The organism is bacterium, from assembly GCA_030646995.1.
Lineage (GTDB): Bacteria > Patescibacteriota > Minisyncoccia > UBA6257 > WO2-44-18 > JAUSKF01.
Window position 1 is genome coordinate 109,765 of the sequence record JAUSKF010000002.1, and the last position, 52,413, is coordinate 162,177.

Below are 52,413 nucleotides of genomic sequence, written 5' to 3' on the forward strand. Positions count from 1 at the left end.
TCCCTTTAAAGAAGAAGCCCTCTATCGCTGGCCATCGCTAATGCTCCTGCTTTGCTTGTTCGGTCAGATTCATAGGCGAGACCCAGCCAACAGGAGAAGCTGGGTGATAACGGCCTACGTTCTATCCATCTCCACCCTGGTCGCGATGACGGCTTATTGGGCAAGCTTCCATGATTACCCGCTTACGGTTTTCTGCTACGGGCTAGTCTGGGGCTGGCTGATATTCAAAACCAGAAACCCTTTCTATTCCTGGCTCTTCCACTCCCTAAGCAACGCCTTCTCAATTCTCTTCATCGTTTTGGGCTATCACCTGATCTACTAATGACTAACAACAACTTACGACGAACGACAAAGCCTCCGAGAAATCGGGGGCTTTTTTATTCGCGATTACTCCACCTGTCCGTCATTGCGAGGATTCACCAGAATCCGTGGCAATCTTACTATAGTGCGATTTATAAATAGCTTTTCTGCTAGATTGCCGCGGGATTACCCTCGCAATGACAGCCGGGACTTATTCGCGATTACTCCTGATTTCTTTCTTGCCAACCAATTTTCTCAAAACTTTCGGTACCATCACCGTCCCCTCTTTAGTCTGATAATTTTCCAGAATCGCGATAATGATACGCCCGATGGCGAAAGCAGTAGCGTCGTTCATATGCACGAACTCGGTCTTCCCATCTTTCCGGCGGACCTTCGTCGATAATCGACGAGACTGGTAATCGGTCATCAAATCAGAAGTATGGGTCTCGCGATATTTATTCTGACCGGGAAGCCAAGCCTCAATATCAATCTGCCGATAATCTGGACCGCCCATATCGCCGGTGCAAACCGAAACCACCTGATATGGAATCTCCAGCTGCTGCATCAGATACTCCTGAATACCCACGATAAAATCTTGCTCCTTACGGGAATTTTCGGGAGTCGTGAAAGACTCCATTTCCAACTTATCGAACTGATGCATCCGCAAGATTCCCTTTACGTCTTTTCCGTGGGAACCGGCCTCACGGCGGAAGCTAGTGGAATAGCCGATATATCGTAAAGGAAACTTATCCTCCTGAATCGTAGAATCCATATGAATCGGACCGAGTGTATGCTCGGCGCTTCCAACAAGATAGATGTCGTCTGTCTGCAAATGATAACGCTCTTCTTCTTGGCCGGGATCTAATCGAGCCATTCTCTTAAATACTTCCGGCTTAATCATTACAGGAGGAAGGACCGGCACAAAAGGCTTCGCCGAATATCCTTTTTCAACTTGGTTAGCAATCTTTTTTAAAACTTTTTCATTTCCCAGCGTATCAAATACGAATTTGATGATTGCCATCTGCAATAAAGCCGCATCCCCTTTCAGGTAAGCAAAACGGCTGCCGGAAACTTTTCCGGCGGTTTCAGTATCAATGATTCCTAGCGCTTCGCCGAGAGTCAGATGATCTTTCGGTTCGAAATTAAATTTAGTCGGAGCGCCTTCACCCGCCTGGGCGGGCCACTGGCGGATTGGTTTATTCCCCGATTCATCAGGCCCCACCGGCACATCGTCAGCTGGTAGGTTTGGGATTTTTACCCAAGCCAAATGCCTTTCTTTCTCCAATTCCGGCAGTCCCACTTCAGCCGCTTTCATTTCTTCTTTCACTTTTTTCGCCTCTTCGATATTCCGCTCTTTACTGAACTGATTCAGTTTCGCGCGTAAATCCTCAATTTTCTTTACCGCCTCACGCCATTTGGTATCTTTTTCTAATAATAAATCCACGGCAGCAGCCGGCACATTCTTTTTGGCAACGCCATCTTTAACTAAATCTGGATTTTTGCGAATGAGTTCGATATCCAACATACAAATAAGTATAAAGTAGAAAGTAGAAAGTAGAAAGTAGAAAAAATTCGGAACAAAAATCCATATGTCCAACGCGTTAGACATATGAAAAATAAAAATCCCCATGTCCAACGCGTTGGACATGGGGATTCTAGTTAACAGCCGTTTTCCGGAGACCACTTCTTGTCGGCCGAAGTCTCTTCTGCTGTCTTTATCAGCCTCCTGGTTTCGGCATGAGAGTCAATTGGCTTTGGGGATTCCACTTTCGGAGTGAAGGGATAAGAGACCTCATTGAGCATTTCTACTGACCCTTCGCTGGTTTCCAGCAAAAGGTATCTTCCGCAGTCTTTGACCTTTACCCCATGACTCTGAAACAGGGCCGCGAGCTGTGCGACATCAATTTCCATGGCTTTCCTCCTCAATAGTGCTGTGGGCTATTTTAGCACAACCGGCCCCAAAAGCAACCCCCCAACTTAAACATCTTACGACCGCAAGATGTTTAAGTTGAGGTGCGCAAATAGAAATAAAATTTTTTGCAATCAAATTTAGCCCGTAATTCTACTATTGGCTTTTGGCTAAACCCTACCCCTTAGGCCTTAAAGTCGGAAACAAAATAATCTCCTTCACCGCGTGCGCTTTAGTGGCGATAGCTACTAAGCGATCAATCCCAATACCCAAACCAGCGGCGGGAGGCATACCGTATTCAAGGGCCTCCAAGAAATCCTCGTCTTTGCGGGAAGCTTCCTCGTCCCCTGCTCTGAATGCCTTCTCTTGCCGCTCCATCTGCTCACGCTGAAAAACCGGATCATTCAGTTCGGAAAATCCTTTAACCACTTCCGCTCCGTTTACAATCAACTGGAAGCTTTCGGTCAGGGTTTTGTCTTTCTCATGCAATTTCGCCAAGGGCATTAATGACTCCGGATAATCAGTCACAAAGGTAGGCTCCACAATCTTCGGACGTACAGAGCGCTTAAACGCCTCATCCAACTCTTTCGCCGGAATAGTCTTATAATCCTTGCCGGAGTGCTGTTTGAAAATTTCTGCAAAAGTAACTGTCTTCCATTTTCCGGGTATAAGTTTTTTCAATAATTTCTGAGTGAATTTCATCAAACCCTGATAATCCTGATAAGCCCAATAGAGCTCAAGCTCGGTGAATTCCGGATTGTGGTCGCGATCCATTCCTTCGTTGCGGAAAACTTTGCCCAGCTCAAAAACTTTCTCCATTCCGCCGATCAACAATCGTTTCAGGTAAAGCTCCGGGGCGATACGCAGGAAAAAATCCACATCCAAGGCGTTGTGGTGAGTTTTAAATGGCCGAGCTTTGGCTCCGCCGGGAATCGGCTGAAGAGTTGGGGTTTCTACTTCCAAAAATCCTTCCTCGGCCAAAAAGTCTCGGATGTATTCAATTATCTGCGAACGCTCAACCAACTGCTGGCGGACTTCGGCATTCAGCATTAAATCCAGGTAGCGTTTACGAAAACGTTCTTCGGTGTCGCTTAGGCCATGCCAGACGGATGGCAAAGGACGCAAAGTCTTCGTTATCACCCTCATCGATTTTGCCTCTACGCTCTTCTCCCCTCTTTTCGTCTTAAATAGCGGGCCGGCAACTTCCACAAAATCACCGATATCTAAATTATCTTTGAGGGCCTGAAAATTACCCAAATTAGTTTTGCTGAAAACAATCTGGATTTTTTCTCTCGAGCCATCAGTAAGATCGGCAAAAGCCACGCCACCCTGCACGCGAAGGCCAAGCAAACGGCCGGTCAACCAAACTTTAGTTTTCTTTTTAGATAACGCAGCGAAATCCTTTACCACATGAGCCACCAGATGGGTGCGCTTAACTTGCGATGGATAAACGTTTACGCCCAGCTTCTCCAGCTCGGCCTTCTTTTTAAGGCGCTCTTTAATAAGGTCTTCCAACATTTATATATAAAGAATACTACTTAACAGACACAATCTTGTAAGTCATTTCGCCAGCCGGAGTTTTTACCTTAACGGAATCTCCTTTAGATTTATGCATAAAAGCGGAACCCATAGGCGATTCATTGGAAATCTTGCCACCAGCTGGATCGGTTTCATTATGGCCAACGATTTTGAGTGCTAATTTTTTACCGTCTTTTTCGACTTCAATCTCGGAACCAATCTGCACCTTGTCTCCCTTAACTTGAGTAATCAAAATAGCGTTCTTAATCATGTCTTCCAGCTCAAAGATGCGGGTCTCAACTTGCACCTGCTCATCGCGGGCCTCCATATATTCGGCGTTCTCGGAAAGATCGCCCAACTCTTTGGCGCGCTTCAAGCGCTCGGCAACCTCTGCGCGTTTCTGAGTTTTTAATATTTCCAATTCTTTCTTCAATTCCTCAAGCTTCTCGGATGATAGATGATATTCCATTGTTGTATATTCTAACTATTTAAACATTTAAATATTTAAATATCAAGCAAAAATTTAAATATCAAGAATTTAAATCATAAGACTTCCTCCAGAGCCACCAGCGAACTTTCACCGCCTCAAAAAGCACCTGGAAATACGAGTACCATCGGACATGGGAGCGGGCGTCATTCACCCAATGCACCGGCATTTCACGAATCTGATAGCCAAGTGACCGAGCTAAAGCCAGAGCCTCCACGTCGGACCCCCAGCGATTCAGCCGGGCCAAAGAAAAAATCTTCTTACTCGCCTCTTCAGAAAAACATTTAAACCCACACTGACTGTCCCAAATACCCCGCAACAACAAAATCTGCACAAATAAATTACCCAACTTACCGGCGAGTTGCTTTAAAATATTCTGCGGCGGATTGAGCTTCGAGCCCTTCACTGCGCGCGAACCGATTACTACTTCATAGCCCTCATCAAGAGATGGAATCATTTTATTGAACTCGACGATTGAGGTGGAATTGTCGGCGTCCATAAATACCCGCCAGTTGCCTTTTGCAGCCAACATCCCCTCCCGTACCGCCGCTCCTTTCCCTTTATTTTCTTTCAGCCTGATTATTTTTAAATTTTCTATCAACGGCTTAAACCGCTCCGTAATCTCTGCGGTGGCATCAGTGGAGCCATCGTCAATCACCAGAATTTCATAGGAATACTCCTGCTCAGAAAGATGCCGGTCAACGTCAATCAACGTCAAAGGAAGCCTTTTGGCTTCGTTGTAAGCGGGAATAATAACGGACAGATATGGTTTTGCCACTACTCTTAGTATATCAAAGCAACGAGATGCTAATTAAAAAAATCTAAGCCTATTTTATTCAGCACAAAATAGAATACTGAAGAAATTATGCCGAGCATCCAGTCAAAAATTTTAGCAAAAAATCTAACCACTATCATCACTATCTTCCAAACCCCTGCCAAAAATCCCTTAGCCTGCTCTTCTGTGGGCAGTGCCTTATTAATCTCTTGCGCTACCGGAGCGATGTTAATCTTTTTTTGAATCTCCTGATTAACGGTTTTAGCGGCATCTAAAGCTTTATCAAAATTTACTTCGGCCAAGACGGGCGTGGCAGAAAGTAGTAAGTAGAAAATAGATAGTAGAATAATTCGAAAAGGTATCATAGGTAATTTCTAGGATTTAAATCTCCACCAAAGGGCATTGACCCGCAGACGCGACTCGCTCCCATATAGAAGGTCTGCGCGGCGTAAACTGTGAAATGAAGGTGTGGGCCGGTAGCGTAACCAGTGCGCCCCACATAGCCGATGAGTTGACCTCTCTTAACTATATCCCCTTTCTTGATTAGTTGTCCGTCCACACTTCCGAACCTGGAAAGATGCGCGTAAAGAGTGGTGAGGTTATTATCGTGCTGAACTACGATGAATTTTCCGTAAGCTCCCCGATAACAAAGCTGGTCCTGGTCTCCTATCGCCACTACCGTGCCATCTTCAGCAGACCAGACCTCCGAACCAATCGGCGCCCCAATATCTACTCCATTGTGAAATTGCCCTTTGTACCCATATTTTGCGAAAGCAGTCGCGCCGTAATCCTGCGTCATCACTCCGGCGGCAGGCATCGCCAGCACTCCCGGCCTAGGGATTGGCAGCAACGAGGGATCAATACTTGCTCGCAATTCTTTTTCAATTTTTTCTATTTCCGCGGAAATATCCGCCTGTTTTTTAGATAAATCATCTAAAACCAGCGCGTAAACCTTTTCCTGACTTTTTGTCTGAGTCAAAAGCTGCTGCCGCTCGGTTTTTTGATCGGCAACGATATTCTTGCGATTTTTTAGAGTGCTATTTTCTACTTCTATTTTTTTCTTTTTAGAACTAGTGGTTTGAAACTTACCATCCAGCTGCTGGCCCAATTCTTTCAAATTCGTAACTTCGGTGGAAATTCCGTTGTTTAAGCTGGCGATACTTTCATTCTCCAACACACTCTCCGCCAAACTGCGGTTCTTCAATAACATCATCAGCGACCCCTCGCCGTCCTTTTCATACAACTCACGCATTAATATAATCAGAGCAAGTTTTTTAGTGCCTACTGAGGCATTGATTTGGTTGATATCCAACTGAACTTCCTGTAATTCCAATCCCAATTTTTCAATATTTATCTGACTAGACTTAATCCCCAAATTTAACTGATTAATGCCGTAATCTATGGTCTTGATCTCCTTACTCAAACTCTTTTGCTGACTCTGTGTCTGCTCTATTTGTTTCTGCGTAGCCTGAATCTGATTATTGATTTCCAATAATCCTTTGGCCTTCTCTTCAATGGCCTTACGTAAATCATCGGCGGCTGAAGCGCCCGCTGGCGCGGCAGAAAGTAGTAAGTAGAAAGTAGTAAGTAGAAAAACTGTAGCTAAAATAGAGCGTTTCATATCCTCTTTAATAATAGCTTACTTACCGAGCAATTTAATGGCTTCCGCAACCCGCACTAAAGTCTCTTTTTTTCCTATAACTTCCATAATTTCAAATGGGCCGGGAGATTTTTCCAAGCCGGACAAAGCGATTCTGATAGGCCACAAGAAATCCCCCTTCCCTCGCGCTTCCGCAATCGGCATTAAAACCTTATCCAATTTATTTTTCGCGAAATCATCACTGATAATCGCGGAAATAATCTGCTCCGCCTCTTTGAGATTAGCCAGGGTCTTTTCTTTAGTGGAAGTTTTCCAAATTAAAAGCGCCGGATTATATTCGGCCACCTCCACAAAAAATCCCGCCATCTCCTGAAAATCAGAGAGTTTCTTTAGCCGCTCTTTCGTGGCTTCCACGATGCGCAAATTCTGTTCGGTATCTTTCACTTTCAAAAGCTTGGCCAAGTCTTTCGAGTCCATCTTCTTTATATACTGGGCGTTCAGCCAATCTAATTTATCCACGTTGAAAATCGCACCCGCTTTTTGGATGCGATTGATATCAAATTCTTTAACCAATTCTTCGGCGGTAAAAATTTCCTTCTCAACAACAGCGGACTTGCCCCGTGCCTCAACCGAAGGTTGTGGTGCGGGGTGCCAGCCAAGCAAAGCCATAAAATTCACCATCGTTTCCGGCAGATAGCCTTTTTCGCGATATTCGTTGATTGAAGTCGCCGAGAAGCGCTTGGACATCTTGCTTCGGTCGGCGTTCAAAATAAGCGGGATGTGGCCGTATTCGGGAGAGCCGAAACCTAATGCTTTCTGAATCAAAATTTGCTTAGGGGTGTTGGCAATATGATCTTCTCCGCGGATTACATGAGAAATCGCCATCTCCTCGTCGTCTACCACCACCGCAAAATTATATAAAGGCACCCGAGGGTCTTTAGCGATTGCTATATCCCCCATTAGGGCGGCATCAAAGGTAATGTCGCCACGGATGATATCGGTAAAAGTAATCTTGGTTTCCGGAACCTTCAAACGAATAACATGACTGGCTGTGGATTTTAAATTTTCTTTTACCTGCTCGGCGGTTAAAAGCCGGCATCGCCCGCTATATTTTGAGCCGAACCCCTGCGCCAACATCGCCTGCCGCTCTTCTTCCAGCTGTTCTTTACTGCAGAAACAATAATAAACCGAGCCTTCGGCCAATAACTGATTAAGATATTTTTCATAAACCTCCAGCCGGTCAGTCTGCTTGATTGGACCTTCGTCCCAATCCAAACCAAGCCATTTTAAACTTTCAATAATATCTTTCTCATACTTTTCTTCCGAGCGTTCAAGGTCGGTGTCCTCAATACGTAAAACAAACACGCCATTGTTTTGCTTAGCAAAAAGCCAGTTAAAAAGCGCCGTGCGGGCAGTGCCGATATGCAAGTAGCCGGTCGGCGAAGGGGCGATTCGAACCCGAACCTGTTTTTTATTCGTTGGACTCATAAACAAAAACTAAGATATAAACTCAAGAATATCAACCGCAATGCGGTCGGCGGCATCGGCTTGGTAGAACGCGGTGGCGGCGGAAGACATTTTTGCTTTCACTTCCGGATCCAAGACGATTTTCTCAACTTGGTCTAAAAATATACTGGGCAATAGATTGTCCTGCTCAATCACTACCGCCGCCCCTGAAGAAGCATAGGCATAGCCATTTTCTTTTTGATGATCAGCGGACGCTTCGGGAAACGGCACAATAATCGCCGGTTTCCCTTTCGCGGCTATTTCAAATATCGCTCCGGCTCCGCCCCGCGCCATAATCAAGTCGGCGGCATCCATTGCTTTACTCATTTCAACCCCGAGATAATCAGAAAATTTATAGCTGGCGAGCAGAATCGGGGAAAAATTCTTAGTCAAAAAATCATATTGATTCTTATAATCTTGGAACTTTTCCCGGCCAATCACATGCATCACCTGAAATTTCAATAAAATTGCTTCAAGATTGCCGAGGATAAAATCGTTCATCCGATTGGAGCCCTGCGAGCCGCCAAAAATCAAAATCAGCGGTTTAGCGGGATCAAAACCTAACGCTACCTTGGCCTGCTCCGGAGAGGTTTTAATCAATAATTCAGAGCGGACCGGATTTCCCACTACATCCAATTTCGCCGTAGTTCTCGGAAAACGCTTTGCGGCCGAACCGAAAGCTAAACCGATAACTCTGGCGAATCTGCTCGCCAGACGATTCGCTAATCCGGGAACTGAATCCGATTCATGGATAACTATAGGGGTAGCGTAGAGAAAGCTAACTAAAACCACCGGCAAAGAGCCCGGTCCGCCCTTAGAAAAAACTACATCCGGCATAAACCAATATATTTTCCATAAACACTGCAGTACGGAAAAACCGAATTTAAAAATATCCAGAAAGTTCAGCAAAGAAAAATAACGACGCCACTTACTTTCCGCAACCCGAGAAATTCGAATAGCGTTAGCGGATAAAGCCTCCCGAAAAGCGCCGGGGTTTCCAAAATATCGGAAATCGGCCTGCACGCCGTTTTTTTCCGTCCAAGCCCGCAGTTTTTCTGAAACGGCGATAATCGGATAGATATGTCCGCCCGTTCCCCCTCCAGTAAAGATAATCCGAAGCTTTTTAGCCATTAATGAAATTATATCAGAATTACTAAAGTAAGCTCTAAATTCTAAACCCTAAATCCTAAACAATGTCTTAATTAGAAAATTTCAAAATTTTGGTATTTGAATTTATTTAGAGTTTAGAAATTAAGATTTAGAATTTTTAGACTCAAGAGTGTTTGCTTATATTCGCCACAATCCCGCCCATTGTCATAAATACCGCAAGGGCGGTGCCGCCATAGCTAATAAACGGCAAAGGAACCCCAGTGAGCGGCAAAAGGCCAGAAATAGCGCCGATATTGATAAAAACCTGCAGACTAATCAGCGTACCGAAGCCCACCAGTACTAATTTTCCGAACTTATCCTTAACGGATCTAGCCAAAAGTAGGATTCGCAAAACCAACAATAAAAACACTGATACCAAGCCGACCGAACCAACAAACCCCAACTCTTCCGCCACTACGGCAAAAATTGAATCCCCGATTGGCTCCGGTAAATAACTTATTTTTGTAGTTGATTGCCCATAGCCAACACCAAAAATTTCTCCGGCTCCAATAGCCATTTGCGCCTGATTGATATGATAGCCTCCACCCAAAGGGCTGGCATCCGGATTTAAAAAATTAGCAATACGTTGAAAGCGATAAGGGGTCATGGCAACGGCAACAGCCAAAGCCAGAACTCCGATTACGGCCACGCCTCCTACATAAGAAAGTTTCGCCCCGCTCACAAAATAAAGCACCAGCGCCGAAACGGAAATAATCACTACGGTAGTGGTAGTCGGCTGCTTGAGCAGAAGACCGGCGACCGCCCCCAACACAATAAAAAACGGAAAAAAGCCCTTCCAAAAACTTCGGCTACGCTCACTCTGGCCGGCCAACCAAGCCGCGAAATAAATAATGACCGTCAATTTCAAAAATTCCGCCGGTTGGAAGGTAATCGGCCCAATCTGCAGCCATCGCTCCGCCCCGCCGGCTTTCAGTCCAAGCGGAGTGAATACTAGGGCAGTCAGCACTATACTCGCCAGCAGTAAAATCAGGGCAAATTTCTGATAGCGCCGATAATAGATATTATAAGCTAAGAAAAATCCTGCCAGTCCCACGATTAACCCGGTGAAGACCTGATGCTTCAGATAATAGAAGCTGTCGTTGAATTTTGCCTGCCCGAGATTGGAAGAAGCGCTCGCCAACGCCAGTAATCCGAAAATTACTAAGAAGAGCAGGCAGAGAAGAATTATATAATCCGGCCGATGACTTCTCATCGCAATTATATCTTCCTCAAAATTTCGCCCGATAAAATATTCTGGTACTGCCTATCCTTGACCGCCAACTGCCCATTAACAATGACATGTTCAACCTTAACTCCATGCCGAGTGGAGAACAACACCAAATCCGCAACCGCTCCTTCGGCAATCAAGCCGCGATTCTTCAAGCCGAACTTTTGCGCCGGTTCGGACGTAATCTTACTGATGGCCTGCGCCAAAGAAAGCATTTTTCTCTGGGTAACCACCTCGATAAATCTTGGGAAGGTATTGGTGAATCGCTCATGCTTCAGCGAACGAGTATCATCCGGCAAGCTGGCGCCGTTGGAGGCGATTAATGCCTGCTCGCGCTCCAAATTCTGCAAAGCGAGATCCAAATTGATGTTGCGATAAAATACCAAAGCTCGTAATCCGGTTAAGCTCATCAGCTTCATCAAAGCTTCCGCCATATTCAATTCCTGATTTTCCGCAAAATCCTGCAAAGTTTTTCCAACCAGATAATCTTGGCCGGCTGCTTGCGCTATCCGAATATCTTTCCCTTTGATACCGGCAAAGTCTTTCAGAAGACGAGCCGCCAAGTCGGGATTTTTTAAATATGAAAGCATTATTTCCAAATTTCCAACCTGCGCCCAAGCCGGTAGTAGTGTGTATATCGGAATAATTGTTTCGCCAAAAGGATAGCTATCAAAATGAATATCCAGCGAAGCGGCGGAGCTATGGATTAACTCCACGGCTTTTTTATAATCTTGCTCGAATCCGATAATCGGCTTGAAATGGCTGATTAAAGTTTTAGCTTTAGTTTCTTCGGCAATTTTAATTGTTTCTTCCACCGCCGCCAGCACGCCCTCTTTATCGTCGCGCAAATGAGTTGCATAGACTCCCCCTTTTTCTGCCACTACCTTCACCAGCTCTTTAATCTCTGAATAAGGAACGCGGCGGGAATGCGCGTAACCCAAACCCGTAGATAACCCGAAGGCGCCTTCTTTAATGGCGTCTCTGACTATTTTTTTCAAAGCCTCCAACTCCGGCAGAGTAAGATCGCGGGCGTCTTCCTGCACTAAACCACGGCGAATCGTGGAGTGCCCGACCAAAGTTCCGAAATTAACTCCCAATCCCCTTCTTCCCAAAACTTTCAAAAACTCGGCGACGGTATGCCAATCAATATTTACCTGCTTGGTATCAGTCCACTTACGGATAGAATCCAAGCTTCCCGAAAACAACGGGGCAAGAGAGGCGCCGCAAACTCCGCCGAAGATAGTCGTGACTCCCTGAAGCAAAAAATCCTGCTGTTGCGGGTTAGTGAAAAGCGAAAGATGGTGGTCGGAGTCGGTGTCTACATCTATAAATCCGGGAGCAAGATAAAGGCCGAGGGCTTCTATTGTAAGCTGGGATTTCTTGGTCGGAAATTTGCCGATAGCGGCTATTTTATTACCCTTCAACAAAACATCGGCGGTAAAAACCGGCCGCTTCCCGGAACCATCCAGAATTTTCGCGCCTTTTATTAGAATCATTTGACTTACCCTAAAATTATAGCATTTTGCTAATTAGTGCTGCCGAATAGCTTTCTCGGACACAGCGTTGCTGGCCTCCGGCGGGCCAGCCCGCTTCTCTCTCGACAAGTTGTTTCGGCTAATCGCCGAAAACCAATCCAACTTGCCTCCGAGATGTTCCTTAAAAGCCATTCGGCAGCACTAGCGAATCAAACAAAAAACCTCCCTTGCGGGAGGTTAGTCTTGTTGCTGTTACTTCTTACATGCCACCCAGTAGTAGGTGGTGACGCCCGTATTGCCCTTCTGGTTGGCGGGCGCGGACGAAACAGAAACCATGCAATCAGCGTGATCCTTGCAGAACTTCACCAGCGCGGCTTCATAGTCTTCGCGAGAGTCAGCGGAAGTCTTCACCTCTACCCGATAAACACCGCCTCCGAGGTCCTTCATTTCCACGTCACTCTTATCTACCGGATCAGCCAGGAGCTCCGGCTTCACATCGTCCGTCATGGGCCTTTCATCGGCTGGAAGGACAGGCGCAGGAGGATCGGCATAGAGACTCTGCGGAGAGAACCAAGCGAGGCAGAGCAATGTCAGCGCGGCGAGACAACAAACGGCGGCAAGAGCGTTACCGAGGAAATTCTTCACTGGAATACTCCCTTCATGAAATGAACGTACTAAAGGGTATTATAACAAAAAAAGCCCCCCAAAACAAGGGGGCTAATCTATGCCGACACTACCAGATGATCATATGCCGCGAGCGTAAGGAACTCGGGGAACTTTTCGGAAAATACCATCTCCCGGAAAATCTTTTCGGCGAGGTTAAACTTCCCGCCCGCCCAGGCGGGCAAGCCCCGCAAATCCTGCATCACTTCCTTAATCACTTCATCCAAAGCCTTAGCCGAACACATTTCCACGTTGTGCTTCCGCCACTGCCAAATCTGTGCGCGAGAAATCTCTGCCGTCGCCGCATCTTCCATTAGGTTGTTCAAAGTGACACAACCGACGCCCCGCAGCCAAGCCTCCAGATACTGGATGCCGATACTGACATTACTGTATACGCCATCGCCGCTAATTGCCCCCTTCGGAACGCGGAGCAAATCTTCCGCGGTGACATGGACATCTTCACGCAAAACATCCAGCTGATTCGGCCCGGGCATTCCCAGATCGAAAATTTCTTTCACATCCGGAACATACGCCGGATGAGAAACCCATTTACCATCAAAGCCCAACCCTATCTCACGCGCAGAATCAGCTTTAACTTTCAGGCTATTTGCGATGTTAACTTTCTCATCCTTGCTGGGACTCTGCGCCGCCATTCCGCCCATCGCGAGAGCTCCCCGCTTATGACAGGTCTCCACCAGAAGATCAGCATACGGAGCGAGAAAACCTCCGTCCATTTTCAAAGTGGAGCGGTCCGGCAAAACAAAACGCGGATGAGCAGAAAGCTTCTTGATGTAGCTGAAAATGTAGTCCCAGCGGCCGCAATTCAGGCCAGCCGAATGCTCGCGAAGAGCATAGAGAATTTCTTCCATCTGGAACGCCGCCGGCAAAGTCTCAATCAGCACGGTCGCGCGGATAATTCCCCGCGGCAAACCAAACTGGTCTTCAGACCACCGGAAGATTGCATCCCAAAGCATCGCTTCGACAGAGCTCTCCATTTTAGGAAGGTAGAGATAAACTCCCGTACCTTTATCTACGAGTGCCTGAGCGTTATGGAAAAAATACATTCCGAAGTCGAACAAACTCGCCGACATCGGCTTGCCGTCCACCAGCACGTGCTTCTCCGGCAAATGCCAGCCGCGAGGACGGAAAAACTGCACAGCTGTTTTTTCTTTCAGCGCATACTTTTTCCTGCCGGTCTCAAAATCAATCTGCCTTCTTACAGCGTCAAAAAGATTAATCTGCCCGTTGACGATATTCGCCCAAGTCGGAGCATCGGAATCTTCCGAGTCCGCCATGTAGCAATTCGCCCCGGAGTTCAAAGCATTAATTACCATCTTCCGGCTTGATGCCGGCCCGGTAATCTCCACTCGCCTATCTTCCAGATCTTTCGGAGCCGGAACAACTTTCCATTCGGAAGTACGAATAACCGTATTGCCGAAAGAAAGGCTACGGAAATCGCCGGTGTCTAGCCTGCGCTGGAAAACATCTCGCCACTCCAAATTTTTCCTGCGAATATCTCCGAACTCTTTATTAAGTTCGCCAACGAAGCGCAGGGCTTCAGGCGTCAGAATTTTCTCGTCCCCTTCTACCTTCGGACCTCTGACTCGGACGTCAGTATTCACAAACCTCTCCTTTTCAATGGACCGAGAAGAGCATATCAAAAAACCTTAGATTTAAAAAGCCACCCTCATGGGTGGCTAAATTTCACAAACTCCTCCGGCACAAGCTGCTTCCTTCGCGCCCTTGGTTTCATCATCCTGCTCATAAAGCACGATATCAGCGAAGTTAATTTCCGGAAGCTTGGCCTTCAACTCCCGATATTTTTCTTCAGCGGTTTTTACTACCACCATTTCTCCGGTTTTTTCATTCACGGCTACATCATCCATAATTTCCTCATAAGGAGATTGCACGTAAACGTTCTGCTCGGAGAAGAAAGCCAGACCACCCACCATATCCCAATTTTTCCTCACCCAATGCACTGCCTCAATCCACTCTTCGGGCTTGATGTAAATCGAAGCCGAGGGATTGTGCTCGGTATAATTCTCTTTAAGAATTTTCCAATAATCCAGCTGCTGCACGACATTTTTATCGCGGCGGGTAATTGCTCCCTCTGGAGCTTTGACCACGAAAGTAATCACATAATTCGCCAGAGCACCCGTGCTCTGATAAGCATCAGCTTCATACGGGTATTTCTGCTCTTTAAGCATCTCAAAAATCGGATCGGTCGCGGACAAACGAGTGCGGCGAAGGTAGTACTTAGCATAGCGGGTATGCAGGCCGGATGCCGAATTGACCAATTGGGAAACAGTTCCGGACGGCTTCACACAAGTGATTGCCGTCGACTGATTGATGCCAAATCGCTTGGCATATTCCTTATTAACCTCAACGGCCCTTTCCTTAAGCTTTCGCAAGGTCTCAGGATTACGCACGGCAGGGCAATCCCACTGACCGGTTAGAGAAACGCCAAGAAGGCGCTCTTCGTCACAATTCTCCTTCCACTCTTTGGACAGATATGGAAAATTAGTAAGGGTCGCCTGATAGGTGCCCATAATGGTCGCCAAGCGTACCTTTTCCAGCAAAGTTTCCTCGGTATCTTCCGCCCGACAAATAACCTCCGTAAGGTTACAAAACTGTTTGGACTTCAACACAATTTCACCACAAGGATTAGTGCCGCTAGTGGCGGCATCCTTCTCAAAAATTTTCCAGCGCCGAGGAGGCAGCTGATCTTTCAGGCCCGCCCGATTAAATATGCCCCGTTCACCGGTTCCGCCTTCAGCCAATTGCTGCCATTCTTTCATCAAAACGACGTCAGTCGGCTTAGAAGCGTAGGCAACCGAGTTGTTGGCCATATGCCGCTGTTTTTCATCTCTCTCCCAAAAACGCTTATCTTTAGCAACGCGCATTTCCAAATCATCAAGATTGGACAAAGAAAGCATCGCGCTACGACGCACACCTCCCATTTCTACAATCTCTCCGACCTTACAGGCAATATCATGCACATCAATCGGCTTCAATCGCCTGTCCTGCCGCTCCAAAACTTTGTCGCGGGCAAACTCCATCAATGCCTTCAATGGTCCGGGGCCGGAACTTCTTCCGCCCATGGTATGCAATCTCGCTCCCATCGGGCGCAGTTCAGAATAATCAACTTCCACGTCCTTACCGTCATACCAATGTCGCATGCACTTCACAAACGCATCCGCCCATCCTTCTTTGCTGTCTTCTACGACAATTTTTACCTTAGGCTTCCCGGTCTGACGCTTAATCTGCGGAAGTTTTTCAATACTCTGATACTCCACAGAAAAACCGACTCCGGTACCGCACATCGAGAGATACATGATTTCACCGAAATCCTGAAGCTCCGAAATGGCGATAAACGAACAATTGTATCCGGAAACGTTGGTGGATTCAGCTGCCCCGCCGGCGCTCCAGAAAAGCCGCATAGACGGCATAACTCGCATATTGAGAACCGCCTCTTTCAAATCACCATATTCTTGGTCGATCATCTTGTTGCCAAGATTTTTAAACATGAAATCGAAGTAGCGTTGAACGCTTTCAATCCAAGTTTCACGCCTTCCTTCCGATTCTATCCATCTGGAATACCGGCTAAAAAAAATGTACTCGCTAAAATCATCAGAAAAGAATTTTTTACTGTCAGCTACGAGCTGTTTAACTTTCTCGGGCACTTCTTTTTTCTTTTCCCGGACTTCGGCTCGTTTTTCCCGATAAAGAATGTAGGCCTTGGCGGTCTTGGTATAGTCCAAAAGCATCAAAGTGCGCTCAACGTAATTTTGAATCGTTTCGATATCCAAAATCTCCTTCGCGGAATGCTCTTTTTTAAGCGCTTTCAGCACCTTGTCGGAAACACGAGCAGCTTCCTCCTCGCCACCTTCTCCTGTGGCATTTAGCGCCTTAAAAATAGCGCTGGTAATGCGGCTCTGCTCGAAATCGAGGATTGATCCGTCCCGCTTACGAACTTTGGTAAACATCGTAGTTTCTTTTTTCATCACTGCTCCTTTGCTGGATTCGAATTATTAAACTGCTAAACGGAATTATACAGTTTGGGAACGAATTGGGCAACGAGTGATATCTAAATTTTTATATCTTCAGTCTACTCCCGCTTTTCAAGATTATAGAAGTGCATAAGTACTTTGTCGGTTGTTTTATCCCGCTACGCGGGATCCCGCCTTATTTATATTTAAAAATAGTGCGGCGGGACAAAATTCGGATTTCATGGTATCATCCAGGCAATATGGACAATGAAATTTTCCCGATGCGTCTCAATAAATATCTCGCTTGGAAAAAACTGGCTAGCCGCCGTGAAGCGGACAGGTTGATTTCAGACAAAAAAGTACTCATCAATGACAGGGTGGCGGTTTTGGGTGATAAAGTTTCAGAAAAAGACGTTGTAAAAATCATCGAAAGAAAGGGTAAAGAAGAACTTCCAAAATTAACCGTCGCACTAAACAAGCCACGCGGTTTGATTTCGGCCATTAATGAGAAGGGCGGCGAAACAATCTTTGATTATCTACCTCAATACAAACACCTCAACGCCGTCGGCCGGCTAGATAAAGAAAGCGAGGGTTTAATTCTGCTTTCCAACGATGGAGTTCTCACCGCCGTCGTTACCAGCGAAAAACATCTAATTGAAAAGGAATACGAGGTTCAGGTTTGGGAAAAAATTCAACCGTTGAGTCTTAGGCGCTTAGCGGAAGGCGTTCTACTGGATGGCAAAATGACTCTGCCGGCCGTAGTAGAGCAGCTAAATGACATGTCTTTTTCGATAGTTTTAAAAGAAGGACGCAAACATCAGATTCGCCGGATGGCCGCCGAGACACATCTGACAATTAAAAATTTGAAAAGAATTCGTATAGGGAAAATAACACTCAAAGAAATTGAAAAACCCGGCGAATATCGGGAACTGAAGCCGGAAGAAGTAAATAAACTAAAAAACGCCTAAGGCGGTTTTTAGTTTTGGTGCCGCGGGAGGGAATCGCCTACAACTCTCGCCTCGCCGTCGCTCGGTTCGGTCGCAGGCCGCCCCTCGCGACCCCGCAAGCTTGCGGGGTATCGCTGCGTTCTTCAATATCCCTACGCGAGCCAAACAATTGGCTCGCTCCCGCCGCTACAAACAAAAAATAAAGCGCCTTTTCGTGGCGCTTTATTTTTCTGTTGTGCCGCGGGAGGGAATTGAACCCCCGACGCCAGCCTCTTCCAAAGGCTAGTTGGACTATCTCATTCCCGTTCTTAAAAACTTAAGAGTGCGGGATCGGGCGCTATTGCAGGATTATTGTTGGGACTCACCTGCTAGTCTCTACACCTTCCAGAAAACTTAAACCCTTTCTGGCTCGGCTCGGGATTGTCGTATGCATATTTTACTATACATCCGGTTTTCCCCGAATTCACCCAATTTTTCGATCCGCATTACTACGGAAGGCCCCAAAGATCTAGGGCTGCGCTCTACCACTGAGCTACCGCGGCATACTAACTAAAATTGTGGTTCTTAACGCCATCTATCCAGCCAATTATGCGATGGAATAGCTTGGTATCACTTATTCTAACCTGCAAAACCCCATAAGGCAAGCGATTAAATGGCCTCTTTCCCATACTGGATTTACTAATTCCAAGATAGGTTTTATTAAAGTTCTCCCTGGGAATACCGGTTGTCTTAACCCAATACTTCAGGGTCGCCTCAGCATTCATATGTTGAAAAATTCTTAAATTGGCTTTTATTTTCTCGACCGGTACTTTACAAATCTTTTTAATAAACGCCAAGAAGACATTGATTAAAACCGGATCAGCATTAGTAAGACTAATGGGGTGATATGTGACTTCCCTTCCACCTCTCACAATCGGCCGCTTATACCCCTCCGCCCAGTACAACGCCAAACCGATAAAAAATAGATTCTGAATAGAGATATTTGCAATCTCGCCGTGCGCTAATTTCTGGATTTCTTCTTTTCTTTGCAGAGCCAAATGAGTTTGATTTTTATTTCTTTTCAAAAGGCCTTCCAACGATTTTTGTTTGGACCGATTCTCAATTTTTTCCCTTGCACTCGCGGATAAAACTATGTTTTTCAACCATAGCGACAAAGTAGACTTAGAAATACCAGGCAAGGTTTTCTGGATTTCGCTATAACTCTTGCCCTGCAACCGTAGCTTAATGGCCGAGAATTTATCATTACGCATTATATATATCATAGCGCCGTCGTTCGATTATATCAACCCTCCCGCGACACAAAAATCAATAAATAAAAATCCCCGCCACTATGCCATAGCATAGTGGCGGATATAAAAAACAGGCCCTAGGGCCTGTTTTATTTTTCCCGATACAAAATGAATTTTTGAGTACAAATGATACCAATCATCACCAAAGCAAAAACGTTGACCCAAATCAAATGAGGATTGTCGAGAACCAAACCATAAGCGCACCAGAGGATATGACTGACTAGTGGCCAAGCGGCATAGAAAGCCGTCAGACCAACCTTCTTTTCCCGATAGTGCTTAATAATTTGCGTCGGCGAAGCCACTGAAAAGAAAATGAAAGTGGCCACCGAAGCCGACCATCCGAGCATATCGGCGAGGGTCATCCGGACTCCTTTTTATAACCAAAGGGTTCTGCTCGTATTTTAGCTATTTACCGCTCTTTGGCAATCTTCTCGCGGATTTCTTTCAAAAGTTTTTCCATAAAAGAAAGATTGTGGATAGTGGTCAGAATCGGGCCAAGCATTTCCTTGGCGTTAAAAAGATGGCTAATGTAAGCGCGGGAATAATTGGCGCAAGTATAACAACCGCAATCTTTATCAATCGGATTCTTATCTTTTCCATAGCGGCCGGATTTTATATTCAAGCGTTCGCCGCGCAGTAAAGCTCCTCCATTCCTTCCTAAGCGAGTCGGCGCTACGCAATCGAAGGTATCTATCCCCCGCTTCACCGCTTCCCAAATATCTTCCTCCGAGCCGATTCCCAACAAATGCCGCGGTTTATTTTCCGGCAATAATGGAATCGTCCAATCCAAAATCTTATACATATCTTTTTTAGACTTACCCAAGGAACCACCGATGCCAAAGCCATCAAATCCCATTCCGCCAATTAGTTTCGCGCTTTTCAAACGTAAATCCTTATAAGCTCCACCCTGCACGATACCGAAAAGAGCCTGACTTTGGACTAACGACTTTGGACTAACGACTTTGGACTTGAATGCCGCTAAGCAACGCTTAGCCCAATTATGTGTGCGCTCCAAAGATTTTTTAGTATATGCGTAGTCATGTAAAGGGGAAGTGCATTCATCAAAGGCAAAAATCAAATCAGCGCCTAGATTCTCCTGAATTTTTATAGATTTTTCAGGAGTGAAGAAATGCTTTGAGCCGTCTAAATGCGAACGAAATTCAACTCCGTCATCGGTGATAGTGGTCAAACTCTGTCCGCGCGGAGAATTTTGCTTGTGCGCAAGCTCGGCTTCCGACGGGAAGATATTCGCAATCTTGCTCACGCCATGTTCAATTGCCGCCCCTAAGCTAAAGGCCTGAAAGCCGCCGCTGTCTGTCCAGATCGGCCGATCCCAGTTCATAAACTTATGAAGCTTACCAATTCTTTTCACCGTCAAATCTCCCGGCCTCAAGTAAAGGTGGTAGGTGTTACAAAGCAAAGATTCAGAGCCGATGGCTTTTAATTGATCGGTGGTTAAGCCCTTAATCGCCGCCTGCGTCGCTACGGGAATAAAAGCCGGAGTATTAATCACGCCGTGCTTTGTGTGAATTTCTCCAAGTCTTGCGCGGGACTTTTTTGATTTCTTTAAAATCTTAAATTCCATAGAATACTTAATACTAGCTACTTTCTACTAACTACTAAAATTGTGCGCTAGGCGCGCACGATTTTATAAGGCTTCTTTGTCAAGTCTACTATCTTAGAGCCTTTTGTCTTTTTATTGATACCTGCATGGATAACCGCATCGATCATTTCCGCCGTTTTCTTGAACATTTCCTTATATTGGGAAGGGTCCCTCAACGGATCTTTTCCCGCAACGTTAGCGCTGGTCGCTATGATTGGCCTATCGAAGTAACGAAACAATTCCTTGGTCCAACGATGTTTGGCCAAACGAAAAGCGCCGGTGTGCTTCATCGCCGCCAACGGAGAAAGATTTTTAGCTTTTAAAATGAAAGTGGTCGGCTTCTTAGACTTAGTCATCGCTTTTTTCTGGTCGGGACTAAAAGAAGCGTACTCCGCCAACATATTAAAATCTTTAACCAGAATCGGAAAAGCCTTACCAATCTGGCGGCCTTTTATCTGATAGATCTTCAACAGCGCCTGCGGATTAGTGGCATCACAGCCGAGTCCATACAGAGTTTCAGTCGGAAAAATCATCACGCCGCCGGCATTAAGGATTTGAGTGACTTCTTGAGGTTTTAAGCTTATTTTAGGCATAAGTTAAGTTAACAATGGAAATTATAGCAAAAATCCGCTTAGGTGTCAACCCTAAGCGGATTTGGTGATTACCAGCAAAAAGCGATGAGTCTGATAATGAAAATATTGTATAGGAAGTGGCTGAACGATACGGCCGCCAAGGCCTTGAACTGAAACTGGCTCTTGGCGTCCACGCACTTAACAAACAAAAGGCCCCAAACGAGAAAGAGCACTCCTTGCAAAGCCGCCGCGCAAACAATTGCCATGTTGCGCCCGGCAAAATCACGAAAAAGTTCGTAATGGGCCATTCCAAAATAAAGACTAGCGGGCAGAGCAACCATCAGCAAAATCCCTACCCTTTTCCGTCCGCAAAGAATTACGGTCAAAGCGATAAGCCACCACTGCGCAATAGCGGTCTCGCCCAACACGCCCATCATCTGCCCCACCAAATGCATCGCCGACGGAAGATTCCAGTTGATCTCTGGGGGCTCCAAAGAGTAACTCCGAATAATAATTCCGGTAACCATCAGACCCCAAAGCAAGGAAAAAATCGTAACTGCAAAGCCGATCTTCAACCAAGAGCGCATATCGCTCGGGGGACTCTCTAGACAACTCATCGCTTCCGACCAACAACTCTTCAACTTGCACATAACTCACCTCATTTTTAATGAACAAATCCAGTATAGTCAGTTGCTCGTTAATAGCAAATATTGTATCGTTTCCTCATTGGTCTCATCGTCTAGTTGGTCAGGACATACGGTTCTCATCCGTAAAACATGGGTTCGAATCCCATTGGGACCACAAAACTCAAAATAAATCTGGGATTCGAACCCAGCAGCACACCGTGTTGGAAGGCGCTCGGAAACCAGAAGGTGTCCGAGACGGGGGTCGGGGTGCTGCGATAGTGGTTCGGCAAACATTAGGCGGCAGCCTCAATGCGCAGCGAAAATCCCATTGGGACCACCAAAATTACGAGATCAACTTCTTCAACTCTTCCACCATCGGAACATTTTCCGGGTCAGCTCCGTATGCTTCAGCTAGGTAAAAAGCGGTCCAATCCGCCAAAAGAGTGCTGGAGAATATTTTCTCCCAAACATTACCGCCGGTCATTTCAATTTCTTCAACACCAAATCCCCTGTCCCGATAAAGCTTAGCGGTCACTGCCATCCGCTTTCCGATGCGCGGATGATCTTCTGAATCGCGCAGGAAAATAAAATGGAAATTTTCCGCGATTGGTTTTGCTTTTGGCGCGCAATCAAAGCCGGTCATTTCGTTGTGATTCAATTCCGGAAACCGGTTGGCGAACGCCGGAATTTTCGCCGTTTCGTTAAATTTTATTTTCCAATTATAAGCGACGGGCATATTCACCCGCGAAGTATAAATAACCGGAACTTTTCCCACCAACTTCTCCGCCAGCTTCTTTCCGGCAACTTCGGACGGCTTGGTATTCAATTTCGCCACGGCGGCGATCTCTTTCAACGCCTCATCCATCCCCAATAGCGCCAAAATCGCCTTTATGCTGAAGCCCGTAGCCATTCTGGGCTGGATACCGTCCGCCGGCAATTCAACGTAAGGCAAACCTAACTCCTTCGCTTTCGCCAGCAACTTCCCTCCCGCGGCCACCACTGCAACCGCCAAGCCAAATTCTGTCGCCGTCTCCATAGCGCTCAAAGTTTCTTCAGTATTTCCGGAGTAAGAACTGGCGATCACCAAAGTGCGGCTCAAATCGGCTTCAGCAATTTCCGGCAGGCCATAATCGCGATGGATCACCAGGTCCAGCAATGGATTCCAAACTTTCAAAAGATCCGCTCCCAAACTGGAACCGCCCATTCCGGCAACTACAAATTTGCTGTATTGATGCAGTAAATCTTCGTTCTCTATTTTCGGCGCCCAAGCAAACTGCTTGGGGAAATTTTGGATCGCTTCTTTCATTGCCTAATTATAACAAAAAGCCTCCCTCTTGCGAGGGAGGCGCTAAAGTTACTTCGGATTCTGATCGTCCTTCTTTTCCTGTTTTTGGTTCTTCACCATCCACTTCATCAGGTTGCCCATCATTCCTTCGTTATCGCCGCTCCCACCCCAGAAAGTGCCCTCGTTGGAAGGCATCCAGACGAAGGTGGTATTAGCCGCGATGGCCTTCGCGAACTCATAGCGAGCCAGCGATTCACCGCCTCCGAAAGCCTCGGTCATCACCTTGGTGCCGTCAGCGTCCGCCTTCTTCTTGAGGAAGATGACGTCCGCTTCAGCCGTGCCTCGGGCAACCGTGTTTTCGGCTTCCTTCTTGGCGGTCTGAAGATCAATTTCCGCCACCGCCAGCTTTTGCTTCGCCTGCGTCTCGGCAACCATCTTTGCCGTCTCGGCCTCGATCTGCTTCTTACGCTGATCGATCTTGGTCTCCTCTTCCATCCGCGCCGCGTCCGCTTTCGCCTTCTCCATCTGCTCCTTCGAGCGGAGGGTTTCCTGACGAGCGACCTCGGCTTCCCGGACCGGCTTGCGTAGTTCTTCCGGAACCTCGATTTTCCGCACAAGGCAACGCAGAATTTCAATACCCTTCTCCACGCACACCCTCTTCATCTCTGCCAGGAAGGCGTGTTCAAACTTCTCACGACCGATGCCCTGGATGAATTCCTTGGCGCCATACTTCGATCCCTCGACTCGAGAGATCGAGCGGGTGTTCTGCACGATCACCTTACGATCCAGCGCCGCGATGTCGCCCTGATCCTGAAAAACCTTGGCGATCAGATGCTCGTTCACCTGCCACTCGACGGCCACGTCGAATTCGATCGTGAATCCGTCGTTGGAGGGGAACTCGATTGCATCGTTAGCAGGGCCGGTCCCGTCGCTGTGAAACTCGGTCACCTGCGTCTGGGTACTCATTTGTGTGACCTGATACATGTAGGGGTTCATGAAGTAGGTGCCCGAACCGAGCACTTTTCCCTGAACACCTTTCTGTCCCTCGGTGGCCAGCTCCTGATCTTCTGGCGTTTTCTCACCAGACTTGGCAGTCACCACGCCCACGAAGCCGGCGGGAATCTTGATCGAGTCCACCTTCTCCAGCTTGTACATCGTCGGATGGACACGATACCTGCCGGGGCCAAGCACCTGGGCCAACGGGCCCTGATAGTCGCTTTCCGGCAGACCGAATTCATTGGCCTTCTTTACCGGGGCCACGACCATTCCATTGGGCATCGTAGCTCCGAAACGCTGGTGCAAGACGCCGATCTGTCCTTCCGAGATCTCTTCCATCTTCACCGCTTCGGCTCTCCGACCCCAACGGAAGTAAAGAGTAAAGCCCTGTGAATGGATCTCTTGGGTCGGGCCGCGCTGGCCCGCCTGAGCCAGGTTCTGGCCCGCCGGCAAGCTCTCTCCGAACCGATTTACGAAGTAGTAGAACTCATCCTGATCGGGAAGGAGCCAGCCGACCGGACTCGCGACCACGAGGATCAGGAGCAGGCCAAGCAGGGTTCCACCGAAAACAGCAAGCTTCTTCTGCAATGAGGTCACTGCAATCTCCTTGAAAAGAACGGCTTCTGCGCGATTAACCCATCGCGCCATCGGGTTGTCCCGCAAACGGGACAATGGCAATAAAGTAGCAAGAAATCTTATTAAAGTCAAGGGCTCCGGCCAATAGCCCCTCGGAAACGGCATAATTTGCTTCCAGCGAGCAAATTTGCCTCTCCCTCGCTTCGCCACTTTAGATAAGACCAAGCTGGCGAAGCTCCGGCATGTTCCTCGAAGCTATTGGCCTGCGCTTTGTTATAATTAAGCGATACCGATGAAAAAAATTAGCGCCGCTTTGTTAATTTTAGGAGCTTTAGCGGTTTTTTGGCATTTTGTATCGCCGAACATACCCGATCTGGATAGTTTTTTTTATCTCGGAAAGGCCTTATTGATGCGAGAGCAGGGTTTGGCGGAAGCAACCTTCCCATGGGCCCAGCTGTCGGTCATTAAAGAAACTTCATCTTCCTTATGGTTCGGCTTCAGCTTATTGATGCTCCCCTTTTCTTTTTTGCCGTCACCCTCTCTGGCGATTAAAATATTCGGAATCTTGGTCACCCTTTTCGCCTTGGGGTCGTGCTATTTCGTGGCGCGGCGGCATCAATTCCACTGGCCGATCTTTTGGCCGCTCCTGATGTTTTTTTCCGCGCCTAATGTCACGGCGCAGCTCCTGATGGTCCGCCCGCAAACTCTGACAGTCGGCCTCGGTTTGCTTTTGCTGTCGTTTCTGATCCGTGGCGGCTGGATGCCGGTCTTTATAGTTTCCTTTTTCATCTCTTGGATTCATTTAAATTTTTCCTGGATAGCCATCGCTATTTTGGGCATAGTAATAGTTGGCCGAATAATTATTGATAGAAAAGTAGAATGGCTGAAAATCATCGCGGTACCCGCGGCTTTATTGCTTGGCTGGGTAGCCCGCCCGAATCCGATCGGCGCCGCAAAACTTTTTTATATCCAGGTAGTCCAACAAATATTAGAGAAGCAAAGTGGGCTTCCCCTTCTTTTTGGCACCGAAAACCTTCCCCTTGGTTCAGCGACGCTCTTCCGTAACTTTTCGCCATTCCTGGCCATCTGGATATTCGCCGGTCTAATGCTCGCTTGGTGGATAATCAAAAAACAGCTAGTGGATAAACAAAAAATTCTGATTGCCTCGTCGTCAGTCTTCTTGTCATTGGTGTTTTTCTCGTTAAGCATCCTGATAGCGCGCCGGAGTTATAATTTCTGGATTGCATTTGGAGTTCTGGCCATCGCCCTAGCCTTCAGTTGGATATTAGATTTAGCCAGGCAACGTTATGATTTAAAACCCCTAAAAGACTGGGCAGCCGGAATTGCTGTCTTCTCTTTAATATTTCTGACCTTCTTCTCCGGGTTAAAAACTCTGAATAGTCTGGCGAAAAGCTACCCGCCGGACCTAATGAAAGAATCTGCGGAATGGCTGGCAAAAAATTCCCAACCCGGAGATTTAGTGTTCAATCTGCATTGGAGCCATTTTTCTCCTTTATTTCTCTGGAATCGCTCTAATTATTACATCGGGGGGCTGGATCCAATTTTCCAATACCGCTACAACCCCGAACTTTACTGGCTTTTCCACTATCCGTCAGCCGGCATAAGCACCTCCGTGACCTGCCGATACCTAGAATGCACCAATGACTCAGTAGAAAGCACCTATTCTGCTCTGAAAAACGACTTTCGCGCGAAATATATTCTGGTCAGCAAGCCGCACAATCCAAACTTCAATAAATTCGCGGCCTCCGACCCAAGATTTGAAAAGGTGTTTGAGGCTGTCAATGAAGTCGTTTATCTAATAAAATGAGAGCATAGACACCGCTGATATGTCGCCCGAATTCAAAAAAATAATTTATTGGCTCTTGCCCCTGGTCTTAATAGTCAGCTTCGCTTTTTTTATTCACGGAAGACTGGTTAATTTCTCCGATGCGGACAGTTTTTATCACATCCGTCATTCCTGGGTCTACCGCACGACGGGACTGTTTAATACTTCTTTTCCCTGGGTGCAATATTCGGTAATCAATCAGTACGCCGCGGATATTTGGTACGGCTTCCATATGCTGATTCTACCCTTCACTTATTTCCAAAATCTGACGGATGGAATCAACTGGGGAGCTTTGTTTGTGACCACGATTGCCGCCTCGCTTTTCTTTTTATCGCTTCTTAAGCTAAAAATACGCTGGCCCCTGCTCTGGCTGGGTGTATTTTTATTTGCCTCTGCGGATCTTCTGTATCGGATAACTATGCTCCGTCCCCATCCCCTCTCCCTTGGATTAAGTATGCTGCTGTTTGCCTATCTCTCCACAAAAGAAACCAGCCGGTCCCGCTGGGTGATTTTCTTTCTTGCCGCCGGCCTATCTTGGCTCCATCTTTCTTTGAGCTGGATGGGCCTGCTGATAGTCGGAGTAGTTTCTATGATTGAATTCATACAACAACGAAAAATATCCATCTGGAAATATCTTACCGTGATTCTGGGACTACTGACTGGTCTGATTCTGCGACCAAATCCGATAGGTGCCACCAAGCTGGCCTATATTCAGGTGGTAAAATTGCTCTTTGAAAAACAAGGCGATGCACCTCTCCGATTTGGACGCGAGCTTACTCCGTTTGTATGGGAAAATTTTGCCGACCAGCTTGTGCCCATCGCTATCCTAATCTTGATCGCCGTCGGATTCGTTATTTGGCTAATCGCGACTAAAAAATGGCGGGCTGTCCCTATTGATTTCCGCTCCCCGATCATCTCCAGCCTCGCGTTGGAAATAATTTTTTTCCTGCTGACTTTCGGGGTGGCTCGCCGCTCCAATGAAATTTTCATCGGTTTCGCGGTTTTGTTTGTGGGATTGACCTTCTCGCAAGTAAAAATTTGGATATCAAAATATGAATGGCAGCACTACGCGCTCGGCATCGCGATTTTTATCGCCCTGATCTATATGCCATTTAAAACAATGTACCGCTTTGACACTTACATGGCCGGCACTTTCCCAGTTGACCGCTTCAAAGAAGTGACGGACTGGCTGAAAGCAAACACGCAGCCGGAAGAAATAGTTTTCAACATCCACTGGGACCGCTTTGCTCAACTGTTCTATCACGACCAGCATAATTATTTCATTAATGGCATGGATCCGATTTTTGAATATGCGTATGACCCGAGTTTATATTGGAAAACGCATTTCCTTGCGATTGATGCCGCTACTTCACATACTTGTGGCAAGGTGCGTTGCACAGCGGAAGAAGTGGAACCGATCGCTCAAGTCTTGAAAAAAGACTTCAAAGCGTCGTATATTCTAGTAGAAAAGCAACGTAGCCCAAAATTATCCGCATATCTGAACAGCGCTCCGGAATTTAATAAGGTTCTGGACACCGACCAAGACGCCCTCTATAAAATATTGTGAATAAAGAAATGAAATTTTCCGTAATCATCCCCGCCTACAACGAAAAGGACACGCTTCCGGTTATTTTAGAGCGCGTCCAGAAGCAGAAACCAACTGAAATAATTATTGTTGATGATGCCTCCACCGATGGCACGGAGGAATTCCTGAAGACTTATCAGGCTAAAAACGTAAAAATTATCCGCCATCAACAAAACTCCGGCAAAGGAGCGGCGGTACACACGGGCATCAAAAATGCCACACAGGAAGTAATTTTGATACAGGATGCTGATTTGGAATACGACCCGGAAGAATACGAGAAATTACTCAACCCGATTGAAAGCGGGCTGGCAGATGTAGTTTATGGCTCACGCTTCATCGGCTCTTCTCCGCACCGCGTAATGCTTTTCTGGCATTTCACCGGAAATAGATTCTTAACCCTACTCTGCAATATCGCCGCCAACTTGAATCTCACCGATATGGAAACGGGCTTTAAAGCTTTCCGAAAAAAAGCTCTGGACTCCATAACTCTTGAAGAAACTGATTTCGGATTTGAGCCGGAAGTCACGATTAAACTGGCGAAAAGGGGCTGGAAATTCTATGAAGTAGGAATTTCCTATCACGGCCGGGATTACGATCAAGGGAAAAAGATCCGTTGGACTGATGGCCTAAAGGCGATTGGTATCATTTTAAAACACTGGCTCAATCCCAGCGCTCAAAAATAACAAACAAAAATCCCGCGACACAAACGCGGGATTTTTGATTGCTATCGCTACCGAACTAGCGGGAAACGGAAAGTGAAGTGGAGGCTTGTCCGGAAATTGTTTCTCCGTATTTTCCTTCCACAGTAACTCGCCCAGCGTTATTCGCGATATCGTAATTAGTATCGTAATCGGTGCCACTAGTGAATGAACCGGCCGAAGGATCAAATGGCAAGCTGGTCATATAGGTAGGCACGAGACACTCATAGATGTCATATCCGCCGGTAGACTGCATCGTAGTAGTCGCAGTCGGAAGCGCAGCGCAATCGCCGGAGGTCTCCCAAACACCGCGGTTATCAGCCAAGCGCTGGCCAACCGCGTTCAAGATGGCGTTGATGTTGGCGGAGCGTTGAGTGTTCCGAGCCTGGGCAAATTGCCGAGCCGGGTTCAAAGCTACGATAACTACTCCAGCCAAGATCGCGATAATGCCGATAACAACCAACAATTCGATCAAAGTAAAACCTTTTTTGTTTTTCATAGTAAATAATGTAATTTTCACGACCTTTCTTGATACACAATCACTTCAATTATTATATCAAAGAGTAGGTAATTCTTCGAGGGAGACTGTGGATAAGCTAGTAGAATTGACGGTTAGCTTCAAATTCGTAGTTGCTCCGTTGATGATAGCCTTGGCTTGAATTATTTTATTAGGCGCCGAAGTGGTAATTGCAGACAGCGTGCAGGCCCTGGAAGAGATCATCAAAGTTTCATTTCCGGTATAAGAAGATGAATCTGCCAACTTTAATAGCGCTTCGTTAAGGCAGGATCGGGCAATAAAATAACTCAACTGCTTATTGCCGAAATCAGCAACATTGAGCCGTGTAAATAGACTGGAAGACCCGAGTGATATTGCCACTACCATAAGCACCAGGGAAAGAACGATTGAGGACATTATTGCGATATACCCACCTCTGGGATTTTTTCTATTCATAATCATTTAGTGAGTATTACCGTGTTTAAATCAATTGAAGTGGAAGCAAAGGCGTTATACATCGTCCCGCTAATCTGGATTGCCGGGCGACCCGAGAAATCATAATTATGGAACTCCAGATTCTGAACCACAACATATTCATTAGTGATTGGATTGGCTGCGTTACTTCCCAATTTTAATGTGACAACTCCATTGTTCACTGCCACTATCACCGGATTATTGACGTAGCTAAGTTTATTTACCGACAAGCTGGTGGTTGTAGCCCCGGTGGATGGGGAATTAATCGCGGACAAGTTCTGAAGAACCCAGTAGATTTTCTGTTCAAAAAATTTTTTATTCTCCGCCACCTCTTTGTGATGTCGTATTGTATCGGCAGAATCAATTAACTGATAGGAAGCGAAAATCGAAAAAGTAATCATGCCCGTTACGATAGCGGCATAAATTAAAATTTCTATTAGCGTGAAAGCTTGCTCGCCTATGGAGAGCCGCTTATTGCCCCGCTGTGATAATTCTAAGCGCATCATTGCTTCGCACAGACATAAATACCATATTATCAGCATAATCGATTCCCGTGCCGACCTGCGGGAAATTCAAAGAGGCATATTCGGTCATGGCGTCGGGGTTAGCCACGTTAACCACAAGAAATTCTTTGCCGGTGTTCGTAGTAGATAGAAAAGCCAAATCTCCAGTCGCACACACGATATCATTCACCTCTCCGCCAACGTTTAACCGGTCGCGGACATACATCTGAGTCGTTGTGGTGGCGCCCAGCATTACTAATTCATTCTCTTCGTTACCAACCATAAGATTCCGCTTTCCTCCTTTATAATGGAGGTACAAACTAAGATCCTCGGTGGTGCCTTCGATGTCGTGGGTATTAACGAAAACCGGATTAGAGGGATTGGTGATGTCGTAAATAAAGATATCCTCATCCGAGTCCTTGCTGAGCACAAACAATCTATCAGTCGTGGCTACCGCATCGAAAATGTTGCCTCCGGTAGTAACCTCGCTGAATACTGATGGACTCGCGGGATTGGATACATTAATAAAATTTATCTCATAAGTCGCCGAAGAAGTTCTTCCGACCATCACCGTACTACCGAAAATTTCCACACTAAGAGCGTCGGAAGATCCTGATAAACTCAAATACCCGGTAAGCGTAGGCGCCGTCGGGCTGCTAACATCAATAACCACCAACTCCTTAGTGTCATTCGGCGAAGCTCCGTAGATATAATTCCCATTTTTAACGATGGTATTAATTCCCCCGCTTCCAATATCTAAGGATCCAATAAGCACGGGAACAGCGGGATTGCTTACGTCATAAATAAATATATCCGGTTTACTTGCAGACGCCGCCACTCCACTCATATATACATACGGCAAATCAACTACTACATCCGTTCCGGAATTTCCGGCTCCCAAATCAATAGACGAAACCACCTGCGGATTCGTCCAATCCCCCGTTAACGGATCAGTCTTACAGCTACTTTGCAACGGATCCTCCCAGTTAGTAAGCTCTTCAACTAAATCTATGGTTTTAGTCACTGCGCCGTCACTCCAAGTAACCGTAGTTGTGGCTATTTTTATATTATCGGTAACATCATATATAGAAATTGTTCTGGCAAAATCTCCGATAGCCTCCGACAATCCCGAGGAGGCGAACATCCAATCAAAGCCATTGAAAACCAAGACATGCTCCCCGCTCGTTAGCTCGGGCCAATTCCGGTCACGGATAGCCTTAACAGCATCAGCTCCTTGTTGAGCATAATTTATGGCTAACTCGGAATTCTGGCTATCCACGACAAGTTTCTGCCCGCCGAAAAATACCTGAAAAGCGGCGGTCATAGAAAGCGCGAAAATCCCCAGCGCCACCACTACCTCTATTAAGCTCTGGCCGGAATTTTTTTTAATCATTTTAATAACTTGGTTCGTAGACTAGACCCTCGGAGTTCACATATAAATCCCGGCTTAATCGCCCATCGCTTAAATTAAAAGTACTGGAAGCGGTGGCGCCGCTCAATTGGGTAAAAACAAGCTCGTTGGACCCGGTAATCGTGACGCTTTGCGCCCTTGGGAAAGAACGATCCTGGCTGACAGTTCGCGCCGCAAAACTGGCTCCTTGAAAAATAACGAAATTTTCCGAGTTGATGGAAATTCCGAAACTGGATTGATTATAATTAGCCATCGCTAGATTGCGCGCTAGCTGAAACATTGAAGTCAGCGTATTATATTCCGATTCAAATTGAGAACTATAATAAAAATCTAAGCCCACGGGCAGACCGGAGGTAAAAAGAATCACTAAAATGCTGATTACTATCAAGGATTCAAAGATGGTAAACCCGGCTCTAAGATTACCTGCCGACGCTCGAGGTAATTTCATAAATAGGAGTAATGATTGAAATAGCCACAAAGCCGACCACCACTCCCATTACTACCATCAAGAGCGGCTCAAGAACGGTGGATAAATTTCCCGTGCTTTCAGTAACTTCTGTTTCATAAAAATCCGAAAGATAAAGCAATGATTCGCTTAGATTGCCAGAGGTCTCGCCCACGGAAATCATCTGCGTGACCATAACGGGGAAAAGTTTTTTATGCTTCGCGAAAAACGGCGATAGCGCCTCCCCTTTCCTAATCTCTTCCGCGGCCTGATTAAGCTTTTTTTTGTAGACCAGATTAGATAGCGACTCGGAAGTAATGGTGATTGCCTCAACCACCTGCACGCCGCTTTTCAAGGTCAACCCTAAAGTCCGACAAAAATTAGCTAAATTCACATCCCGCGACATCTTTCCAAAAATCGGAAGAAATAATATGAAGCGATGAAAAAAATATCTGATAGCCGTCACTCGCAGTAAAATATAAGCAACGACCAGAAAGATTAAAAATCCCAAAAATACTAATAATCCGTAATTTGTAAGCAAGTTACTCACTCCAATTAAAATCCTCGTTGAAAGCGGAAGGTCAACCTTCATGCTTTCAAAAACAGGTAATATTTTTGGGAAAATAAACACCGTCAACAATCCGGTGATGCCGAAGGTGGCGCACACGATTACCGCCGGATACATCAATGCGCCGATTACCTTACGCTTTAATGCCTGTTTTTTCTTTAACTCATCCGCCAAATAATTCAAATTCTCCGGTAAAATCCCGGTGGATTCTCCGACTCGGATTATATTGATAAATAAATTTCCGAAAATACTGCGGAAGCGGTCCAAGCTCGCTGATAAAAATTGTCCGTTACTTACATCATCAATTACTTGGTCAAGAATCACACCCATTGCTCGCGAGGGTGACTCTCTTTTTAATAATTTCAAACTTTCGAGTAGTGGTAGGCCCGCTTTAGCCATTACCGCCAAATGACGCGCAAAAATCGCCTGAGCGGAAAGCGGAACCCGCATCGTAATACTATTCAGGCGCTTTAAAAAATTAGTAAACTTCTCCCCTAAACTCATTACCTTAATTATACACTTTACTCGTGCTTCACCCGCAAAATCTCTTCAATGGTTGTGATGCCTTCAACTGCCTTTTGGAATCCATCTTCAATCATAGCAGTCATTCCATTTTTAACAGCGATACGCTTAATCTCGCTAGAATCAGCATTTCTCAACAAGGCAGAGCGCAATTCATCGTCCATTTCCAAAACTTCATAGATACCGATGCGTCCCTTATAGCCGCTTTTGTCACAATTATCGCAACCGGCCCCATAGTAAAAAGTCTTATGACCAGCCAATAATTTCTCCGGTATCGCCTTAGCCAAGCTTTTCAGCTCTTCAGGGCTGATATCTTTTTTTGTTTTACATTTATCACACAACTTACGCACGAGTCGTTGGCCGATTGCGATGTTTACAGTAGAGGCGATAAGGAACGGTTCAATTCCCATATCCAAAAGACGCGGCAAAGTTGTTGGCGCATCATTGGTGTGGATGGTTGAAAGCAATAAGTGACCGGTCAAAGCGGCGTTCACAGCAATGCCGGCCGCTTCTCCGTCGCGAATCTCCCCTACCATTACAATATTCGGGTCTTGCCGAAGAATTGAGCGCAGACCATCGGCAAAAGTAAGTCCGGTGCGAGGATTTACCTGAATCTGCTCCAAGCCATCAATTGCGTATTCCACGGGATCTTCAATAGTAATAATTGAAACTTCTTTTGTGTTAAGCATCGTCAATATCGTATATAGCGTAGTCGTTTTGCCGGAACCGGTCGGCCCGGTGGCGAGAATCATGCCGTAAGGCTTATGGATATTTCTGGTCACAATTTCTAAATCACGGCCTCGGAAACCCATCGCTTCAAGAGTGTAGGCTTCGCCTTTTTCGGAAAGAAGTCTCAAAACTCCATTTTCACCGTAGTAAGTCGGCGCTATGGAAACCCGCACGTCCACCTTGGAATCGTTCACGATTATGCGAAAACGGCCGTCTTGCGCGGCCTGATGTTCGTCCGTTCGTAAACCGGATAAAACTTTAATACGAGTAATTACCTCCGACTGAATCTCTTTCGGAAAATCATAAATATCATGCAATATTCCGTCCACCCGGAAACGAATGGAAAATTTCTTTTCCGCCGGATCAATATGAATATCAGAGGCCCGCGAATTATGCGCGTCACTGACCATATCGTCTACTAAAGCAATTATTCCAATCTGGTCATGGGGTTTGGCGATATTCGCCATCACCGCCGCCCGGAAATCCTTCCCGGGCTTGGCCGCTTCGGGTTTTTTGTCTTCTTTTTTAACCGCCTCCTTTTCCGGAGCTTTAAGGGCCTTGTCTTCAGTTTTTTTAGCTACTCTAGGCATTACTGATATTTTAACAGAGAAAGCTTTCAAGAACAAAAAACACCCCCTACTTCGGGGGCGTCAGGAATAAGTCTTGCTGCTGCGGAAAGTCTAACTGAGTCGCTGGTTTCTTAGAAAGCTTGGATGGCGCCGGAGATTCGCATTTCCGGAAAACCTCCGCGTACGCCCTCCGACGCATCGCGGAAAAAGTCTCCGCTGGAATCTCCGGCCACGCGCCGCGGTACTTCGGACCCTTGTCTATCCACCGAAGCTTACGCCCGGCATCTTTCGCGTACTCCGCCCAGTATGGGTGGCAGACGACCCGAACACTAACTACTTCCCCTAAAGAATTTCGGGAAACGTGGGTAACGGCAGCGTAAATCTTCATTCGCGCCTCCTTATTTTTTGGTTTGGTTGCGGGAATCAGTCCAGTCGGAATTACAGGGAGGATGACTCCAAAAGACTCTTCGAAGTCGAGATGGCACACTGCGAGCGTCTAGCTCGAGATGAATCTTTCGATGGATCCCAACCCAATTCGGCGAAGGACGGAAGGTAAACGACCAGAGTAAGAGCCTCGTCACGAATCGAGCAATTGCCACTTCTAGGCGCCTCATCATTAGTGACTCCTCTTGAGAGTAGTTTTTGAAGAACTGAGTTTCTTAAAAGAGATTATAGCTGATTTTTGCCCTCTTGTCAAGGCAACGGAATTGTGCTAACATGAACCTTAGCTGACGATCCAGATGATCGCTCCTACGTAAAGTCGGAGAGGAAAGTCCGGACACCTAGTAAAAAATAGCGGTTAAAAGCCGCCATCTCGCTCGCAAGAGCAGAAGAGGTGCGAACAGTGACGCCTGCCTCTGAAAAGAGCAGGGAACCCAATCCCAAGCTAGTAAGGTTTAATTCGGATATAGGGATAAAAATTCCGAAGTGAAACGGCTAAATCCTTATCGGGTGCAAGGTCGTACTCGCAAGAGTGAACCGCTTGAGCCAAATGGCAACATTCGGCCCAGATAAATGATCGTCGTCTTGGGGAAGTTTTCTCCAAGATCACAGGATCCGGCTTACGGACCGCCAGCTATCAAAAACCCCTAGTCACTAGGGGTTTTTGATTTTACCTATGAAATCCCAAATCGGCAGGATTATGATCGCCAGAAATACGGTCAAGCACTCCCCCGCCTTCTTCAAACTCCTCGCGCAAACCGGCCACCACCTCCGCCAACTCCACTGTTTCTTCCGCGACTTTATCTTTCTTTATAAAACCCTTTGACCAGTAATCGATCACCAACTTGCTGTCGCCAAAAACTTTTTTCACTCCCGTCTTCATAGCCACCTGCATCGCATATAGGCAAGCTAGTAGTTCACCATAATTATTAGTCGCCGTTTTGCCGACCAAATGCTTCCCAAACTTATTAATTTCTTTCTTTGAGAGAACCTTGTGCAGTAGGTTTTCTCCCTGTTCATCCGTAACACTTATCTCCGTCCCCTTTCCCCTGCCCGTCCCCGCATCGAAGTAAATCCCCGGCTGGAGCTGTAACTTACGACTAACGACCAACGACTTACGACTACTAACTTCATACTTCGCTCCTCCCACAAGCCACGCTTCCGCTTCCGATTTGGAAACGAAACCTTTGTAGCGCGCACCGTAAACGCCGGAGACCTTCCTCTCACAATCTTTCCAAGTATCTACTACATCGCTCGCGCCATCACGCAAACGATAGGCGTAATATTTTTTCTTCGCCATTATTTTTTCTCAAACGCTTTTATAAATTTCCAAGGAAGTTTATCTTTGAGTTCCAATCGGAAGGCCGCTGCCGCTTTGTGACCGCCGCCGCCATATTTCTGCGCCAGCTTGGAAACGTCAAATTTTCCGTTGGAACGGAGAGAAACCGCTCGGTAATCTGCTTTTTCGCTCCAAACAATACCAAATGGAGGCATCAATTTAGATAGCTTGTTGCCGATGTCCGAGTGCAGCAACGGAGAGTTTACCGCCAAGCATTTGCGCCCTTCAAATTTAACAACTTGAGCATTCCCTATCGCATGATCCTGTAGAGACTCGCTATAGCTAACCAATTGCTGACCTTGAAGCATGAATGCCTTAAGCTTTTTCTTATTCTCATATTCATTGATTATTTTGCTCCAAACTTTAAAATCAAAAGCCAAGTCTTCTTTCAACATTGAGATGGCTTTGGAGTGAGGCATTGTCCATTTCCAGATATCCGCATCTTCAACATATTTCAAAAATACCGGAACGGGTTTTTTCGGATGAAAATAATTCCAAGCAATCACCGCCCCCGAATGATTCATCACATAAGACCTCTCCGTGGATATCTTCACTACCTCTCTATTAGAAAAATGGTGGTCCAACACGACCAGCTTATTATTATTCTTCAAAATTTTTCTCATTTCCGCCTCCGGAAACGCCGTATCAATCAGATAAACCTCTCTTCCCTTCACGGAAAAACCAGGAGCTTCTCCCGGCTGAACTCCGACATAATCAGCTTTGTTGCCGAGCTTTCTCCAGGCCGCCCAAGCTCCGCCGAAGCCATCCCAACAATTCTTGTGATAAAAAACGATTATCTTTTTCATTATTTCAATACTACAATTCCGGGCAAATTTTCCCCGGCCAAAAATTCCAGCATTGCGCCCCCGCCGGTAGAAAGAAAGCCAATTTTTTTCCGTAAGCCCAACTCCAATATCAACTGCGTAGTCTCCCCTCCTCCCACGATAGAAAAAGCCTTGCTAGCCGCCACAGCCTTCGCCACCGCGCGAGAACCGGCGAGATATTTTTTATCTTCAAATTTACCCAGCGGCCCGTTCCAAATTATCGTCTTAGCATTTTTAATCTCTTTAATAAAAATCTCTGCGGTCAACGGCCCGATATCCAGCGCCAAATTATCTTTCTTTGCCCAATCTACCGGCTTCACTAATTTTTCCGATTCCGGCAATGGATCCGAGCTATTAAGAACGCTACTGCCAATCAAGACCTTATCAGCTTTTGAAAGTAGGTTTTTAATCACCGGTAGTTTATCTGCCACTTTTGAACCGCCAAAAATTAAGACCAGCGGCTTCTTAGGATTTTTTATTGCCGCCGATAAGGTGCTGATTTCTTTTTCTAGTAATAATCCGGCATAACTTGGCAAAAGCTTCGGCAGCTGCGTCACGGAAGAATTTTTCCGATGACATACAGCAAAAGCATCGTTTACATAGAAGTCTCCCAAGCTGGCTAATTTACGAGCAAATTTTTCATCGTCCCGCTCTTCCTCGGGCCAAAAGCGTAGATTTTCTATTAAAATAACTTTTCCCGCCGGTAAGCCAATTGGGATATTAGGCAAAAATGTCACTTTTTCTTCAAGATTCGTTTCCAAAAACCGCGCGAATGATTTTAAACTTAATTCAGAATCAAAATACTTACTACTTACTACTTGATACTTACTACTAATCTTCGGCCGCCCACGATGGCTCAAAATAACTAAACGCGCGCCTTTCGCCAGCAACCATTGCATCGTCGGCAAAGAAGCTTCTAGCCGCAAAGCATCTTTCGTGGACTCCACATTAAAATCCACCCTCAACAAGCAAACCTTGTCGGTTAAATTTTTCTTCGCCAAATCTTTCAAAGTTTTCATGAATATACAAATATAATAGCAGAGAAATGAAAAATCCCCGAGATAACCCGAGGATTTTACTTTGCAAACTTTATTAACTACCAATAAATAACAATTCCTTCCTGTTTCGTCTTGTCTTCCAATTCATGCCAGCGTTTCATAAAGTGATTGATCTTCTCTTTGCGGAAATCTCCCTTGCCACTTGGGTCGGAAAAAATAAATTCATCTTTCGTATAGCCGATGATAACCGCATAATGCCCTTCGCCGAATTTCGAAGAATGCTGGAAATTGACAATCATCGGGAAGCCAGTTTCTAGAAATTTCTTTACCTGTTCGGGAGTCCAGCGCTGTTTCCATTTCACCTTGAAATCAAAATGCTCCGATTTAGCCAAAGCCACCATGTCCTTCATATCCGTCCCATTTTCCGGCGTCGCTCCAACCATTTTAATTAATTCTCTTTCGGTTAAATCCCGACCGAGATACTCCAAAACAATTCGCATCGCTACCGCGCCGCAGGAATAATTCGTCTGCTGTTTGAAATTCGTCACCGGCAGGGAAAATTCGTCGCCGTGGCGGATACCGAGCTCAACAGAGGCAGACCGCTCATGCGCCTCGTTATAACTCCAGCCGCGCTGCATCAAATGCCGTTCGGTGAACTCATGCCAGATGGTCGGAAGAATATCGTCCCTCTTTAATCCGTCATCAATCCAGATTTCATTGAGAGGAGAGTAAATATAACGGCAACCATGCCCGCCACTAGTGAAGTCCACGTCAACGCTGGGGTAGCTCTTTGTCCCGCGAATAAGGCCGCGAATCTTTACCCCATCAATAAGCCATATCTCCTTGTCTAAAATTTTGCCGATCTTCCTGATCCGCGGATTAACCTTCAGCTTAAAGGCGCGGTGGTGATCCTCAAGCGCCTTCCAGTCCCCCACCTTGTCAACCTTGAGGAGTCTTTCCTGCTCCTTGTAAATCTTGGTCGCGTTCGGCACGTAATACTTGTTCATGTTTTCCCTCTTCATGGTTTGTTAATGAACAATTTACTTATTAATTTTACCACTTGCCAGCTCATCGACCAATGCCCCCGCAAAGTCCACGCCCCGCCAAAAGTTTTTCAAACTTAATTTTTCATTGGGCGCGTGCAAATTATCATCCATCTGCCCGAAGCCAACCATAATTATATTTTTGGAAATTTTTTGCAGATCCGATAGGGCCGGCACCGCCCCGCCATCCACATACCACCCCACTTTCTTGGCTGAAAAAGTCTTCTTCAAAACTTGCTTCGCGGCCTTAGCAATAGAGGAGGCGCGATCCAACAATACCGGCTGGGAAACTGGAAGCGTGTTTATTTCCACTGCTATCCCGCGGGATAGCAGTCTATTAACTCTCTTCCTAAAAACCCGGATTACATCATCCGGATTCTGATCCGGCGCAACACGAAAACTTCCCTTCGCTCTAGCGACGGCCGGAATAATAAACTGGAAACCGGAACCGACATACCCCGCGTCAAAAGAATGCGCGTCAAAAGAATTCCGGCTGACTGCCTGCTCAATAGAAGCCAGCGGATGTTCACAGCTCGCCAGAATCTTTGACAGAACTACTGCCGCGTTCATTTTATTGCCGCCGTAAGTTCCCGAATGGAGATTCGTCTCCCCGGTACGCACCTCTATCTCAAACGGCGCTAAACCCCTCGCTCCGTAACAAATCGCCGGTTTATTTTCCCCAAGCATCCATCCCGCCGCGGCAATTACCCAATCCGCCGCCAATTTTTTGGAATTCTTTTTTAGGAACGCCACCAAAGCCACGCCGTCTCCCTCTTCATCACCCTCGATGATAAATTTCACGTTGATAGGCAATTTCCCTTTTTCCTTTAAAGCCTTCGCGATACCGGCAATATAGGCGAACAGCTGACCTTTGCTGTCGGAAGCTCCGCGGGCAATCAGGTTGCCACCGCGAACTGTCGGCTCAAATGGGGGCGAGGCCCATTCATTGAGAGGATCGGCGGGTTGCACGTCGTAATGACTATAAATTAAAAGTGTGGGCAAGTTTTTATCAAATTTGGTTTCTGCGTACACTAAAGGGGCCGTTTTGGCGGGAATTGTTTCCGCGCGGAAACCCAAAGAAGCTAAATAGATCTCCAGCCATCGGGCGGTCTTATCTAATTCGCGGCGATATTTCGGATCAGTACTCACGGACTGAAAACTTAGAAATTCTTTTAAACGCTCAAGTGTGAGTTCTTTTGAGAACGAAGCCATAATATATAATAAGAGTAATGGTTAAGTACTCTTTTTTGCAATGACAGACAAGAAATCCATAGTAATTCTCGGCGCAGGCTTCGGAGGTCTTAAGGCGGCTTTTGATTTGAACCGCGCCCTTAAACAGCACAAATTAACCGAACAATACTCCGTCACCCTGGTGGACCGTAACTCCTACCACACCTATACCCCAACGCTTTATGAAATCGCGACCACCTCAAAAGAAACCACTAATTATATTGGTCTTAAGCAGATAGTTACTTTTGAGATAGCGGATCTGGTAAAAAAAACGAATATCGAATTTTTGAAAGCGGAAATAAAAGAATTGGACCTGATTGGCGGCGATATTCATTTTGCCAACGGCACCAACCTGAAATTCCATTACCTGATTATCGCGCTGGGCGCGGAAGCGAATTATTTCGATATTCCCGGACTGAAAGAAAATTCAATCGCTTTAAAAACCTTCGTGGACGCCCTGAAAATCCGGGACAAAATTCTCGACGTAATGTCATCGGGGAAAAGTAGAGTAAAAATTGTGGTGGGCGGAGGAGGTTCGGCCGGAGTTGAATTAGCCGGAGAACTCCAAGAGTGGCTTTGTGAGTTAAAAGAAGAAATTCGGGGATGTGACTCTGAAGTCTCCATTATAGAAGCCAGCCCCACAGTCCTTCCCGGATTTGATCCGCGCATTATCAGTCACGCCCAAAAGCGCCTGAAAAAATTGGGGGTAAGGGTTCTTAATAATGAAACGATTGACCGAGTGTTGCCTGAAAAAGTTGTTTTAAAAAGCCGAATCGAGATTTCTTACGATGTGCTTGTTTGGACCGGCGGAGTTAAAGCCTCTTCATTAATCTCCCCTTTGCCCCTAAAAATAGAACGCCGCGGTCGCGTTGAAGTCGCTGGAGGTATGGAATGCCTCCCCCAGACCCCGGATTTGAAACTATATGGAAGGATCTACGGACTTGGTGATTCTATCTGCTTCTATGATCCGGTCAGTAAAAAACCGATGCCCGGCGTGGCGCGCGCCGCCATCGATCAGGCGGGTGTAGTGGCGAAAAATATTATCTGCAATATTTTAGGAAAAGCGGAGCATAAAAAATATATCCCAATGAATTATCCGTATGTGATTCCTATCGGCGGCAAGTGGGCGCTCGCAAAACTCGGACCGGTAATTATCCATGGGTTCGGGGGCTGGATATTAAAAGGATTAGTGGAATTAAACTATCTTCTTTCGATAATGCCATTTTGGCGCGCCGTGAGAGTTTGGATTCGCGGTTTACTTATCTTTATCAAAAACGACCGGTTGGGCTAGCTTATTATCCGGCGTGATAGGACACGGCATTTTCCAGCCTTCAGTTGGGTAGCTTGGGACGGTGCGTAGTCGAACTCCCACTGGTGATCTCTAACGTAAATTCCGGTGCTATCTCGCGAGATAACACTAAATTCTTTTTCTTATAAATTCCCACCGCTTACTCGGATTGGAATACCCTTCCTGCATCGCCACCAAATATTCCCCCAACTCCATAAGCAGACTTTCTAAAATACCGGAAATTTTTCCTACAACGTCTAGATTTTGCGGCTTTATGCCGCGAACCCCGGCTTTGGCATGACGGGATCGATGAGGTCTATAATTGGACTTATCGAGCATTACCTCCTTAACAGACTTTACCGTTAATGGAGATGTCCAAAGTATTTTTCCTATTTCTCGATAACTCAAACCATCTCGAATCATCAACATAATCGTCGCGCGGCGTAAGATTAATTTCTTTTCATAATCACTGATCAATTGATCCAAGAATTTCCTTATATCATCGCTTGATCGGATTGTTGTTATTTTTAATAAAATTTCATCCCATAAAAACTTCTCCCATTCACTGCGAGAAGAAAATTGATTTAGGTTTTTCATAAAAATAAATATACCATGTTATCTCGCGAGATAACACCGGATCTACGCCATGAGTTAAGAGTGGGGAGCTGCCTATAAACTATTCAGCTAAAACGGAAAATAAGGGGTGCTATCACGCGAGATAACACTTAGTAAAACTCAATGCCGGCGCTAACTGTTTTTCTCAATAATAATCGGGGATTTTTTCACCTCGCCACGAATTAAATATCCTACTCCAAAAGCCAAGCTCCCAATGAGAATAATGAGGGCTACACGGATTAATAATTGCTGTTTATCTTCCTTTGTTTGAGGGTTTGACATATCTCGGATTATAATCTATATTTGTATTCAATTGTAAGTGATGGTCCCGAAACTAATGTTGAAATATTTAAATGTTTAAATAATAAAAATATCCTACAATGGCACATACAAAATCAGGCGGTTCAACAAAACTAGGGCGCGACTCAGCAAGTAAGCGGCTAGGAGTTAAAATAAACGACAATCAACCCGTAAAAGCCGGGGAAATTATAATTCGACAAAGGGGCACTCACTATCTGGCCGGAAAGAATGTGAAGCAAGGAGGTGACGACACTTTGTACGCCATGAAAACGGGAGTGGCTAAATACACAACCGGCAAAAAAATCCGCTTTGACGGCTCCTCTCGCCACATTAAGACTGTGTCAGTAATTTAACTTTCACTTTCCCGCGGATTCCTTTTCCGAACACCACCTCCACTTCCCGCTCTCCTAAGAAACGCAACGACTGCTCCAACTCAACCTCGCAATCACTAAAGCCCTTCGCTTCAAGGGCTTTTTTGATATCAGCAACCGTTACCGAGCCGAACACTTCGCCCTTGCTTCCGGAGCGAACCGGAAATTCCAAAACTTCACTCTTCAACCTAACAACTTCAGCGGAATATTTTGCCAGCAATTCCTGCTCCTTTTTTTCCGCCGAAGCTTTAATTTTCAAAGCAGTGGCATCAGCCGGCACAGCCAATTTTCTGGCTAACAAAAAATTTCTGGCGTAACCGTCAGACACCTCTTTAATATCGTGCTTCCGCCCGACTTTTTTCACGTCTTGAAGTAGTAATACCCGCATATATATTTAAACGTTTAAATATTTAAACATTAAAATATTATTTTAAAAACAACGTTTTTAAAATTTCCATCGCCTTAGTTAATTGAGGGTCGTTGTCGTTTTTGAAATCTTCTTCGGTCATCTTCACTTCCACGTCGGGAATCAATCCAACTTTCTCGATAGCGGAACCTTTCGGCAAGAGCCATTTCGCAACCGTGATCTTCAAGCTGGAACCATCTTTCAAAGTCTGCAGCTCCTGAACCGTACCCTTGCCGAAACTCTTTTCGCCCACCAAAATTGAGCCTTTCAAGTCCCGCAAGGCGCCAGCTAGAATTTCAGACGCCGAAGCCGAACCGCCGTTGATCAAGACCACCACCGGAATATCCTTTAAGGCCGCGTTGCCGTTGGCGCGGAAAACCCGGTCATTGCCGTCTCGAAATGCCTCCGTCACCACCACTGAACCCTTCGGGAAGAACCAGCCTGCCAAATTCACCGCTACCTCCAAAAATCCTCCGGGATCATTTCGCATATCAAGCACGATTCCATCTGCGCCCCTCACTGAACCGTCTAAGATTGCCCGATAGAAAAGATTGGGGGCATTTTCGTTGAACGAATAAAGTTTAATATGCAAAATATTCCCCTCCTTCACGTCCCAATCCAGAGTCGGTGATTTGATCTCCTCGCGAGTGATAGTAAAATCTTTCGGCGCCTTGAAGCCGTCACGCATAATGGTCAGCGTGACCTTCGTGCCGATCTCCCCGCGAATCAATTTTACCGCCTCATTGACATCCATCTGCGCCACCACCACATCGCCTACTTTTAATATCTTGTCCTTCGGCAAAAGCCCGGCGCGCTCCGCCGGAGAATCTTTAATCGGAGCAATAATTACTAATTGCTCGTCCCGAGTGCCAATCTCTGCCCCAATGCCTCCAAAATGACCGGAAACATCTTCTTCAAATTTCTTGGCGTCTGCCGGTGGGAAAAAAACCGTGTGCGGATCTTTCAAAGACGCCGTCAAACCGTGCACCGCTCCATAAACTAGATCCTTATCCTTAACGGTACCACCATCAATATGCTGTTCTTTTAATTTTTCCCAAACCTGCCAAAAAACTCCGAAATCCACCTTAATGTCCGCGTCATCAACATTTGTGATGCCTTTAACAGTAACTACTCTCGGATCTTGCTGCCCCGACCGATAGCCAACATAAAAAGAACCGCCAACTACGGATATAGCTAGTAAAACGGCCACTGCGGATTGGAACGCAAATTTAGGTATTTTCATAGTACTGACATTATTCGCATTATTAAATCTTAGATTAGCATTATTAGAGATTACTCCATAATTTTAGCATTTTGCCGTGATATACTGAAGACAATGTCCAGCAATAAAAAGGACGGCGAGAAGCAAGATCTGTTCGGAAACCAAAAATCCGAGATGGATCCAATGGGTAAAATGACCAGTTCATATATACAGGAACTTCGCCGCCGAACATCCGAAAGCCGAGCCTATAAGTCCTACCAGTTGACTGGACTGGAGATAGCGAATATTTTAGAGGACTGGGAGCATAAGGCTCTCTATATGCGCTTAGCTAAAGTCCACGGCGAATCCAAAATGATGCAATTGGCAAAAAGCGTCGTAGAAAGAAAAAATATAGAAAACAAAGGCGCTTACTTTATGAGTGTGTTGAAATCAGAAAAAGACCCTAAAAAGAAACCTTTCAACGGCCGCCTGACAGGGCTTTAAATATTTAAATGTTTAAATAATAGAAATATCCTACAATGGCAAAGATCGTTACAATTCAAAACAAAAAAGACGAGAAGTTCCTGCGGCAAAAGACCGCCAATTTTGATTTCACTCAATTTTCTAAAAAAGAAATCCGAGAGCTGATTAAAAGAATGCGCCGCGATATGCACGAGGCCGACGGGATCGGCTTAAGCGCCAATCAAATCGGATTGGATACGCGGATTTTTGTGGCGATAGTAGAAAGCAAATTCTATGCAATTTTTAATCCTGAATTGATTCAGCTTTCTAAAGAAACCACTGCGATAGACGAGGGCTGCTTAAGCGTTCCCGGAGTTTACGGGCTAGTGGAACGCCCCGCCAGGGTCACGCTTAAAGGCTTGGACGCCAATGGCCACGTCATCAAAATTAAAGCTTGGGGGTTATTGGCTAGAGTTTTCCAGCACGAAATGGATCATCTCAACGGAGGATTATTTATCGACAAGGCCAAACAAGTTGAGCGAGTCCCTCTCGTTAAATAGATGAAGTACGCATTCTTTGGCAGTCCGGAATTCGCCAAGATAGTTTTAGAGGAGTTAATAGCTGCCGGATTTCCGCCAGCGCTCGTCGTCTGCAACCCCGACAAGCCGTTAGGCCGAAAAAAAATAATCACCCCCCCGGCTACGAAAATTCTGGCAAAAGAAAACGAGATCTCCGTTGCTCAACCGGGAACAAAGGAAGAAATCCCAAACTTTTTGGGCACTAGCTTTGATTTCTTCGTGGTAGCCGCTTACTCCAAAATCCTGCCTAAATATGTAATCGAGCTGCCAAAACTTGGCGTAATTGGAGTCCACCCCTCTCTTCTGCCGAAATATCGCGGGGCCACCCCCATCCAATCGGCGATTTTAGCCGGCGAAACGGAAACCGGCACCTCCCTCTTCGTGATAGATGAAAAAGTGGACAATGGGCCTGTTTTAGCCCAAAAAAGCCTACTGATTGAGGGCAATGATTATACAACTCTAGAAAACCGCCTAGCGCATCTCTCCGGTAAATTACTCGTAGAAATTCTTCCGGACTTTATTGCCGGTAAAATAAAACCAAAACCGCAAAACGACGACGATGCTACTTTTACAAAAAAATTCTCTACCGAAGACGGCTTGGTTGATTTAGCTAAAGACGACCCAATTATCATTGAACGGAAAGTCCGAGCCCTAAGCGCCGAACCGGGTGTCTGGACCAAAAGAGAAGACGGGCGCCGAATGAAAATCCTTAAAGCGGGAATCGTGGACGGCCAACTCAAGCTTATTGAAATTCAGTACGAAGGCGGTCGGCCCCGCCCCTGGTCTCCGCTTTAAGTCCCATTTGTCTTATTCGCAATATTGCCTCTCCAATTAGCATTATTCGCGATTACTCCATCTAGATTTTCTTATCTAAGTCCTTCAGCTCTTTATCCACTTCCTTTTTAATTTCTCCAAGATCTTGAGAGATTTTTTGACGAGCATCGCCGCGCTCCAGCTCCTTTTTAATTTTCGCCACTCCCCGCGCTAGAGATTCTTCCACCTCACGCGCTTCGCGACGTAATTTTTTTCTGAACATACGGAACTTATGCCAATAATAATATGCCAGCATCGCCAAAAGGGCAATTATGACCAAGACCAGGATCAGCAACCCGCCGACATTCCAGATCCAAACAAAGAACTTCCAAAAGAGAGAATTGACGCTCATATAAACCGGGTTGCTGTCATCGCTTTCCAGCCCGGTAGATAGAATCTGCTTGGCAGTAATGCGATAGTAGCCCGACGGCAAAGGATCGGCATAATTCACAGTCCAATCTCCTCCACCATCCACCTTCACAGACAAAATTAACGGCGCCTTTTTATCAAACTGCAGACTCACCTCAACATTCGCCTCCGGCAAAGCCGTACCGACAATCACCAGTTTTTGACCGGGCGAAACCAGATGCCTCGGATAATCGATAATCACCGGCGGGTCGATTGATTCGATCGTGACCTGCGTCTTCGCATCGGTGAAATTACCGGCTTTATCCAAAGCGCGCACCGTGACCACTTTCGGACCGGGTTTCTGCTTGGTCAAAAGAAATTCTCCAGATCCATCTATTAACTGATCCGTCCGCACCGCGGCTGCATCGCCTACCATGACCTCATAGTAATCAAGGCCAGATAATCCATCCCCGGTTTTGAAAGTAATCCGATCAGGAAATCGCCGGCCATTTTTATCTAGATCGCCGACAGAAAGAGTGATGTTGAACTTCTCTGGAGGGGTCAGATCGACGAACAATGGATAGTGCAAAATCGGACCGGCACCCCTGCTGTTAATGAAGCGCAAATGATAATAATGCCTCCCCTCTTCCAGGAAATTAAAAGTTTTGCTATCGAATAATCCGCTGGCTTTTGTAGAAGCCGCGGTATCGGAACGGTCGTCAAAAACTTCCGCTACGCCATCCACCCCGATTGGAATGCTCCAAACTAACTTCGTGTAAGAATTATTGCTCCATTTAATCCCATTGTCGCTATTATTGAATAGAACCGATTCCCCGTCAGGATTTTTTATATAATGCTTAAGAAAAGGCTTAGGCGGTAAGATTCCCGGCTCGGTCGGTACGCTCGATTTCTGCAAAGTATAATTGCCGCCGTTCAAGGCAGACACTATGTTCGTGCCCTCGCCGTCATTCGCCAAAACAGAACCGCTCGCGAAAGAAACACTGGCGACGCCTTCACTGCGGACTTGGAAAGTAATCTCCAGAATCTTCCCATCGCCGGTAAAGCCGGGATTTAAGACCACGCCCTCAAAATGAATATTACCCGTTGCGCCGGAATTGGAGTAGGACGGATCCTGAACCCAAAGATTGAAAATGGAACCGGTTTTGGAGAGACCGATGACCTGAAGCTTGTCTGTAGGAAAATTCAGCACCCCATCGGCAGCATTCATCGCCTCCGATGGGGTGCTAACCCGGACACTAACGACAAAATTTTTCCCCACAGAATAAGTTCCTGAAGCTGGGGCAAGGTAAAGCGTGGCCGCTTCCGCCCGGGAAACAGAAAATAGAAAGTAGAAAGTAGAAAGTAGAATTACTGAAAAGACGGCGAAAAACCAAAAGCCGAAGCTGGCTATTTTTTCTCTACTTTTCATAAATCGGTGTTCCACGGTATTCTTCTATTTTCTATTTACTAGCTTCTATTTTCTGCCCCTCACTAGCAATGCTAGCACGGCTAGAACAATAATTCCGAAGATAATTGTCAACACATAACGGTACACGGTTACCCAATGCGGCATTATCCAAACCGTCCGAATATTCCCGTTATTATCAATTGCCCGAACGCCTATCCAACTCCCCAATTCCTGATCCTTCAGCAAATAGGGGCTGATGGTTTTTAGCCAGTCCGGTGAATATGGTTTAAAAAATGATTGCTGTTCAAGAATTTCATAATGGTCCAACCCGGAGCCCTTGTCTTGGGTGACGAAAGAAAGGAAGTGCCGGCCCTCAAACAAATTTGTGTTGGAGGCAATCACCGGCTGAAAATCTTCGGGTAGTATTGTATCAATAATTTCCGGAGCGGAAACTCCGATGGCCGTCGGGCCAATGGCGACGGAAAGTTTTTTTACGATAACAGTCGAGCTGCTCCCCTTGCCGTCATTCAACAGAGCGGAAACAGAACCGGCGCTGACCAATCCCGTCCCCACCTGTTTCGCTTTGAAATCGATTGAGAATAAGTGCCCGCCCAAAGCCGGATAGCCCCCCGGAATCGCCCCGGAAAATATAATCTGATCTTTTACTGCCGCCGGCCGCTCTATCCACAAACTGACCACGGAGCCGGCATCATTTATATTTTGCACCTCCAGCAGGTTGCCGGGAAAATTAATTTTTCCCTCCACCGCATTAACGTTCTCCAGGCTATCCATAATGAATTCCACCCGGAAAGAATCCCCTACCCCGGCTTCCACTTTATCTTTATCAAAATAGAAAGTTGCGGCATTCACCTGGGACGCAGAAAATAGAAAATAGAGCACGAAAAAGACAGGAATTAATATGACTCTTTTTTTATACTTAATACTTAATACTTTATACTTCATACTTTTGTAACTAGCCCGTCCAATAATAAGCCAGAATACTAAAATCTCTTAAAGTTATCGAGCCATCCGGCCACAATTTGGTGTCAACCTGATCTATCGCCTGTTTAGTGAGGGGACGCTTCCACCAATAAGCCGTAATGGAAAAATCCACCAAATTCACCCGGCAATCATTATTCACATCGGCCTTCAAGGGACATTTTGATGATGGAATATTAAGAACGTTCTTATTTCCTACTAAAAACGCCAGCACCGGGCTGAAAATACTCACCTCTCCCTGATGGGAGGATAGGGATTTAGTGAAGTGCTGGCCCAGCTCCAGCGGACCGGTACCGAAATTATAGGCATAGGTGCCATCCACGGCGGCATTTGCCTGAACCACAAATTCCTCCGGAGAATTGACTAAAATAGTAACTTCCGCCTGCTTGGCGGACTGACCATCAATAGCGATCGGGTCTCCCTTTCTTACCTCGCTTTTATCAATGCCAATCGTGGGCGGAACAAAGATACCGTCCACATTTGTGACTCTCCCCGCCACCAAGTTCACCGGAAATGAAAGTAGTGAGGACCGGCGACCCCGAAAATCCTCGGCATAAACACTAAAAAGGTACATTCCGGGAGTCTGGTCGGTAAGCAGGATAGCAAAATCTGCTTCCCTATTCGCGGTCTTTAAAGCGGCCACCCGCGCATCGCGGAGCAGAGTCACCGTCTGCGCCGGATAAGCTTTCCCGGTAAAAGACACGGTCGCCGTTGTCGATCCGCCACCGCCTCCCCCGCCTCCTCCCCCACCGCCTCCACCCCCACTCGGCGAAGGGGCCGGCGACGGAGTCGGTGATGGAGCCGGAGCTGGCGCTGTTGGAGTAGCTGAAACCTGTGAAGAAGTAGCAATGGTGTTGCCAAATGCGTCTTCAGGCCGGATTATAAAATAGTAAGCAGTGCCGGCAGTCAGACCCGTTCGGGAACTGCTGGTAACATCTCCCAGATCGGTGTATGTGTAGGGGCCGCCGGAGGTGGTAGATTGGCCGACATTATATCCGGAAACTGTCCAGCCCAAAAAACCGCTGGCGGCTGTCCAAGAGAGGTCAACCTTCTCCGCGCCCGCGGTCGCGGTAATCACCGGCGTAGTAACGAACGGAAAATATAAAAACCCGGAATTTACACCAAAATTTCCGGCACTAACAGTGGCTGTTCCTATAGTGAACTGGGAAATTACGCTGGTTAGCCCGAAATTGTCGGACGTAGAATAACCGCCAGGAGCCACCACCGGATCCTTCACTTTATAATTATCCGAGGTCAATTCTTGAGCCAAAGCCACATTCGCTAAAAGCAATAATGCCCATAGCAGAAAAGCAGCCCGGAAATTTAGCCAAGTTCGCATACCATTATATTATATAATACTGGATAAATAACAGACTCTATTGCGTCTCCGATATGCCGAGATCTCGGCAAATCTTTTTCACAAGAAAATTATTAACTTCCGCGTGCCTTGGAACAGTAGAGACGCGCTTCAACTCCGGATTAAAAAATACGCTGTGCTTCGCGCCCTCTCTTACGAAAACACACCCGCATTTTAATAAATGCCTTACCAAATCCCTCTTTTTCATTAAAATGAGACTGAAATGGGCTCCCTAGAAAGCTTGCCCGAGATTTCCTTTTTGCTAAGCATTTTATTGGTTTCTAGCACAAGCAGTAGCGCTTCTTTCAAATTTTCTTTTAATTTTTTTAATGTCCGCCCTTGGGTGTTAACTCCCGGAACCTCTTCTATCCAGCCAATGTAAAACCGGCCGTCTTTTTTATAAACCGCTGTAAATTGTCGTTTTAACATATCTTAACTATACCAAAGTCGTAGCCGGTTATTCAATATATCAAAAATCTATCTTTATTTAACCAAACCTTGAACCGAAATAAGCTTTCCAACACTTTTCCATACATCCCCACATATAACACTTATATCCTGGTCAGGACATGAGTGTTATATAGAAAAACGAGGGAGTTTTGTTTACTCACCGGACGGCGGTTCGCTAGCTGGAGGTGAAGTTGGCTCCGGGGCGAGCTCTATTGTGGGTTCTGATGCGGGTTCGCTGGCTGGAATAGGAGTAGGGTCGGGTTCAGGAGTCGGTCCGCCGGCTGGCGGAGGAGCTGGCTCTGGGGCGGGCTCGGATTCTGGCTCCGGTTCGATTGCGGGAACAGGAGTAGGTTCAGGAGCCGAGGCTGGAACTGGTGCTGCCGTGTCCTCTACAACAGGAGCTGACTCTTCTGGAGTAGAAGTCGCGTCAGGAACCGGATCGGCTGGCGGAGTCGGTTCCGGCGCCGAAATTACCTCCGGTTCGGCTATAGGAGTAACTTCTTCGGTAGCTACCTCCTCTCCAGACTCCGGACTAACAACTTCTTCTACTACCACAACATTCTGGTCATAAACCACCACCTCCCTAGTCGCAGTGGTCGTATTCCCATCGTTATCCGTAGCGGTATAAGTGATAGTGCTCGTACCAATCTCTGAAGTATTTATTTCTGCTCCAGAAACCTGCACTCCCAAATTGTTATCCTCATCGTCGGTTACCGTTGCGCCGAGGTCGTTGTAAGTCTCTCCGAGTTCAATCCGAGCAGGATTATTTCCGTTGATATTTATCACTGGAGCGCCCGGATTTTCCACCACATTAATCTGCACAGGCGCTTCCGGCTCATCAACCACTACCACCGGAGTTGTAGTAGCCGAGTAATACCCATCCTGTTTCGCAACTACCCAATAATGCACGGTGGTGCTGGCGGCAGGCTCTTTATTCTCAAAACCAACAGCCTTCAATAAGAAACCAGTGTAGTTTTTAGCTTCGTCCTGAATAAATTTGGCGATTTGCGCTAGAGCGAATTCATCACCTTCAGGAGTTAATTGCACGCTTGGCTTACCGGTGCCCAAGTGATAATCAAACTTAATTTCCGCGTTGCCATTTTCATCGGTGATTATAGAGCCCGCGAATGAATTATTTTTTACTCTTATCACTCCGCTAATAGACACATCTCCTCGGGAGTTTATCGTGAATACTTCAGCGTCGTTAGATTTTATCACTACTAATTCCTTAGTTGAATCATCATCAACCCGCGCGTTGATTTCCATTGAGCCGTCATTACGGAATAGGAATCTTGTATCTCCATTTTCCTGTAATCGCATAATATCTCCAGAGCCGTGCTGGTTAATCACAAACGAATTTGGAGTACCCGTTGCCTGACCCTGTAGAACACCATCCGGCAAAGTATCCTCAAGATCAAAAGTCCAACCCACTTGGCGGTATCCGACATCTATAAAGACCATCACCATACCCTGGGCGGCATTAAACTCTCCTAAAGCTTTACCGATGGTAATTCCGGAGCGGGTTGCCTTCATCGCAAACCCGGGCTTGCTTGCCGATGAAGTCAGATAATCTCCGGGTTTGATTGGCCCATTTTCATTAGTA

The 52,413-nt window shown here is 46.3% G+C and carries 54 protein-coding genes and 1 tRNA gene (1 of these 55 only partly in view); 11 read left to right on the forward strand and 44 right to left on the reverse strand.

The genetic code is table 11. The annotated features are described in order from the left end of the window. Positions 1-322 carry the 3' portion of a CPBP family glutamic-type intramembrane protease gene (locus tag Q7S83_01130; protein ID MDO8466724.1) on the forward strand. 203 nt of this gene lie to the left of the window's left edge, so the window shows 322 of its 525 coding nt (coding positions 204-525); its start codon lies off the left edge, out of view; it ends in the stop codon at positions 320-322. Positions 323-511: 189 nt separating this feature from the next. On the opposite strand, the gene serS is transcribed toward Q7S83_01130, so the two are convergent. From serS to Q7S83_01200, 14 genes are all read right to left on the reverse strand, one after another. Further along, on the reverse strand, positions 512-1,825 hold the full coding sequence (serS, locus tag Q7S83_01135; protein ID MDO8466725.1) for a serine--tRNA ligase: 1,314 nt from the start codon (positions 1,823-1,825) through the stop codon (positions 512-514). A gap of 134 nt (positions 1,826-1,959) precedes the next feature. Beyond that, positions 1,960-2,211 (reverse strand): hypothetical protein, encoded by a 252-nt coding sequence (locus Q7S83_01140; GenBank protein MDO8466726.1) that lies wholly within the window; start codon positions 2,209-2,211, stop codon positions 1,960-1,962. A 175-nt stretch (positions 2,212-2,386) separates the two neighbouring features. Continuing rightward, positions 2,387-3,727: an amino acid--tRNA ligase-related protein gene (locus Q7S83_01145; protein MDO8466727.1), complete on the reverse strand. Its 1,341-nt coding sequence runs from the start codon at positions 3,725-3,727 to the stop codon at positions 2,387-2,389. 16 nt (positions 3,728-3,743) lie between these two features. Next, positions 3,744-4,196, reverse strand: a complete 453-nt coding sequence (gene greA / locus Q7S83_01150) for a transcription elongation factor GreA (protein ID MDO8466728.1) — start codon at positions 4,194-4,196, stop codon at positions 3,744-3,746. 61 nt (positions 4,197-4,257) lie between these two features. Further along, entirely contained in the window at positions 4,258-4,992 is a 735-nt protein-coding gene (locus tag Q7S83_01155; GenBank protein MDO8466729.1) for a glycosyltransferase family 2 protein, read from the reverse strand. A 29-nt stretch (positions 4,993-5,021) separates the two neighbouring features. Then, positions 5,022-5,354 carry a hypothetical protein gene (locus tag Q7S83_01160; protein MDO8466730.1) on the reverse strand — a complete coding sequence of 111 codons (333 nt, stop codon included), beginning with the start codon at positions 5,352-5,354 and terminating at the stop codon, positions 5,022-5,024. After that, positions 5,351-6,610, reverse strand: coding sequence for a peptidoglycan DD-metalloendopeptidase family protein (locus Q7S83_01165; GenBank protein ID MDO8466731.1), 1,260 nt, complete (start codon positions 6,608-6,610; stop codon positions 5,351-5,353). The genes Q7S83_01160 and Q7S83_01165 overlap by 4 nt, the downstream gene beginning before the upstream one ends. An 18-nt stretch (positions 6,611-6,628) precedes the next feature. Then, positions 6,629-8,077, reverse strand: a complete 1,449-nt coding sequence (gltX, locus tag Q7S83_01170; protein MDO8466732.1) for a glutamate--tRNA ligase — start codon at positions 8,075-8,077, stop codon at positions 6,629-6,631. A 9-nt stretch (positions 8,078-8,086) separates the two neighbouring features. Continuing rightward, positions 8,087-9,226 (reverse strand): UDP-N-acetylglucosamine--N-acetylmuramyl-(pentapeptide) pyrophosphoryl-undecaprenol N-acetylglucosamine transferase, encoded by a 1,140-nt coding sequence (locus Q7S83_01175; protein MDO8466733.1) that lies wholly within the window; start codon positions 9,224-9,226, stop codon positions 8,087-8,089. Positions 9,227-9,368: 142 nt separating this feature from the next. Next, entirely contained in the window at positions 9,369-10,457 is a 1,089-nt protein-coding gene (gene ftsW / locus Q7S83_01180; GenBank protein ID MDO8466734.1) for a putative lipid II flippase FtsW, read from the reverse strand. Between the two features lie 5 nt (positions 10,458-10,462). Then, a complete protein-coding gene (locus Q7S83_01185) occupies positions 10,463-11,968 on the reverse strand; it encodes an amidohydrolase family protein (GenBank protein ID MDO8466735.1) in 1,506 nt (501 codons plus the stop codon). 231 nt (positions 11,969-12,199) lie between these two features. Next, entirely contained in the window at positions 12,200-12,592 is a 393-nt protein-coding gene (locus Q7S83_01190) for a hypothetical protein (protein MDO8466736.1), read from the reverse strand. Between the two features lie 77 nt (positions 12,593-12,669). Further along, a complete protein-coding gene (aceB, locus tag Q7S83_01195; protein ID MDO8466737.1) occupies positions 12,670-14,232 on the reverse strand; it encodes a malate synthase A in 1,563 nt (520 codons plus the stop codon). Between the two features lie 75 nt (positions 14,233-14,307). Beyond that, positions 14,308-16,614 carry an ATP cone domain-containing protein gene (locus Q7S83_01200; protein MDO8466738.1) on the reverse strand — a complete coding sequence of 769 codons (2,307 nt, stop codon included), beginning with the start codon at positions 16,612-16,614 and terminating at the stop codon, positions 14,308-14,310. Positions 16,615-16,859: 245 nt separating this feature from the next. Here Q7S83_01200 and Q7S83_01205 point away from each other — a divergent pair, with 245 nt between their 5' ends. Continuing rightward, complete coding sequence (locus tag Q7S83_01205) at positions 16,860-17,567, forward strand: pseudouridine synthase (protein ID MDO8466739.1); 708 nt, start codon at positions 16,860-16,862, stop codon at positions 17,565-17,567. A 524-nt stretch (positions 17,568-18,091) separates the two neighbouring features. Here the strand turns inward: Q7S83_01205 and Q7S83_01210 are convergent. From Q7S83_01210 to Q7S83_01230, 5 genes are all read right to left on the reverse strand, one after another. After that, entirely contained in the window at positions 18,092-18,796 is a 705-nt protein-coding gene (locus tag Q7S83_01210; protein ID MDO8466740.1) for a helix-turn-helix domain-containing protein, read from the reverse strand. 128 nt (positions 18,797-18,924) lie between these two features. After that, entirely contained in the window at positions 18,925-19,197 is a 273-nt protein-coding gene (locus tag Q7S83_01215) for a SemiSWEET family transporter (protein ID MDO8466741.1), read from the reverse strand. A gap of 47 nt (positions 19,198-19,244) precedes the next feature. Then, the gene (gene tgt, locus Q7S83_01220) at positions 19,245-20,420 is read right to left on the reverse strand and encodes a tRNA guanosine(34) transglycosylase Tgt (protein MDO8466742.1); all 1,176 of its coding nucleotides are present in this window, start codon (positions 20,418-20,420) and stop codon (positions 19,245-19,247) included. 47 nt (positions 20,421-20,467) lie between these two features. Further along, positions 20,468-21,031: an L-threonylcarbamoyladenylate synthase gene (locus tag Q7S83_01225; protein ID MDO8466743.1), complete on the reverse strand. Its 564-nt coding sequence runs from the start codon at positions 21,029-21,031 to the stop codon at positions 20,468-20,470. A 68-nt stretch (positions 21,032-21,099) separates the two neighbouring features. After that, positions 21,100-21,660 (reverse strand): hypothetical protein, encoded by a 561-nt coding sequence (locus Q7S83_01230; protein MDO8466744.1) that lies wholly within the window; start codon positions 21,658-21,660, stop codon positions 21,100-21,102. Between the two features lie 78 nt (positions 21,661-21,738). Here Q7S83_01230 and Q7S83_01235 point away from each other — a divergent pair. Further along, a tRNA-Glu gene (locus Q7S83_01235) sits at positions 21,739-21,811 on the forward strand. A 168-nt stretch (positions 21,812-21,979) separates the two neighbouring features. Here Q7S83_01235 and Q7S83_01240 read toward each other — a convergent pair. Next, positions 21,980-22,942, reverse strand: coding sequence for a bifunctional phosphoglucose/phosphomannose isomerase (locus Q7S83_01240; GenBank protein ID MDO8466745.1), 963 nt, complete (start codon positions 22,940-22,942; stop codon positions 21,980-21,982). A gap of 48 nt (positions 22,943-22,990) precedes the next feature. Beyond that, a complete protein-coding gene (locus Q7S83_01245; protein MDO8466746.1) occupies positions 22,991-24,565 on the reverse strand; it encodes an SPFH domain-containing protein in 1,575 nt (524 codons plus the stop codon). 220 nt (positions 24,566-24,785) lie between these two features. Here Q7S83_01245 and Q7S83_01250 point away from each other — a divergent pair, with 220 nt between their 5' ends. From Q7S83_01250 to Q7S83_01260, 3 genes are read left to right on the forward strand one after another with little or no spacing between them, the layout of a single operon-like run. Further along, positions 24,786-26,321, forward strand: coding sequence for a hypothetical protein (locus Q7S83_01250; protein ID MDO8466747.1), 1,536 nt, complete (start codon positions 24,786-24,788; stop codon positions 26,319-26,321). A gap of 19 nt (positions 26,322-26,340) precedes the next feature. Next, positions 26,341-27,906, forward strand: a complete 1,566-nt coding sequence (locus Q7S83_01255; GenBank protein MDO8466748.1) for a hypothetical protein — start codon at positions 26,341-26,343, stop codon at positions 27,904-27,906. Positions 27,907-27,914: 8 nt separating this feature from the next. Next, positions 27,915-28,607 (forward strand): glycosyltransferase family 2 protein, encoded by a 693-nt coding sequence (locus Q7S83_01260; protein ID MDO8466749.1) that lies wholly within the window; start codon positions 27,915-27,917, stop codon positions 28,605-28,607. A gap of 55 nt (positions 28,608-28,662) precedes the next feature. Here the strand turns inward: Q7S83_01260 and Q7S83_01265 are convergent, their stop codons facing one another. From Q7S83_01265 to Q7S83_01325, 13 genes are all read right to left on the reverse strand, one after another. Beyond that, positions 28,663-29,121, reverse strand: coding sequence for a type II secretion system protein (locus tag Q7S83_01265; GenBank protein MDO8466750.1), 459 nt, complete (start codon positions 29,119-29,121; stop codon positions 28,663-28,665). 57 nt (positions 29,122-29,178) lie between these two features. Then, the gene (locus Q7S83_01270; GenBank protein MDO8466751.1) at positions 29,179-29,580 is read right to left on the reverse strand and encodes a hypothetical protein; all 402 of its coding nucleotides are present in this window, start codon (positions 29,578-29,580) and stop codon (positions 29,179-29,181) included. Then, a complete protein-coding gene (locus Q7S83_01275) occupies positions 29,577-30,098 on the reverse strand; it encodes a hypothetical protein (GenBank protein MDO8466752.1) in 522 nt (173 codons plus the stop codon). The genes Q7S83_01270 and Q7S83_01275 overlap by 4 nt, the downstream gene beginning before the upstream one ends. Beyond that, on the reverse strand, positions 30,064-31,488 hold the full coding sequence (locus Q7S83_01280; GenBank protein MDO8466753.1) for a prepilin-type N-terminal cleavage/methylation domain-containing protein: 1,425 nt from the start codon (positions 31,486-31,488) through the stop codon (positions 30,064-30,066). Before Q7S83_01280 ends, Q7S83_01275 begins: the two co-directional genes overlap by 35 nt. Before the next feature lies 1 nt (position 31,489). Beyond that, on the reverse strand, positions 31,490-31,954 hold the full coding sequence (locus Q7S83_01285; protein MDO8466754.1) for a hypothetical protein: 465 nt from the start codon (positions 31,952-31,954) through the stop codon (positions 31,490-31,492). Next, positions 31,926-33,023, reverse strand: a complete 1,098-nt coding sequence (locus tag Q7S83_01290) for a type II secretion system F family protein (protein MDO8466755.1) — start codon at positions 33,021-33,023, stop codon at positions 31,926-31,928. Before Q7S83_01290 ends, Q7S83_01285 begins: the two co-directional genes overlap by 29 nt. 17 nt (positions 33,024-33,040) lie before the next feature. Further along, on the reverse strand, positions 33,041-34,360 hold the full coding sequence (locus Q7S83_01295; GenBank protein MDO8466756.1) for a GspE/PulE family protein: 1,320 nt from the start codon (positions 34,358-34,360) through the stop codon (positions 33,041-33,043). Positions 34,361-34,406: 46 nt separating this feature from the next. Further along, positions 34,407-34,727 carry a hypothetical protein gene (locus Q7S83_01300; protein ID MDO8466757.1) on the reverse strand — a complete coding sequence of 107 codons (321 nt, stop codon included), beginning with the start codon at positions 34,725-34,727 and terminating at the stop codon, positions 34,407-34,409. Positions 34,728-35,450: 723 nt separating this feature from the next. Then, positions 35,451-36,080: a ribonuclease H family protein gene (locus Q7S83_01305; GenBank protein ID MDO8466758.1), complete on the reverse strand. Its 630-nt coding sequence runs from the start codon at positions 36,078-36,080 to the stop codon at positions 35,451-35,453. After that, positions 36,080-36,925: a DHHA1 domain-containing protein gene (locus Q7S83_01310; GenBank protein MDO8466759.1), complete on the reverse strand. Its 846-nt coding sequence runs from the start codon at positions 36,923-36,925 to the stop codon at positions 36,080-36,082. The genes Q7S83_01305 and Q7S83_01310 overlap by 1 nt, the downstream gene beginning before the upstream one ends. Then, entirely contained in the window at positions 36,925-37,962 is a 1,038-nt protein-coding gene (pgk, locus tag Q7S83_01315) for a phosphoglycerate kinase (GenBank protein MDO8466760.1), read from the reverse strand. The genes Q7S83_01310 and pgk overlap by 1 nt, the downstream gene beginning before the upstream one ends. A 77-nt stretch (positions 37,963-38,039) precedes the next feature. After that, positions 38,040-38,948 carry a cysteine peptidase family C39 domain-containing protein gene (locus tag Q7S83_01320; protein MDO8466761.1) on the reverse strand — a complete coding sequence of 303 codons (909 nt, stop codon included), beginning with the start codon at positions 38,946-38,948 and terminating at the stop codon, positions 38,040-38,042. Between the two features lie 33 nt (positions 38,949-38,981). Then, on the reverse strand, positions 38,982-40,196 hold the full coding sequence (locus tag Q7S83_01325; GenBank protein MDO8466762.1) for a M20/M25/M40 family metallo-hydrolase: 1,215 nt from the start codon (positions 40,194-40,196) through the stop codon (positions 38,982-38,984). Between the two features lie 40 nt (positions 40,197-40,236). Here Q7S83_01325 and Q7S83_01330 point away from each other — a divergent pair, with 40 nt between their 5' ends. Further along, entirely contained in the window at positions 40,237-41,505 is a 1,269-nt protein-coding gene (locus Q7S83_01330) for an FAD-dependent oxidoreductase (protein MDO8466763.1), read from the forward strand. A 126-nt stretch (positions 41,506-41,631) separates the two neighbouring features. Here the strand turns inward: Q7S83_01330 and Q7S83_01335 are convergent, their stop codons facing one another. Continuing rightward, positions 41,632-42,099, reverse strand: a complete 468-nt coding sequence (locus Q7S83_01335; GenBank protein MDO8466764.1) for a Trp family transcriptional regulator — start codon at positions 42,097-42,099, stop codon at positions 41,632-41,634. A 150-nt stretch (positions 42,100-42,249) separates the two neighbouring features. Continuing rightward, entirely contained in the window at positions 42,250-42,399 is a 150-nt protein-coding gene (locus Q7S83_01340; GenBank protein ID MDO8466765.1) for a hypothetical protein, read from the reverse strand. Positions 42,400-42,497: 98 nt separating this feature from the next. Between Q7S83_01340 and rpmA the strand changes: the two genes are divergently transcribed. Next, the gene (gene rpmA, locus Q7S83_01345) at positions 42,498-42,770 is read left to right on the forward strand and encodes a 50S ribosomal protein L27 (GenBank protein ID MDO8466766.1); all 273 of its coding nucleotides are present in this window, start codon (positions 42,498-42,500) and stop codon (positions 42,768-42,770) included. Here the strand turns inward: rpmA and rplI are convergent. Further along, entirely contained in the window at positions 42,748-43,176 is a 429-nt protein-coding gene (rplI, locus tag Q7S83_01350; protein ID MDO8466767.1) for a 50S ribosomal protein L9, read from the reverse strand. The genes rpmA and rplI overlap by 23 nt on opposite strands. Positions 43,177-43,213: 37 nt before the next feature. Continuing rightward, entirely contained in the window at positions 43,214-44,437 is a 1,224-nt protein-coding gene (locus tag Q7S83_01355) for a S41 family peptidase (GenBank protein MDO8466768.1), read from the reverse strand. 93 nt (positions 44,438-44,530) lie between these two features. On the opposite strand from Q7S83_01355, the gene Q7S83_01360 reads away from it, so the two are divergent. Genes Q7S83_01360 through Q7S83_01370 form a run of 3 tightly spaced genes read left to right on the forward strand, consistent with a single transcriptional unit; the run spans position 44,531 to position 46,230 of the window. Continuing rightward, complete coding sequence (locus Q7S83_01360; protein ID MDO8466769.1) at positions 44,531-44,899, forward strand: hypothetical protein; 369 nt, start codon at positions 44,531-44,533, stop codon at positions 44,897-44,899. 35 nt (positions 44,900-44,934) lie between these two features. After that, complete coding sequence (def, locus tag Q7S83_01365) at positions 44,935-45,417, forward strand: peptide deformylase (GenBank protein MDO8466770.1); 483 nt, start codon at positions 44,935-44,937, stop codon at positions 45,415-45,417. Further along, positions 45,418-46,230: a methionyl-tRNA formyltransferase gene (locus Q7S83_01370; protein MDO8466771.1), complete on the forward strand. Its 813-nt coding sequence runs from the start codon at positions 45,418-45,420 to the stop codon at positions 46,228-46,230. 61 nt (positions 46,231-46,291) lie between these two features. Here Q7S83_01370 and Q7S83_01375 read toward each other — a convergent pair whose 3' ends face one another. The 6 genes from Q7S83_01375 to Q7S83_01400 all read right to left on the reverse strand — a co-directional run. After that, the gene (locus Q7S83_01375) at positions 46,292-48,040 is read right to left on the reverse strand and encodes a cohesin domain-containing protein (GenBank protein MDO8466772.1); all 1,749 of its coding nucleotides are present in this window, start codon (positions 48,038-48,040) and stop codon (positions 46,292-46,294) included. A gap of 30 nt (positions 48,041-48,070) precedes the next feature. Beyond that, positions 48,071-48,967 (reverse strand): cohesin domain-containing protein, encoded by an 897-nt coding sequence (locus tag Q7S83_01380; GenBank protein MDO8466773.1) that lies wholly within the window; start codon positions 48,965-48,967, stop codon positions 48,071-48,073. A 10-nt stretch (positions 48,968-48,977) separates the two neighbouring features. Further along, positions 48,978-50,342 (reverse strand): hypothetical protein, encoded by a 1,365-nt coding sequence (locus tag Q7S83_01385; GenBank protein MDO8466774.1) that lies wholly within the window; start codon positions 50,340-50,342, stop codon positions 48,978-48,980. A gap of 37 nt (positions 50,343-50,379) precedes the next feature. Next, entirely contained in the window at positions 50,380-50,568 is a 189-nt protein-coding gene (locus Q7S83_01390; GenBank protein ID MDO8466775.1) for a type II toxin-antitoxin system HicA family toxin, read from the reverse strand. Further along, entirely contained in the window at positions 50,568-50,789 is a 222-nt protein-coding gene (locus Q7S83_01395; GenBank protein MDO8466776.1) for a type II toxin-antitoxin system HicB family antitoxin, read from the reverse strand. The genes Q7S83_01390 and Q7S83_01395 overlap by 1 nt, the downstream gene beginning before the upstream one ends. Positions 50,790-50,963: 174 nt before the next feature. After that, a partial coding sequence (locus Q7S83_01400; protein MDO8466777.1) for a DUF5011 domain-containing protein occupies positions 50,964-52,413 on the reverse strand: 1,450 nt, incomplete at its 5' end.

Excerpts from the sequence above, each read along its gene's own strand:
- serS (MDO8466725.1), bottom strand. The coding sequence starts at position 1,825 with ATGTTGGATATCGAACTCATTCGCAAAAATCCAGATTTAGTTAAAGAT.
- Q7S83_01140 (MDO8466726.1), bottom strand. The coding sequence starts at position 2,211 with ATGGAAATTGATGTCGCACAGCTCGCGGCCCTGTTTCAGAGTCATGGG.
- Q7S83_01145 (MDO8466727.1), bottom strand. The coding sequence starts at position 3,727 with ATGTTGGAAGACCTTATTAAAGAGCGCCTTAAAAAGAAGGCCGAGCTG.
- greA (MDO8466728.1), bottom strand. The coding sequence starts at position 4,196 with ATGGAATATCATCTATCATCCGAGAAGCTTGAGGAATTGAAGAAAGAA.
- Q7S83_01160 (MDO8466730.1), bottom strand. The coding sequence starts at position 5,354 with ATGATACCTTTTCGAATTATTCTACTATCTATTTTCTACTTACTACTT.
- Q7S83_01165 (MDO8466731.1), bottom strand. The coding sequence starts at position 6,610 with ATGAAACGCTCTATTTTAGCTACAGTTTTTCTACTTACTACTTTCTAC.
- gltX (MDO8466732.1), bottom strand. The coding sequence starts at position 8,077 with ATGAGTCCAACGAATAAAAAACAGGTTCGGGTTCGAATCGCCCCTTCG.
- Q7S83_01175 (MDO8466733.1), bottom strand. The coding sequence starts at position 9,226 with ATGGCTAAAAAGCTTCGGATTATCTTTACTGGAGGGGGAACGGGCGGA.
- ftsW (MDO8466734.1), bottom strand. The coding sequence starts at position 10,457 with ATGAGAAGTCATCGGCCGGATTATATAATTCTTCTCTGCCTGCTCTTC.
- Q7S83_01185 (MDO8466735.1), bottom strand. The coding sequence starts at position 11,968 with ATGATTCTAATAAAAGGCGCGAAAATTCTGGATGGTTCCGGGAAGCGG.
- Q7S83_01200 (MDO8466738.1), bottom strand. The coding sequence starts at position 16,614 with ATGAAAAAAGAAACTACGATGTTTACCAAAGTTCGTAAGCGGGACGGA.
- Q7S83_01205 (MDO8466739.1), top strand. The coding sequence starts at position 16,860 with ATGGACAATGAAATTTTCCCGATGCGTCTCAATAAATATCTCGCTTGG.
- Q7S83_01210 (MDO8466740.1), bottom strand. The coding sequence starts at position 18,796 with ATGCGTAATGATAAATTCTCGGCCATTAAGCTACGGTTGCAGGGCAAG.
- Q7S83_01215 (MDO8466741.1), bottom strand. The coding sequence starts at position 19,197 with ATGACCCTCGCCGATATGCTCGGATGGTCGGCTTCGGTGGCCACTTTC.
- tgt (MDO8466742.1), bottom strand. The coding sequence starts at position 20,420 with ATGGAATTTAAGATTTTAAAGAAATCAAAAAAGTCCCGCGCAAGACTT.
- Q7S83_01225 (MDO8466743.1), bottom strand. The coding sequence starts at position 21,031 with ATGCCTAAAATAAGCTTAAAACCTCAAGAAGTCACTCAAATCCTTAAT.
- Q7S83_01230 (MDO8466744.1), bottom strand. The coding sequence starts at position 21,660 with ATGTGCAAGTTGAAGAGTTGTTGGTCGGAAGCGATGAGTTGTCTAGAG.
- Q7S83_01240 (MDO8466745.1), bottom strand. The coding sequence starts at position 22,942 with ATGAAAGAAGCGATCCAAAATTTCCCCAAGCAGTTTGCTTGGGCGCCG.
- Q7S83_01245 (MDO8466746.1), bottom strand. The coding sequence starts at position 24,565 with ATGGCGCGATGGGTTAATCGCGCAGAAGCCGTTCTTTTCAAGGAGATT.
- Q7S83_01250 (MDO8466747.1), top strand. The coding sequence starts at position 24,786 with ATGAAAAAAATTAGCGCCGCTTTGTTAATTTTAGGAGCTTTAGCGGTT.
- Q7S83_01255 (MDO8466748.1), top strand. The coding sequence starts at position 26,341 with ATGTCGCCCGAATTCAAAAAAATAATTTATTGGCTCTTGCCCCTGGTC.
- Q7S83_01260 (MDO8466749.1), top strand. The coding sequence starts at position 27,915 with ATGAAATTTTCCGTAATCATCCCCGCCTACAACGAAAAGGACACGCTT.
- Q7S83_01265 (MDO8466750.1), bottom strand. The coding sequence starts at position 29,121 with ATGAAAAACAAAAAAGGTTTTACTTTGATCGAATTGTTGGTTGTTATC.
- Q7S83_01270 (MDO8466751.1), bottom strand. The coding sequence starts at position 29,580 with ATGATTATGAATAGAAAAAATCCCAGAGGTGGGTATATCGCAATAATG.
- Q7S83_01275 (MDO8466752.1), bottom strand. The coding sequence starts at position 30,098 with ATGATGCGCTTAGAATTATCACAGCGGGGCAATAAGCGGCTCTCCATA.
- Q7S83_01280 (MDO8466753.1), bottom strand. The coding sequence starts at position 31,488 with ATGATTAAAAAAAATTCCGGCCAGAGCTTAATAGAGGTAGTGGTGGCG.
- Q7S83_01285 (MDO8466754.1), bottom strand. The coding sequence starts at position 31,954 with ATGAAATTACCTCGAGCGTCGGCAGGTAATCTTAGAGCCGGGTTTACC.
- Q7S83_01290 (MDO8466755.1), bottom strand. The coding sequence starts at position 33,023 with ATGAGTTTAGGGGAGAAGTTTACTAATTTTTTAAAGCGCCTGAATAGT.
- Q7S83_01295 (MDO8466756.1), bottom strand. The coding sequence starts at position 34,360 with ATGCCTAGAGTAGCTAAAAAAACTGAAGACAAGGCCCTTAAAGCTCCG.
- Q7S83_01300 (MDO8466757.1), bottom strand. The coding sequence starts at position 34,727 with ATGAAGATTTACGCTGCCGTTACCCACGTTTCCCGAAATTCTTTAGGG.
- Q7S83_01305 (MDO8466758.1), bottom strand. The coding sequence starts at position 36,080 with ATGGCGAAGAAAAAATATTACGCCTATCGTTTGCGTGATGGCGCGAGC.
- Q7S83_01310 (MDO8466759.1), bottom strand. The coding sequence starts at position 36,925 with ATGAAAAAGATAATCGTTTTTTATCACAAGAATTGTTGGGATGGCTTC.
- pgk (MDO8466760.1), bottom strand. The coding sequence starts at position 37,962 with ATGAAAACTTTGAAAGATTTGGCGAAGAAAAATTTAACCGACAAGGTT.
- Q7S83_01320 (MDO8466761.1), bottom strand. The coding sequence starts at position 38,948 with ATGAACAAGTATTACGTGCCGAACGCGACCAAGATTTACAAGGAGCAG.
- Q7S83_01325 (MDO8466762.1), bottom strand. The coding sequence starts at position 40,196 with ATGGCTTCGTTCTCAAAAGAACTCACACTTGAGCGTTTAAAAGAATTT.
- Q7S83_01330 (MDO8466763.1), top strand. The coding sequence starts at position 40,237 with ATGACAGACAAGAAATCCATAGTAATTCTCGGCGCAGGCTTCGGAGGT.
- Q7S83_01335 (MDO8466764.1), bottom strand. The coding sequence starts at position 42,099 with ATGAAAAACCTAAATCAATTTTCTTCTCGCAGTGAATGGGAGAAGTTT.
- Q7S83_01340 (MDO8466765.1), bottom strand. The coding sequence starts at position 42,399 with ATGTCAAACCCTCAAACAAAGGAAGATAAACAGCAATTATTAATCCGT.
- rpmA (MDO8466766.1), top strand. The coding sequence starts at position 42,498 with ATGGCACATACAAAATCAGGCGGTTCAACAAAACTAGGGCGCGACTCA.
- rplI (MDO8466767.1), bottom strand. The coding sequence starts at position 43,176 with ATGCGGGTATTACTACTTCAAGACGTGAAAAAAGTCGGGCGGAAGCAC.
- Q7S83_01355 (MDO8466768.1), bottom strand. The coding sequence starts at position 44,437 with ATGAAAATACCTAAATTTGCGTTCCAATCCGCAGTGGCCGTTTTACTA.
- Q7S83_01360 (MDO8466769.1), top strand. The coding sequence starts at position 44,531 with ATGTCCAGCAATAAAAAGGACGGCGAGAAGCAAGATCTGTTCGGAAAC.
- def (MDO8466770.1), top strand. The coding sequence starts at position 44,935 with ATGGCAAAGATCGTTACAATTCAAAACAAAAAAGACGAGAAGTTCCTG.
- Q7S83_01370 (MDO8466771.1), top strand. The coding sequence starts at position 45,418 with ATGAAGTACGCATTCTTTGGCAGTCCGGAATTCGCCAAGATAGTTTTA.
- Q7S83_01380 (MDO8466773.1), bottom strand. The coding sequence starts at position 48,967 with ATGAAGTATAAAGTATTAAGTATTAAGTATAAAAAAAGAGTCATATTA.
- Q7S83_01385 (MDO8466774.1), bottom strand. The coding sequence starts at position 50,342 with ATGCGAACTTGGCTAAATTTCCGGGCTGCTTTTCTGCTATGGGCATTA.
- Q7S83_01390 (MDO8466775.1), bottom strand. The coding sequence starts at position 50,568 with ATGAAAAAGAGGGATTTGGTAAGGCATTTATTAAAATGCGGGTGTGTT.
- Q7S83_01395 (MDO8466776.1), bottom strand. The coding sequence starts at position 50,789 with ATGTTAAAACGACAATTTACAGCGGTTTATAAAAAAGACGGCCGGTTT.